Source organism: Phycisphaeraceae bacterium (assembly GCA_019636795.1).
Taxonomy (GTDB): Bacteria; Planctomycetota; Phycisphaerae; order Phycisphaerales; family UBA1924; genus JAHBWW01.
In genome coordinates this window covers 519,044-576,714 of sequence record JAHBWW010000002.1, presented here as the reverse complement: position 1 = coordinate 576,714, position 57,671 = coordinate 519,044, and the positions used below count along the sequence as shown (strand labels likewise).

Genomic DNA, 57,671 nt, shown 5'->3' with positions numbered 1-57,671 from the left:
AACAATAGTGAATGGACTTGCCCGGGCACCAACCCGTCATGCCTTAGCGGAGCACTCAGTGCCTCTGCCAACTATAGTTACTCTTATGATCCTGGATTAATTGATCCATTTGAGCCACGCCATTTTGTATCTATGAGCATGGAAGCCACACGAGCTCGTGTGCGCATAGTAAATTTGGATCACCTCGGTGAAGATGATGTCGTTGAGCTCTATGTCGCCATGATTGAAAGCGACAACCACGATCCGAACCTCCCTGTTCCGGCCCCTCCTGCTCCGTTACCGTTTCCCGACGGATTTTACGTCGTCATCGATGCCTCGACTTCAGGCGAGTGTGACGGCCCGATGCTCAATGATGTGTCGGGCCCTCTCGACCTCTTTGCTGAAATTCCGTGCGCGATCGTCGAATTTGAAGATGATGGTTATTTATATGGTGACGCCGAAGTCGGTTACAAACCGGCGACCCCGCTCAGAGCAGTCATTGAACCCGCTTTCCATGAGTTTCCCGAGAATCTTGCCGACGAAGAGGATGGTGAGTCTTCAGACGGTTCCGGTGGAAGTGGAGGCGCGGGGATCGATGAGGCTGAAGTTGATTGCGGTGATGGTGGTGCAGACCCCGATTCTCCGGCGGACGCTGGCGAGCCTTCGCCTGATGACCCGCAGGGGGGCGGTACCACAACCGCTGCGGTGTATCTCGTCACCGGACACAAGGTCGAGCAGGTTGTTGACGTCGTTGTGCCGGTGACCGGGCCTGACTATCGCATTGTGCGCGGCTATTCAAGCGATCCGGATCTGCATGCCTCGTCGGGTCCGGTGCCGGGATTGGTCGGGGCCAACTGGCAGATCTCGAGTTTTCGCAGGCTGTGGCGCGACGTCCATGATTATCTTCACCTGACAGGCCCCCCGATGCACAAGTTCAGGTCCTTCGAGCCTCTGTATGACCCCATGCAGACGATTGTTGGATGGGGTCCGGGAGGACGACGCGTTCAGTGGGGCATTCTTGAACTCGAAGACATCGAGGTCGGAGACGATGTCGTAGATGTCTACAGGCTCTCGGAGCCGGGAGGAGGCTTCCTCGATTTCAACAAGGTAGGAGGGAGTATTGCGCAGTGGAGTGACTCGTACGGAAATCGCCGCATCTACAAGTATCGCCAGTTTGGGGACTTGGCCTCGACGATTCGCCTGAGCACGATTTATTTGAACGGCACACCGGGTGTTATTCTGGGGCCGGATGCTCCGGAGGCTGTGGTTGAATTCGACTGGATCGTGTCCGAGACGAACCCCGCGATTCGCGGCCGGCTTGGCGCTATCGAAGTCTATCGGTTCAACGCCCAGGGGCATCGGGTTCTCACGCAAACCTGCCAGTACCGATATGCAGGCCAGCAGGGGGTTGCGTCTCACGGTGACGTGGGTGCGTCGGACATCGGACTGCTCATCGAGGTGGTGCATCGCACGCTGCTTGACGGCGACCCCTCTGAAGAGGACTCGTGGAGAACGAGGATCACTCAGTACCGTTATCACGAGACCGAAACCGCCGGAACTGAGTTGGACGATCGTCTCAACGCCCGCGGCCAGTCGATGCAGCTCGAGATGATTATTCAGCCGGAGCAGATCGAGTTCTTCGCAAACGCCTGGGGGATTGAAGAGTCTGATATCAAGACCATGCAGGAAGCGGCTGACCTTCTCCGCACCGTCGCGGATGATGCAGCGGACCTGGAAGGAACGGGAATCGAGCTGATCGATTTGTGCGCCAAGATCGTCGATTACGACGACGCCTCGCAGCGCGTAGCTCGCCAGTGGGTGCAGAGTTCGTGCGGATGCGGCGGCGGTGCGGCGCAGGGTGTGCAGCTGGAGTACGACTACTTCTCTTATGACTGGGCCGGCGGGTCGAGCCGCCCGGGCATGACGGCCCGCATCACTGAAAGCGTCGACGATGGCACCGGGGATTATCTGGCGTATCGCACGTGGTACTATGACTTCGAGCGGCTTCGCAGCGGCACAAGCGTGCAAGGCAAGCCGTATCCCGCTTACATGGTGTCGCGAGCGATCGCCGATTCGTCAGGTGAAACGGCGCGCATCTGGGCGAAGGCGTGGGACCATGTCGACTGGGATCCGGGAGAGGAAGCAGACAACGGGGAGTATGGCAATCTTGAGGTTCAATTTACTCCATCGTCTGTGACTTCATATGTGCCCTGTGATGAAGATGACGAAGCGCCCGATTTCACGGCGGATCCAACCGCCGGCTTGGCCTACAAGTTCGGCTACAACGTGGAGAATCGTCGCGCTCAGGTGTGGGTCAGCAAGGCAGGCGGCGGCTATGACCTGATTGAAGAGCACGAGTACGTGGACTCCGAGGACTATGAATGGGATGACGAAGACGAACCGCAGTATTTCCGCACCGATTTGATCAAGGCGATCAAGAGGTACCGCGTGGCGGGCGGAACGGCTGATCACGACATTGAAGTGACTTCGTTTTCATACGGGTTCTTCGAAACGGAACAGAATGCCCTGGCCTATGTCAAGGCCGAGGTGGAGCGGGAGATCGAGGCCGAAAACGGTCCTTCAGGTACAGAGAACACCGTTGCGCGGTATGAAATCTTTGACGCCAGGGGCAACAACGTCTGGTCAGCGCACCCGGGTGCGGCACCGGAAGAACTGACGCTGACGCACCGCCGTTACATGAGAGGATCCGGGAGATTGTCGGCTGTCGTTCGCAACGCCATGGCTGAAGATCCCGGTGAACTTGGATCAGAGGGCGGAGAGCACGACCTGCCGGCGTCACACGCCGAGCTGTCAACAGAGGGCTGGGGAATGGCCTCGAATGCCAGCGAGGAACTGGTCACTCTGTATGATCGAGACCTGCTCGGGCGGGTGACACGGACGATTGCTCCTGGTGGAGTCGCGCGGTACACCAGGCGAGAGATGCGAGGCAACTCGTTGCGGAGCGGTACGCTCTATCTGGCCGCGATTGATCTTCCTCACCGCCTCCTCGATGACTCGTTTGACGGTCTGGCGAGCGTGACCTGGGTTAATGCAGGCGGCCAGACGATCCGCAGCAGCGACTACACGCTTGATCCCACGGAAGATTACAGCCCGTTGGCAGGGCTGTACGAGTTTGAGTTAACTCCAGTCGGGCAAACTGCCCTCACCGATGCTCCGCAAGGCGAGGTCTCGCGGCGCGTTGTGCATCACTCGCTTGCCGGATTGGTCACACAGATTCAGGAGTGGGAAGATGTCAGCGGCGGAGCGTGGAACACGACTTCGTTGTCATACGACAGTCTCGGTCGCCTGGCGCGCAGGATTGATCCCAACGGCACGATCACCGAGCATGAGTACGACGTGATGGATCGCGTTGTTCAGGTGCGCGTTGGGCGTGATGAAAGTGGGTCCGAGTACGATCCGGTGACCGTGCTGGAAAACTTCTACGACAGCGCCCAGACAACGACTTCGGGTGTTGGCAACGGCACCCTGACGCTTGTCCGGCAGCACGAAGATGGATCAACCTCGCGCGATACGAAGCAATACTTCGACCATCGTGATCGCTTGATCGCGGTGGAGTCGCCAAGCGGCGCAAACACTCCGGATCAGGTCTTCAAGTATGACAACCTGGATCGGCTCGCCGCCCAGGCGACGTACGCGTCTGGACATTCACACACGCTGGATGCAATCGACCCCGCGACGACGAACACGGACCGGGGTTCGTACATGGTGCGGATGTACAGCCAGCGGGGGCTGGTCTACAAGGAGCGGACAGCGATCGATCCGGCGGCCAGTTCGCCAGACTTCCTTGAATCAAACACCTGGTTCGACGATCAGGGTCGGGTGATCGCCCAGTGGGGTGCCAACGGGCCCGCGGTCAAGCGGGTGTATGACGCGCACGGCAGGGCCACGGCGGTGTACGTCACGGACCGGGCCGATGACGAGTTGCCGAGCGCATCAGGAAATTACGCGGACGCTGTGGATGCCGCAGGCGACCACATCATCGAGCAGACCGAGTATCAGTACTCGCCCGCCGGGCGGGTCACCGGAGTGTCCCGCTTCCTGCGCCGGCACGATGACACCAGTGGCACGGGGGCTCTCGACGAGAATAGTGCTGTTGCGATGTACACCGGGTTTGTGTATGACGATGCGCTGCGGAGAATCGGCAGTGTTCAGTACGGCACGAACACCGCGAATGATCTGTTCGAGATCGGTGGGGAAGCACCGGAGCCGTTGACCTCGCTGCCGGATCGCGCGACGAACCCGGAGTGGCTGATCGAATCGGTCACGTATGACACGCGGGGCATGATGCTTGACGCCGTGGATCCGGCTGGCAAGGTGACACGGTTGCTTCGGGATGATCTTGGGCGCACGGCTGCGAGCATCGAGAACTTCGATCCAGAATCGGATCCGGAACTTGAGATCACCTGGGATTCGGGCAACGGGCGCTGGACGGTGTCCGACGGGCTCGATTACACCAGAATGGATGCCAACCGGGTGACCTCGTACATCTACGACGGGGTCGGCAACGTTGTGAAGCAGGTTGCGCATCTCGCCGTGCAGGACGGCTACGACACGATCGAGGATGTGCAGGTCACTCGATATGTCTATGGCACAACCAATGCGGCCAGCCCCGGAACGACTGATTCGCTGATTGCCAGCGGTTCGCTGCTCAAGGAAGTGCATTATCCCGATGAATCGACCGGCGAGCCGGGGACCACGGATGCCTTCAAGGTGTTCTACGGTTACAACCGGCTGGGCGAGTTGAGCGGCGTCAAGGATCAGAACGGGACGATTCACGTCTATGAGCGCGACGCCATCGGGCGGGTGACAGTGAACATCGCCGATACGCTCGGGAGCGGCATCAGCGGGTGGGCGCGGCGCATCGGGGTTTCCTACGACCCGCTCGGCAGGCTCGGAGAGGTCACGACCTATTCGGACACATCGGGCGCCACGGCGATCAATGGCGTCAAGTTCACCTACAACGGACTCTGGCAGGTGGAGAAGGTGTTCCAGGACCATAACAGCGCGGTGACGGAATCGGCCGGCACGCCCACCGGCGATACGCAGGCTGTGACGTACGACTACGACCAAGCCGACTGGGAGAACGGCAACTACAGTCGTCTCGCATCGCTTGGATATCCGGCGAGCAACGGCGCGCCCACGGTCTTCTACGGCTACGGCTCGGGCACCATCGACGACCGCCTCAGCCGCATCGCGAAACTGCGCATAGACATCGACGATGACACCACCGTCGAGGACATCGTGCTGTACGACTATGTGGGCCTCGGCATCTTTGCCGTGGTGGACTATGCCGTGCCGGATTTCGGTCTTGACCGCACGGTGCACCTCAACGGCGAGCGTGAGAGCGGGGTCTACCCGGGCTTTGACCGTCACGGCCGCGTGCTGCGGCAGATGTGGGTGGACGGCGGGTTTGACGAGCACGCGAGCAACTCGGCCGTGCCGAACATCCCGCCGATCCTGGCCGAGGTCTACGCCTACGACGCCTCGTCGAATCGGATTGCGAAGCACGATGCGCGCCCGGGGGCGCACCTGCCGAATCGGGACTGGAACTATTCGTACGACGAGCTCGATCGACTGGTGCAGGCCGATCGTGGGGCGGCGGTGACGGTCGGCGACCCGACGGCGGGGCTGACGAGCGCGGTTGGCTCGCGGTCGTGGGAACTCGACATGCTCGGCAACTGGCTTGAGACGGGCTTTGACCTGACGGGCGATGGCGACTTCGGCGACACCGACGAAGTGCAGGACCGGACGCACAATCTGGCCAACGAGTTGCTGACAGCGAGCAAGGCTTTCGAGCCGTTCAGTTCGGCGCTGACCTACGACCCGTCGGGCAACCTGAAGCAGGAGACGCGGACGATTCCGGGCACGCCTTTGCCGACTCAATATGACGTGGACTTTGTGCACGACGCCTGGAACCGGCTTGTGTCGGTGACGCGGCAGCCGGGGTCGGTGTTGCGTGGGTCGTACGAGTACAACGGGCTGAACTGGCGCACGCTGCGGCGGTACGACTCGGGGAGCACGCAGGCGACGGCGGTCGATGACGAGCGGATATATTATTACTCGGCTGCGTGGCAGGTGGTCGAGGAGCACATCGATGAAGATTTCGGGACCTCGGCGGGCCTGGACCGTGTGATCCAGCAGGTGTGGGGATTGCGGTACATTGATGATGCCGTGCTGCGGCGGCTGGACCGCAACGCCGACGGCGACTTTGCCGATGCGGATGACGGGATCTTTTTCCTGGCGACGGACGTACAGTTCAGCGTGGTTGCTGTGCTTGACGAGGCCGGGGTGTTGTATGAACGCGTGGCGTATTCGCCGTACGGGCGCGGCGAGCACCGCTGGGGCGGGGATGTCAATGGCGACGGTGCGGTCGATTACTTCGACGCGCAGGCCGTGATCAACGCGGCGGGTCAGTCGATCGGCGACGGCGGCTACCACCCGGACATGGATCTTGATCGCGACGGCTCGATCCTGCCGTATGGCGTGTCGGAGGACATCACGCGCGTCGCGGCGTTCGGCACGCGCGCGGCCCTGCCACGCGGGTGGATCAGCGGGCCTCGCGACGAAGACGGGCCGGACAACGAGGTCGGCTATGCGGGGTATCGGTTCAACTGCGAGGAGCAGATCTACTGCGTGCGCTTCAGGCACTACAGCCCGAGGCTGGGACGGTGGATCGAGAGGGATCCGGCGGGGTATGTCGATGGGGCAAACCTTTCCCAATATGCTCTTTCTCGCCCGTCACTGCATCAAGATCCATATGGGCTAGATGTATGGATTGAGAACACAAAACAGGTACGTGGTCTTCATCAGCGTATATGTGTCGATACATGGAGCCAAGATTGTTCAAAGAAGACAGGAAAATACTGTATCAGTTTCGGAGCGATTGATGCGAGCGGTTCCATACCTGACTCGGATTGCAGCGATGGCTCGTCGACCGACCCTGATAGTTCTGATGACGATTCGTCCAGCAGCGGTGAGGATGGAAAGGCGACAAACCCATTGCCACCTGGAACTAAATTTCCAATCGATGGCCCCAGAGATGACGGTGATGGAGAAGTTTATGAAGACGTGATTGATGACGCCACCAAGGAAAAAAAGAATCGCAGACTCAAAACTACATGCGCCCAAGATCGTGAAGCCGAAGAGTATCTGCGGTCTTTGGATGGCCAAAGAGCAAATTACTCTATTTGCCACACCACCTGCAGAAAATTTTCGGAAAATGCCTACCAAATTCTGAAGGACAAATTTTTCCCCGAACCGCCGCGACGCACATCACCTCAGCCAAATGTTTTGTGGGGGCCGAAATATTGAATAAGAAGAGGCGATTTGTGTTTTTCGGCATAGCGGCTGCATTTGCGGTCATTCTTATCTATTTGTGGTCCATCCGAGTTTTTGACGCTACCCCAGTCGATCCAAGCGGACTACAGCATGAAAGCATCTCTGTTTTCGTCCGCACTCCAGGCGGAGAACCATCATTTAAACAAACGTATTTTCCGGGCGATTCGAAACAGGCGATACTTTCTGAGTACTTGTCCAAGAAATTGGCCATGGACTCCAAGGTGTCATTTATTTCGTATGTGCCAAGAGTAGTTATTGAAGCAGAAACTGTACGCATAAATATTCTTGATTCACAATTAGTAGTGTCCACTCGAAAGTCCTCAGCAGCGGATTGGAATCAACGAGTTGGAAAGATTGGGTTTGAAGATCAAGTGATTGAAAACTGGATCCGGAAAATTGTTTCGGATTCAACGCAGAATACGGATGGTGGCTAGTTGCGAGTGAACGCCTTGTCATTCTGTGCCTTGTTGAGACGCAGTTGCCGTTTTCAAGCACCGCGGGGAGGCGATGTCAATGGCGACGGTGCGGTCGATTATTTCGACGCGCAGGCGGTGATCAACGGGGAGGGCAAGTCGATCGGCGACTCGGGCTACCACGCGGACATGGATCTTGATCGCGACGGCTCGATCCTGCCGTATGGTGTGTCGGAGGACATCACGCGCGTCGCGGCGTTCGGCACGCGTGCGGCGCTGCCGAAGGGCTGGATCAGCGGGCCTCGCGACGAAGACGGGCCGGACAACGAGGTCGGCTACGCGGGCTACAGGTTCAACTGCGAAGAGCAGATCTACTGCGTGCGATTCAGGCACTACAGCCCAAGGCTGGGGCGGTGGATCGAGAGAGATCCGGCGGGGTATGTGGATGGGGGGAACTTGTATCAGTATGGGTCGTCAGATCCGATCATGTTTGTTGACCCGTCGGGTCTGGCAAGTGGTCGGCCTGATATGGCTTGTACAATGATTCAATGGTCGGGCAGCGGGGCGTGTCGCACTCCAAAGATGATGCCCATTCTCCAGGATCTCGGCGCTTCGGAGCTGTGCAGCGATGCTCGATGTAGTCGAGTTGCTGATTATATCGCGACTCTCGCGGATGATGTGGCCTCGCAGGAAGAGGCTGCGGCCAACCAGGTGGCGTCATGTAAAACTGGGTTGAGTTCGCTGGCGTACACCGACCGTGACTGTATCGAGCGGCGTCGCATGTCGATTCAGTTCGTGCTGGCGCAACTCGAAGCGCAATGGCATGACAATGAATGTTCCGGTCGTTTCTCGAACGATGCTTTCGGCCCGGTTCTTGATAGCAGGCCGATTCGTTCTACCGAAGACATTGTGAGTATGTGGGGAGTTCGGAGAGAGAATCCTGGACTCAGTTCGACGCTTGATGAGGTGCTGTTGTTCACCTTGTTTTGCCGAGTACCTGCAGTTTTTCGCGTGGAATCCGCATCAAATTGCTCGACGCGAAGTGGTGGTCTAATATCTCCGGATGTTTATTTTCGACAACTGTCGCCTAGCCAAGCTCGGACTGCTCTCATCAAGAAGTGTGGACCGCCTCGCAGTATTCGAGAGGGCGCTGAAACTTTTTATAATCCAGTGACAAAAAGATCATACAATGTTCACACAGATCCGCTGCATGGCCCGCCGCATGTGGACATTCGCAGGCGAGGTCCCTCTTTAGACAGAAAGTGCATCTTGTACGATTGAAAGGCGCATTCCGTGGACGACAAATGGATAGAAGTCAATGGCGCACGGATTGATCTCGACTATTTGACTATGTGCGTACAAGATGCAAAACGGCACTCATGGTCGCACTCTAAATGGGTCAGTACTGCTACTCACGGACACTGCATTATATGCAACATTACGATTGCTGCTGGAGATGACTACTATCGCGCTTTGATTGGCTTGCTGTGCCCATACTGCTATGAGCGATTCATTGTTGACCAGCAGTGAACCTTGCGGAACAAAAATGCCGAACATCCGTCGGCGGGCTGACCAGTGCCGTCGGCTCGCGGTCGTGGGAACTCGACATGCCCGGCAACTGGCTCGAGACGGGCTTTGACCTGACGGGCGATGGCGACTTCGGCGACACCGACGAAGTGCAGGACCGGACGCACAATCTGGCCAACGAGTTGCTGACGGCGAGCAAGGCCTTCGAGCCGTTCAGTTCGGCGCTGACCTACGACCCGTCGGGCAACCTGAAGCAGGAGACGCGGACGATTCCGGGCACGCCTTTGCCGACTCAATATGACGTGGACTTTGTGCACGACGCCTGGAACCGGCTTGTGTCGGTGACGCGGCAGCCGGGGTCGGTGTTGCGTGGGTGTACGAGTACAACGGGCTGAACTGGCGGACGCTGCGGCGGTACGACGCCGAGACGACGCAGGCGACGGCGGTCGATGACGAGCGGATATATTATTACTCGGCTGCGTGGCAGGTGGTCGAGGAGCACATCGATGAAGATTTCGGGACCTCGGCGGGCCTGGACCGTGTGATCCAGCAGGTGTGGGGCGTGCGGTATATCGACGATCTGGTCGCCCGTCGCGTGCAGCACGGCCTGCCCGGCACGACCTACACGCCCCCGGACGGTGCGTGGTCGCACGGCGACCTGGCCCTTACACTCTCTGACAGCATGTTCAGCGTCCGACGCGTCATCGGCGACGACTGGGGCAGCACGAGCCATTCGGTCTGGCTGCGCGAGCGGGCCAGCCTCGAGGTCGACTACGCGGCCTACGGCGAGCCGGACGCAATCGTCGGCCTCGCATAGACCCGGCACGGCCAGCCCCGATGTGGTAGACTTCCTCGTATGCCCTGCCGCAGACTCCTCAGGCCATGGACCGCTTCTGCACTCGGGGCAGCATTGCTCCTTGGGTGCTCCGTGGCTCCTTCGATCGGGCAAGCTGCGCAAACCCAGCCGAACCAGACACTTCCGGCGGGCCAGGTTGAGCTTGCGCGGCTGGTGGATCTGGCTGCGGGGCGTCTTGGTGTGAATGTTGAATATGACGCGTCGGTGGTGCGCGGGTCGGCGACGATGCGGTTTGAGTCGGCGGTGAGTGATCTGGAGTTGTGGTACGTGACCAACCGCGTGCTGGTGTCGCGTGGATTGACAACGGTGCGGCTGTCGGGTGATCGGTCGTACAGTGTGGTGCGGCTTGCGGATGCGGCGGGCTTTGCGCCGCTTGAGACATTTGATGATGTACGTGCGGCGATGGCGTCGGCACACGCTGCGGCCGCGTTTTTGCCTGTGGGCGAGGGGCTTGAAGGCGGCGGCGACGCGAAGGAACGCCACGCGAAAGACAACGAAGGAGCCGGAGTGCTGCTCGATCGGCCCGGTGCTGCGGCTGGCGTCCAAAGCCCGCCGCATTCGGCATCGAGCCCCGAGCCTGGGTTTCGGTCGATCGGCTTTGGGCTGAGGCACCGGCCAGCGCGCGAGGTGGTCGAGACGTTGACGCGTCTGGTTTCTAAGCCTGGCGGCAGTGTGCAGGCGGCGGGCGAGAGCATGGTGGTGGTGAGCGATCTTTCGCCTCGGCTGGCACAGGTGCTTGAGATGGCGGTGCGGCTGGATCTTCCGGCGGCGTCGGCGCGGGTTGAGGAAGTTGCATTATCAAATCTCTCGGGCGTGCAGATGACGGCTCTGATCATGCAGGTCGCGGCCAAGCGTGAACTTGCCACGGGGCGCAAGACGGGCGGCGAGGTGATTGCCGCGGCCGATCCGCGCGCGGTGCTGCTGATCGGGACGGAGGAGCATCTTCCTTCGCTGCGTGAACTTGTTTCTGAACTTGATTCGCGTGAGCGGCTCGAGACGGTGGGCTATACGCCGCTGCACTTTGCGCCGCGTGATATTGCATCGCTGATCGAGCAGACGGTGCGGCAGCCGACGGACGATCGCTGGCGCATGATCATTGATGAGATCACGGGCAGTCTTGTGATCACGACGACACCAGCTTCTCATGAGCAGATCGCGACGTTAATTACCCGGCTGGATGCAGCGCCGTCGGCGGCGCGCCGGCCGGTGCGGACCTTTGTGATTCGCAACCGCTCGGTGCTGGAGATGCGTTCGATTCTCGAACATCTGCTGGCCAGCGGCATTTTGGAAGCGGCCGCGACCGAGTCGGAGCGCACGTCAGCGGGCGTGCGGGAAGTGCGCGATGATGGCGTGACGCTTGCGCCTCCGCCGCTGGGCAGCGAGGAAGGCGTATCGCCGACAAGAGCAGCGCCAGGTTCGAGCGGGCGGGCGATGCAGCAAGGTGCGGGCAGCGCGGTGATGTTGTCAGCCGACGAACATACCAACACGCTCATCGCGGCCGGTGAGCCGCGATTGCTGGCCCAGATTGAGTCATTGCTGCGGACCTTGGATGTCCGCCAATCGCAGGTGATGCTCGATGTGCTGCTGGTGACGTTGACCGAGAGCCAGTCGCGCGACCTTGGCGTGGAACTCGAGCAACTGGCGATGTCGGGCCAGACGAGCATCCGGCTGTCGTCGCTGTTTGGCCTTGGCACGCGCACGGGTGGGCAGCTCGATGGCCCGGTGTCGGCCACGGGCCTGACTGGCGTGGTGCTCAATCCGGGTGACTTTTCGATTGTGCTGCGCGCGATCGAGAGCATCTCGGACGGGCGATCGCTGAGCATGCCGACGCTGCTGGTGGGCAACAACCAGGTGGCGCGGCTCGATTCGGTAGTGCAGCAGCCGTTTGCGAGCGTGAACGCCTCGAACACAGTGTCGACGACGTCGTTTGGCGGCACGCAGGATGCGGGGACGACGGTGACGATTGTGCCGCAGATCGCCGAGGGCGATCATCTGCTTTTGGAGTATTCGGTGTCGCTCAGCGCGTTTCTGGGTCCGGCATCTTCGCCGACGCTGCCTCCGGCGCGGCAGCAGAACCGCGTGAGCAGCGTGGCGACGATTCCCGATGGCTACACGGTGGTGGTGGGCGGGATCGAGATCGAGGACGAGTCGCAGAGTGTGACGCAGGTGCCGCTGCTGGGCCGGATCCCGGTGGTGGGCGAGGCGTTTAAGAGCCGGAGCCGCGCGAGCAGCCACTCGAAGTTCTATGTGTTCATTCGGGCGAGTGTGATGCGAGAGCATGATCTTGAGAGTCTCAAGCATCTGTCGGATCGACAGGCTGAAGCGGTCGACCTTGAGACGGGCTGGCCGGTGGTCGAGCCGAGGGTGATCCGGTGAGCGCGCCAGCGACTGATGTGGATGCGGGACCGGGTTCTGCGCCGGCCATGACGGCCACGGCGGCATGGACAGCGGGCACGGCGCGGCCGAGCGAGACGTTTATGCGCCTGATCGACCACGAGTTTGCGCGTCGGCACCTGGTGCTCAGCGCCGGGTGCCGTGAAGGCGTCGAGCTGCTTCTGGCCTCGGCCCAGACGCGGCCCGCGGCGATCTTCAATATCGGGGTGCGTCTGGGCTGCGCGGTCGATGTCCGCACCTGTCCGGCCGAAGATCTGGCGATCGCCATTGACCGGGCGTATGCGGCTGAGCGCAGCGAAGAGCGCGAGGCTGAGGAAGCGATCGTCATTGAGGGCGGCGAGGATGTCGCGGGGGATCTGGATCTGGCCGTGCGCGATGCCGAGCGCGATCTCTTGAGTACGCACGGCAAGGCTCCGGCGGTGCGGCTGGTCGACCTGGTGCTGTTTGAAGCGCTGGTGCGCGGCGCGAGCGATGTGCATCTTCAGCCGCTGCGCGACCGCACGCTGGTGCGCTACCGGCTCAATGGCTCGCTGCACACGATGCGTGAGCTTCCGTCGTCGGTGGCGGCGAGTGTGGTCAGCCGGATCAAGGTGATGGCGGGTCTGGATGTGGCCGAGCGGCGTGCGCCCCAGGATGGCCGGGCCTCGGTCTCGATCGGTCGCGCCGGCGGGCGGCACGCGTCGGCTGCTGGTCGGCAGGCGGACCTGCGCATCAGCACGCTGCCGAGCGTGTATGGCGAGCGGGTGGTCCTGCGCCTGCTTGATCCCGCGCGCTCGCCGCACCTGTCGAGCTTTGCAAGTCTGGGCATGACTGATGATCTTGAGCGTGCGTACCTGGCGCAGATCGCGCGCACCAGCGGCATCGTGCTCTCGACGGGGCCCACGGGCAGCGGCAAGACGACGACGCTGTACGCGAGCCTGGCGTGGATCAGCGCCACCAACGCGGGCGGCTCGATGCGCGGCTGCGAACTCAACATGGTCACGGTCGAAGACCCGGTCGAGTATGACCTCTCGGGAGCCGGGCTTGCGATCAGCCAGACGCAGGTCGATCCGAAGAAGAATGTCACGTTTGCCACGGGGCTGCGGCACATTTTGCGGCAGGATCCTGATGTGATCATGGTCGGCGAGATCCGCGACGAGGAGACGGCCCGCATTGCGGTGCAGGCGAGTCTGACGGGGCATCTGGTGCTCTCGACCTTGCACACGAGCGATTCAGCCAGTGCGATCGCGCGTCTGCTTGATCTGGGCGTCGAGCCGTTTCTGGTGTCATCATCGCTCTGTGCGGTCTTGGCGCAGCGGCTGGTGCGGACGGTGCACGGTGCCTGCGACGGGCGCGGGTGCGAGGCGTGCCTGATGACGGGCTTTGAGGGCCGGACGGGGCTCTTTGAGCTGCTGGTGCTGGATACCGCGCTGCGCTCGATGATCAGCAACCGCGCCCCGGCCAACGAGATCCTGGCGCTGGCCCGCTCGCGCGGGATGCGCACGTTGCATGAGCACGGGCTGTCGCTGGTGGCTTCAGGCGTGTCGACGCAGGCCGAGCTCTCGCGCGTCATCGACGCGAGCGAGGAGCTTGAGACATGAGGGAGCACGGGACGCTGCGCTCGCCGCGCTGGGTGAGGCACGCTGCGGTGTGCGCGGGCGCGGTGCTGACCGCTCTGGTCTGGTCGCTCTGGCCGTTGCCATCGGGCGAGGTCGTGATCAGGACCGATGAGGTGGCTGGCCTAGCGCACGGTCTTCAACTCGAGCCACTGGACCTGTCGGCCTTTGGCGTCCCGATCTGGTATGTCGCTCCGCCGCCGGTCGAGGTCGCAGCGCCCAAACCGCTGCCGCCGCCCCCGCCACTAAAACTGCAACTCATCGCGATCGTCGATGAGGCCGGATCGCCGCGCGCTGTGCTCTATGACCCGGATCGCGATGTGCTGGTCTCGGTCGGTGTGGGGCAGGAGATTGCGCGCGGGCGGATCATCGAGTCGATCGACCGCTTGGGCATCGTGGTGCGCGATGGGGAGCGCACGGTGGCCTTGTTGCTTGCCGGAGGCGGGTCATGAGCAGCGAGCGCATCGTGACCTGGTCGCCGCAGCGCTGCTTCTGGTCGGTCGTGGAGTGGCCGGTGCGGTGCAAGGATGGCCCGGCGGCTGCGGGCCTGCTTCACGAGGCCGCAGCCGACATCCCGAGCGATGCCGACACGCTGTCTATGGTGGCAGCGCGCGACGGGCGTGGCCAGACCATCGTCTGCGCGGTCTCTGCGTCAGACATCCAACACGTCTGGTCCGACCCATCGGGACGAGACGTCATCTCGCTGCAACCTGCAACGCTGCCCGAGTGGCTCGACAGCGACCTCGATCCATCGCGTCTGAACTTTCTGGTCGGTCGGTTTGCACCGCGCAGCCTGACTCGGCAGCGCACCGTCCGACACACCGTGTACGCCGCAACGCTGCTGCTGTGCGCAGCGATGATGGCGCTCGGGCTTGAGCGGCGTGCGCAGTCGCATCACGCCAGCGCCAACCGTGGCCAGACAGCCATCGAGCAGATGCTCCAGGCCGCCAACGTCGATGCGGAGGCTCTCGAGCGTGAACTCGCCCAGCGTCAGGATCGCCTGCAGCTCGCCTCGGCCCTTTCGCTGCCCGCCGATGCAACGATCGCGCTGGCGCTGGTGCTCTCAGCCTGGCCCGATGCGACCGATGCCTTTGTCGAATCGATCAATGTCGCCGAGGCCGATATCCAGATCGCGGTCTCGACCTCGGCCGATCCAGCGACTCTGCTTGAAGCGATCTCGGCCCCCGCAGGCTGGCGTCTCGAAGAGCCTCGCCTCAGCAGCGCCCGCGGCTTGTCGCGCATCGCCCTGCGCCTGAGGCCCGACGCCACCCGCTCGCGCCGCGCGGAGGCTGGCCCATGACCCGCAGCATTGTCCTGATCTGGATCGTCGCGATCATGGCATCGGTCACCATGTTGCTTGGCACCATCCCGCGCTGGCGAGCGGCACACGAGCAGGCAAGCGCGACGCAGGCGCGGGTGCAGGACATCGCCAGACATATCGAAGCGCTGCGCTCACTGCCCGAGGCCGACGCGCCAGCGTCAGATCGTCTTCTGACCACTCGCATCGCGTCGGTCGCGGCTCGGGCGGGTCTGGCCAGCAGCGCTATCATGAATGTCTCGCCCGAATCCGAGCGCGTGCTCAAAGCGCTAGGCACGTCTCAAGCCGTGCAGCGCCGCGCAACGTTGACGCTCCAGGCACCATCGCTCCGCGATCTGGGCCGATTCCTGAATCTGTGGCGAGCCGAAGAGCCGCAATGGGTGATCGCGGCGATCGATCTGAGACCGCAGCGATCGGACGCCGCGCACGGCGGCGACATGGCGGTGCTGGCAGTACTCACCATGATCGCGCACGAAGCGCGCGAAAGGCAGGATGCTCGATGAGCCGCACCATGAGTGGATGCTGCGTGGTCCTGCTGATGCTGCTCGGCGGCTGCTCGGCGCAGCAACAACCCGTCAGCAGCCCCTATGCAACACCATCCGAAGTCTCTCGCAACACGGTGCTCGCGCAGCAGCTGACCGAGCAGGCCATCGAGCAGATGGAGCGGCATCCCGACAAGGCTGAGCGACTTCTGCGTGAGGCGCTCACGGCGGATCTCTACTACGGCCCGGCCCACAACAACCTCGGCATCGTGTATCTGTCGCGCGGCATGCTTTACGAGGCGGCTTCGGAGTTTGAGTGGGCGCGCAAGCTCATGCCCGGCCACCCCGACCCCCGCATGAACCTCGCCCTGACCCTCGAACGTGCCGGCCGCACCGATGAAGCCCTCGCCGCCTACGACACCGCGCTGGCGGTCTTCCCCGGCCACATCCAGAGCGCTCAAGCCCTGGCCCGGCTGCAACTGCGCACCGGCCGCACCGACGACCGCACCCCAGCCCTGCTCGACGACATCGCCCTGCGCGGCGAATCCGACACTTGGCGGCAATGGGCGCTGGCGCAAAGGCTCAAGATGAAGCCTGATTGATCATGTGAGTCGCGACTTCGCTACTTGATCACACAGACGGCCATTGCACCGCGGCGTGCTGGCGCACCATCCTGAGCGGCTTGGTCCGCGATCTCGGGCATGTGTTCGGACACAGATAGCCTCCTTTGCCCACATGCGGCGGGACTTGTGCACAATCTGCAGATTCCAGCGGAAAGGCAGCGAATTCCGCTTGCATGTTACCCGATGTCATGGCTTCATGTGCGTAACGCGGGGCGAATGAACGACCCCGCCACACACGCGAAGGGGACCTGCCATGACGAGCACGAACACGACCACGAAGAAGACCGCAGCCGACGCCTACGCCGCGCACGACACCGACATCGCCCGGCTGATCGACGTCCTCGGAATGGAACTCGCCGCCCACGCCAACAAGAAGGGCGACGGCACCAAGAGCTGGGGCATGGTGGCCGACCTCGGCAAGATCCGCGACGACCTGATCAACCTGGTCGAGTTCATGAGCGGAATGGACCGCAACGCGATCGAGGAGTTTCTCAACGACGCGAACGCATGCGACGAGCAGCGCTGAGCACCAACCACGAACGGAGACGCGACCATGAACAAGACACGCGACAACGCCATCGACCGCATCGCCCGCGAGGTGCTCGACCTTGAGACGCTCGAGTCCCGCAACGCAGACCGTCTCGACTTCCACGACCTTTCGGTCTGCGCGATCAAAGACGCGCTCGAGCGGGCGTACGAAGCGGGCCGCAAGGCAGCCCCGCCAACACGAATCACGTGCCCGGCATGCAAACGGGACATCGAGATCCGACCCATCTGAAGCCCGCGTGTTGCGGGCTTCGCTGTTTTTGGAACGCAAAGGAGCATGACCATGACGACCACGACGACCACGACGAAGAAGACCACGCAGAAGAAGGCGAGCACGAAGAAGGCCGCCGCCAAGAAGACGAGCAAGGCGACGCCAAGCCAGAAGGCGACCACCAAGCCCGACCACGCCAACGCGCGCACGGCTGCGGGCGAACGCGCCCGCAAAGAGGCGATCGCCATCGCTCATGCCAACATCGACCGCATCGAAGCGGGCGAGCCGGGCGCCGCACGCCACAGTCCCGCCCACGCGGCCCGTGTGGCCAACGGCGAGATCCGCTTGGGCAAGGACGCGCCCACGCCCAACGACGCGACACGGGCGAGCGTGGGCCAAACACGGGCCAAGGCGCCCAAAGCGCTCAAGCCGAAGTCCGACAGCGCCCGCAAGCCCAGCGGCCTCGACCTCGCCGCCAAGGTCCTGACGGAGGCCCGCGAGCCGCTCAGCGCCAAGGCCATCGCCGAACGCGCCATCGCAGCCGGCTGGGTCACCAGCGGCGCGACACCCCACGCCACGCTGTACGCCGCGATCATCCGCGAGATCGCGAGCAAGGGCGACGCGGCCCGGTTCCGCAAGACCGATCGCGGGCTGTTCGAAGCTGGACCCAGCACGAAGAAGGGAGCGTGAGCGTGACCAAGACCACGACCACGACCAACACCAAACACGAGCGTGTCGAGTCCTTCAGCGTTGATCACAAGGGCATGCTCGTCCGAGCCGTCACGCCCCGGCGTGGCCAGCCTTACCAGCACCGATGCAGGCTCGCGTCGCTCGAGGCGGTCGCGCATCGCTTCGACGAGTTCGGCGAAGGCGACACCGTCGAAATCATCGCCGGAGCGATCGACCAGCCCGTCACGCAGGTCGCGACGGCACTCGCCTTCCTGCTCGAGCGCGGCATCGTCGAACGCATTGGCAAGCTCACCTACCCCGCGAGCATCGATGTCCACCTCGACGCGATGACCGAGTACCACGCCCTGCGCGACAAGGGGCCAGAGCAGGTGGACCCCGCCTGACCAAACGGGATCGCCCGATCCCGCTTCCCCGGCCACTGGCCGGGGTTTTTCGAGTCGCCACGAACGAGGCAGACGCCGTCGGATAGCCAACACGGTCGCGACGGACTTGCACCATCTCGTCGAGCGGCATCTAAGCAACCTCCCGGGCGCGATTAAGGCCGACTTGATGGCCACGGCCGGCTAGCATCTTTACCGAATGGAGCATGTGTCCCCAATCGAAGAGCATCTCACGGACAAGCCCCGCATGCGAAGAGGCTTGGTCTTGGAGGGCGGCGGCGCAAAGGGCGCGTACTCCATGGGCGCGATTCAAGCCTGCCATGACCATAAGTTGGACTTCGACATCATAGCGGGAACGTCTGTCGGTGCGTTGAACGGTGCGATGTTTGCGAACGGGGCCATCGACGAGGGTGTCGATCTCTGGCGGTCGTTGACATTCGACCGGGTGGCAAGATTCCGTAGCCCGTCGTGGTTTTGGATTCCTGCTGTTCTTGCAGCGAATTTCACCGGGAAGTACACGCCGTTCGCAGCATGGAGCAGGCTACACAATTTCGAGATTCTCGTGTGGGCCTTCCTGATGTTGGCGTTCATGGCGGGTGCCGTTCGGGAGATCGTCAGCGTTTTTGGCGGCGGCGCTCCAGACAATTTGCTCCTCGGTATCACACTCTTCCTGAGTCTCCTCGCTATTCGTTTTGGCCCGCATCTTGTGCTCGGCTTGGGTGCTTCTGCGCTGGATCCCGGAAGCCTCCGAGATGAAGCCACGAGAATCTTGGCGAGCAAACGCTTCGCCAAACCATTGTTCGCGACCACAGGAAATGTTGAGATGATGTTGGACCCGGACGACGCACACCTTATGCCGATGGACGATTACCCAGACAGCGGGTACGTCCCTCTGGCCAAAGCCTGCTGGATTCCCACGTACGTTCGGGTCGATCAACTGGAGCCGCACGAACGAATTCGAGCACTGATGGCGAGTGCTGCCCTTCCATTCGGCATCTTCCCCGCCACAGCAATCCGAAAGGGTAACAAGTCTTACGTTGACGGGGGCTTGGCAGACAACCTCCCCTGGCGTGCCATCTTCGAGATGTGCGACGAGATCATCGTGATTCGTCTGCGGCCGGGTGAAGCTGGCGAAATGAGTGTGGAGGGGCTTGTGAGTCACTGGAAGCAAGCCGATCGGCTTCGCCGACTCGCAGCCATGTCCCCGAAGGATCGGGAGCGCCTGTACTACAGAATGGTCTGCCGGAAGGATGAAGCCGACGCCCGAGGTCACTTGTACCGCTCCCCGCCCGTCGCGTTTCCGGAGCAGGAACCAGTCGCCGTTCCGTCCCGTGTGATCTTCTTGAGTCCGGCTGTACCTCTCGAATCGCTGATCCCGGATAGTCGACATGTCATGGCGAAGAGGTCGTGGTTGCTCAGCCAGGCGCTCCGCCTTTTCAAGCAGGGTGGATGGGCAGGGGACAATCTTCGCGGGACCATGAATTTTGAACGTAGCGCGACGCGGCGATGGCTGCGTCACGGCTACAAGGACATGGCCGCCGCTATTGAGCAATATCAACTCACTCAGCCTATTAGCCAATGAGCGCTAACGCCCTGCAGGTTGAATTCGCAGCACTATGCGTCGAGTTCACCTCCGTCACGCCTTCATCGCACGCCCTGCGCTCACTCGGCATCACTGGCTTCATCGACATCGCGCTTGCGTGCTGTGGTGGCCTCGGTCCAGGCGTCGACGCCCTCGAAGAACACGCTGATCTCGTCGTGCCTGGGCGCGGGCCGAATCGGGACGTTGATCCTGGCGCGGGCGCTGGGCGTGAGCCCGAACTCCTGTTCGAGCCGCGTCAGCGTCAGCGACAACTTGTGCATGATCGCGACCTCGGGGAACTGCGCAAAGCACTTGACGCGGCCGTTGCCGTCCTTGAGCGGATACGTCGTGCCATGCCTGTTGACGAACATCGTCGCGCGCACCCAGTGCGTCCACAGCGTGCAGTAGCGCGCCAGCGCCAGGCCATCGATGCGCGTGAGCACGCCCATCTCGTCGAGTTGCGGCAGCAACTGGTGCCAGACCTGGAGCGCTTCATCTTCAAGCCACGTCGGTGGCTCAGGAATGCCCGCTTCCGGCTGCGGCTCATCGCGATTGAGCCGCGCACGCTTGCTGCCGCGCAGTTCCAGGATCGGTGTCGGTGTTGGTCGCGGGCCTCGAGTTCCCATCGCATGCTCCTCCGTCACACGCTGCTGCTGGCAGGCGTGCGTATCGCCTTCTGGCCCGTGAACTGCTCCCAGCGCTGCACGATGACATCGCAGTACAGCGGATCGATCTCCATCAGAAAGCTGCGCCGTTCGTGCTGCTGACAGGCGATGAGGGTCGAGCCCGAGCCGCCGAAGAGATCGAGCACATTTTCGCCGCGCTGCGATGAATACTGGATCGCGCGGGCGGCCAGCTCGGCGGGCTTCTCGGTCAGGTGGACCATGCTCTGCGGGTTGACCTTCTTGATGCTCCACGTGTCGGGCACGTTGCTGGGGCCGAAGAAGCGGTGGGCTGCGCCTTCCTTCCAGCCGTAGAAACACCACTCGTGGTTGCCCATGAAGTCCTTGCGCGTCAAAACGGGATGCTCCTTGATCCAGATGACCGCCTGCGAGAAGTAGAGCTTGCACGCCTTGAGCACGGGCGGATAGTTGCCGCAGTTGGCGTAGCCGCCCCAGATGTAGAACCCGCCGCCCGGCACGAGCACGCGCGCGATGTTGCCAAACCACGCCGCGAGGAGCCGGTCAAACTCGTCGTCGGAGACGAAGTCGTTGATGAGCGGGCGGTCCTTCGCGCGGAGCTTCTTGTGCGTCGCCTGCGCCTTCTCGGGCGAGCGGTGCAGGTCGGCCGATTGCTGGTCGCACGCGCTCGCGTCTTTGCGCTGCGCGGCGCCGAACGACGACAGGCCCGCCGCGATCGCGTTGTTGCTCCGCGGCTCGACCTTGACGTTGTAGGGCGGATCGGTGTTGACCAGGTGGATCACCGCGCCATCGAGCAGGCGATCGAGGTCAGTCTCGCTGCCGCTGTCGCCGCACAGCAGCCGATGCTCGCCGAGGGTCCACAGGTCGCCCGGTTGCGTGATGGCTGCATCGGGCATGGCCGGCACCGGCGCGTCGATCTCTCCGTCGCCGAGCAGCAGGCCGTGCGCGCGGCCGAGCTCTGCGAGCATCGCCGTCACATCGTCCGAAGTGAACACGAGATCTTCGAGAATCGCGCCAAGTCGATTGGCATCGGTCGTCGCCATCGCCGCCAGCGGATCGAGCGTGACAAGCAGTTGCTCCGCCTCGGTTGTGCTGACATCGAGCACAAGCACCGGCACCAGTTCATCAGGCGTCGTCTCGGCGCGCAGGTGGCCGTCGATGAGTTCGAGCGTGCCATCGTCATCCTCGCGGCAGAGCAGGGCGTCGGCGTACCCGATCTCCTCGAGTACGCCACGCAGGACATCGCGCTGGGCCTTTGGGTGCGTGCGCCAGTTGCGCGGGTGCGCCTTCAGGTCGCCCGCGCGAACGCGCCGCAATTCACGAACTCGATCCTTGATGGTCATGTCGAAATCCTTTCGCTCAAGTGTGAAATCAAGCAACGTCCAATGCCGCACGATCGGTCATTGGCATTGGCGGGGTGGGTCCACGCACGCGCGTGAAGCCCCCAGCCAGCGACGAAGCCAAGGGCAGAAGCCCGGCAAACCGAGCGCCCCCCCCCCGGGGGGGGGCATTGCAAAACCCGGGAAAACTCGTGCACAGCCATCGCGTCGGTCACCTGCACATCGGCAGAACTTTCGACCCCCCCCCGGTCGCGGGGAGTCGAACACGCGGGTGACCGCTGCGCACTGTCGCGCACTGTCGCGACAGTTGCCAGCGGGGGGTGATGCTCCCGACTTCGGGCTAGGCTCCCGACCCGGTGCCCCAGGGCTCCCGAAATGGGCGCCAAACATCTCGCAGCGCGAAGTTCGCCCGGGTTGGCCCGTGTCGCGTCGAGGCACTCCGATCGAGTCCTGATTCGACGTGTGCGCCAGAACGCCACACGGCCACACGTCGTGGCCACGGCGCAAACACGCCGCAAAGCCGGACCGGACAGCGCGAACAAACTGTGTCGAATGAGGCGACTGTTCCCGCCGGGGTCTTGAAGTCGTTGAGGCCCCAGGAGAACCTAAGACCGGGGGGCTCCTGACACTACCTTGACGCACTGGCGATCCTGAGCCCAGAGAGGTGGTTTTGTCGGTTCTGTCAGATGTCAGACGGGGGCCCTCCCGGTATTCAGATGTGAGAACACCCGCCTCATTGGTTGGCCCCCCATCGAGGAACGTTGGACCCCTCGCGGGGACGCTGAATATCTCAACATTCAATTGAAGGAACTGATCAAGTGGGCTCATGTCATGCTCCTCCGCGGGCTGCCCGCACCGCCGCCGCGATCACTGCTTGGACCTCAGGCGGCAAGTGCGCCCACGCCGCCACAATGTGGTTGAGGTCGGACTCGGCAGAGACTTCAGACCGTTCTTCGCTGGTCGCGAATACGGTCGATCCTGGCGCGTCATGGGTAAACCCATCGCGAGCGCTGGCATCCAAATTCGCGCCCCGTGCGTCGCGTGCTGCGCCAAGCGCTGCGCGCTCCTTAGAATCGCGGGAAATATCGGGGGAATCCGCGATCGCGCGGGGGTTCGATTCCCCCCGGCTCCATTTTTGAACTGTCGCGCTCTGGTCTCCGCGCAGAAGTTCACCGAATCGACAGCGTCGGCCTCGACTTGCCGCTGCGCAGGCTCGCGAGCGCCACCTGCTTCTCAAGATTGTCCAGAATCTTGCGAAGCGCGTCGGGGATCTGAGGCCCGCCGACGGTATTCGGGTCGAAGTTGGCCGACGGGTTGCCCGCGTCCGAATTGGCCCGCAGCGACATGTTGATCGGCAAGCACCCGAGGAACGGGATGTTCATGCGCTGCGCCATGAGTTCGGCCCCGCCTCGCCCGAAGATGTCGTACTCCTTGCCGTCGTCGCCGATGAAATACGACATGTTTTCGACCACGCCGAGAATCTCGACATCGAGCTGCTGGAACATGCGGATCGCGCGAATGGCGTCGTCCTGCGCAACCTTCTGAGGCGTGCACACAATCACCGCGCCCGTCAGACTCAGTGTCTGCGCCATCGTCAGCGGCACATCACCCGTGCCCGGCGGCAGATCAATCACGAGCGAATCAAGTTCGCCCCAATTGGTGCGGTCGATGAGTTGCTTGAACGCACCATGAGCCATCGGCCCGCGCCAGATCAGCGGCTTTTCCGGGTCGACCATCTTGCCGATGCTGATCGCCTTGACGCCATGCACAAGCATCGGCTGAAGTTGGCCCTCGTGCACGCGCTGTTCGAGCGCATCGAGTCCGAGCAGCGTCGGAAGCGACGGGCCATAGATGTCGCCATCGAGCAGCCCGACCGCTTGCTTGCGCAGTGCCAGGCCGACTGCGATGTTGACCGCGATGGTCGACTTGCCGACGCCACCCTTGCCCGCGCCGACCGCGATGATCGACTTGGCATCCACCGGTGATTGCTTCGGCTCGACAACTGGGTTGGTGGGGGCGTCACGCGTTGGCGTCGAGACTCGTTCGCCCGCATGATCGATGAACTGCACTGTAATCGACGCGCATGGCTCGCCTTCTCCAGCTGCGAGGGTCTTGATCGCGCGCTCGACCGCTTCGGTCAGGCTTGTACGCACCTGTGGCGTGTGCTGGGCTGGAAGGCTGAGTTTGACCGAAAAGGTACCATCGCACGACGCGACCCACTGGACGATGTCGGCATCGACGATGTCCCCGCCGCCCAGAGGGTTAGGAATGGCGGCCAGTGCTTCGAGGATCTGGTCTTTGCGCAGGGCCATGCCCGGCTCCTTGGTACAAAAAGAGTGATTCGGTCGATGGTTGACGGTAGGCTAAGGAGATGGGACAGGGGCGTCAGGCCAGCAATCCGAGGCCTCGGCGGTCGTTGTTCTGATCGGCCGAAGACCGTGGCCGCGTAGGTTTGCTTCTCGGGCCTTGGAATGGAGGTTGGCAATGTCATTGATCGTGATGCTCGCAGCGGGATTGTGCAGCGGACTGGCGTACGGGCCGGAAGGCGAAGCTTTGCTCGCCGGGCCGCGGGTCGCGCCGATGAATGTGACGAGCGAGAACTCGCGTTTTACCGAGCCGATGTCGCCGCTCGACCGGGCGCGATCGATGATCGGAACAAACCCGCGAATGCTGCACGCTTTGGTGCAGCGTTTCGCGGACGGGCCGGAGGAAGTGCGTCTAAGCGATGAGCAACAGAGCGCGATCAACGGGCACATGCGTGAGTTCATGGCGGCCATGCGCGACTTTGAGCAGGAAAATCGGGCTGAAATGGCACGAATTCGCCGTGCAGCCGGTGCGGGTGCAAATCAGCCGACGCGCGGCACTGATGGCGCGATGATGGATCAGGAAACGCAGCCGATGCAGCGAGAACGCCTGCGCGAAAGGGCGCAGCAATCGGCCCAGCAGCGTGAAGATGCGATGCTCGAGTCCAGGGTGCGCGAGGGCACGCCGGTCGAAGATCCGGCTGCATTGCGCATGCGCATGATGGAGTTGAATGCAAAAGGGCCTCAGGCAGCGGATCTTGAACGCACGATTCGCGCCGTGCTCAACGATGCACAGCGGGCGTATCTCGATGACCAGATCGCGAAGATGACTGACGAACGCACGTCCGAAATGGCGATGCAACGCTACCGCGAAGAAGCGATGGCTCAGTTTGCCCAGGCCAACGAACGCATGGCCCGTATTGCTGAAGGCGAAATGAACCTCGATAATCTGCCCGAACGGATTCGCGAACGTCTGGCAGGAATGTCGCCCGAAGACCGTCAGCGAGCGATCGAGAACCTGCGACAGCGGCGAACGGACCGCGGCGAAGAGCCGATGATGATGCGTCCGAATGTTACTAGGGTAGAAAACCCCAGGCCCAGACCAAAGGCACCACCAAGCATGGACCAAATTTCTGTCCCGAACCCCGAGACTCGTGCAGAGTAACCTGTGGATAAGGTCGGGACTGCTCGCGAACAACCATGTCGCGAGCCTCTTGGGGCTTCGAACGCGCGGGCTTTGCGCGTCGTTTCCCGCCTGTTCGGGCTAGGAACAAAGTGCAAACATCAAATTTCTTTCGTGAAATTGTGGCAGAATGGGCAAATTATCGACGAAGTAAATGTTCAGAGCCAGATAATTTGCCGAAGAAATCGTAGAATCACCTTGATCTCTCTCTCCTCCAGCGGGGCGCTTTTGCACGAGGCGCCCTGCTTTTATTTTGTCGCTCCTCCATTCCACCCGACACACTGACCGACAACACTTGGTTGGGCCCTATGGCGTGGGGCTGGTCAGATCAGGAGTGGCATGATGGCGGGCGATCAGGTCGTGGTCACTGGGGCAGCGGGGTTCATCGGTTCGCATGTGGCCCAAGCCCTGCTCGCACGCGGCACCCGCGTCATTGGAATTGACAACTTCGACCCGTTCTACGACCGCAGCACGAAAGAGCGCAACGTGAGCGAAGTCCGGGCCTCAGCCCACGGCGGTTCGTTCGAGTTTGTCGAGATGGACTTTTGCGATGAGGCGAGACTCGCTCAGGTGGTTGGTGGTTCGACTTCGGTGATCCATCTCGGCGCCAAGGCCGGGGTTCGACCGAGCATCGCCGACCCGGTTGGATATGCCCGAGCAAACGTCGTTGGCACGTCCGCTGTCCTGAGGTCATCGCACAATGCCGGGTGCCAGCGTGTGGTGGTGGCGTCATCGAGTTCGGTGTATGGCAATCAGAGCAAGACTCCATTCGCGGAGACCGATCCTGCGCTCGAGCCGATCAGCCCGTACGCAGCGACGAAGCGGGCGTGCGAGTTGCTCGGTTCAGCCCATCATCATCTGACTGGGCAGAGCGTGGCTATGTTGCGGTTCTTCACGGTGTATGGCCCGAGGCAGAGGCCCGACCTTGCGATTTCGCTCTTCATGCGGCGCATCGCGCGCGGCGAGTCGATTCAACTCTTTGGCGACGGCCGTTCGAGTCGGGATTACACATACATCAGCGACATTGTGGCAGGTGTGCTTGCAGCCCACGATCGCATCGACCAGCACGGGTATCGAGTCTGGAACCTGGGCAGCGATCGTCCGACCGCACTCGATGATCTGGTGTCGTGCATTGCGGATGCCGTGGGGAAGCAACCTCGAATCGAGCGTGCGCCGATGCAGCCTGGCGATGTGGAGCGGACGTGGGCGGATCTTGATCGATCCAAAGCCGAGCTCAATTACAACCCCACCACGCAGCTGCGTGATGGGGTTGATCGTCAGTGGACGTGGTTGCGAGGATTGCTTGGGGCTTAGTTCCCGTCGAAGACGGTCACGCCGGAGATGACACGCTTGTTGTTCGAAGGCTGTTGAGTGCTGGTGCCGGCCTGGCGGTTGCTGTCCTGCGAACCTCGATTGCTTGAGCCGTCGCCGATGATGTCCTTGACAGCGGGAGCAAGACGTTCGAGCACCATGGATTGGAGCTGGTCAAACTCGCGGCGGGTGCCGATGCCTTCCCAGAGCATCAAGCCACTGGCACCAGCATCCTTGGATGATGCAAGCGCGGTGCGAATGTTGACGTCGTTGAGCCAGAGGCGTTCAGGAAGATTGACGGGGATGTAGTAGCGGAGGCTGATGATTGGGACGACGGGCTTGTCGCCACCGAGCCGCTGTGCTTCGGCCACCATGCTGCGCACGAACTCGGCGGTTGCATGCGAACGATTCTGGCGGTTGCGTGGGAGGAAGTTGACAAAGGAGTTGCCTTCGACAGTCCAGTGCTGCGGATAGACACTGGGGATGATCACGTCCATCTCGTCGTAGAGAGACTGGATCTTGTTGTTGATCCGTGATGCTTCGTGCGTTCCGTCGCCGTAACCGATTGTGCCTCGCGGGACTTCATTGGAGAAGTACCGCATCTTCGGGAAGTTGAAGAACGACCATTGTGCGTCAGGGCGAAGTCGCTTGCACTCGCGGAGGGTTTCCATGTAGAAGCGGAGCGATACTTCGTCATAGGTGTCGTAGACGAACTGTTGGCGACGGTTGGCCGGGAGTGCGTTGTATTCAGCCGCCCGAGTGATCTTGACCGCTTCGTGCCACTTGTCGAGGAAGTCGAGGTCATGCCCAAAGCGGTTCTGACGCCCAGGCTGGTTGCGGGTGCGCTCCCAGTAGGGCCTCCAGGTTTCGTAGTCGATGACCACGATACCCTTGAAGTCCGTCGAGACATACTGGTCAACGTCTCGGCGAAGCTTGGTCATATGGCGGCCCCAAAGGCTCGGATCGAGCTCGAAGAGATGGATGCCCTGTCGCGGAAATGCACCAACGCGGGCTTGAGTCAGGAAGATGACATCGCGGCTGATCGGAGCGCCGTCGAAGTCCATGCTTGCCTGCCAGTCCCGGCCTCCGGCACCGTTCTCGACTTCCTGGAACATGTTGACTGCCCAAAAGACGGAGAACTCCTGATTCGAGTCCTGACCACCGGCCTGGGCGGATGCATCCATTGCAAGCGGGCTGAGACTGAGCCCGACACACGCGAACATTGCTGTAGCGACTTGATTGAAACTCATGGTGTTGCCTCGCTGTGAAAGGGGGTCCAACTGAACGTACCGCAATAATGGACGAAACGGAGTGTTGAAAGGCAACGAGTTCGGTCGAGAGACTGGCTGATGCGTGATGCTTGTGCGGAACAGGTCGGCGTTGCGGGCAGGGGTGCCATTCGAAAGGACCGATATGGTCGTGCACTGTGCGTATCCGCCGCGGCACTGTGGTCATGTGCTGCCCTTTGCAGCGTTCTGTCGCCCATGGGCTGGGTGTTTGATCTGATTGCACAGGTATCGACAGCGTGTGCGGTTCTCGGTCTTGTGGTTCTGGCGGCAACAATCGCGCTGCGTCGCTGGAAGTGTGCCATTGTGCTGGCGGTGTCGATTGGGTTGCTGGTGCTGCCCTGGGCTTTGCGCCATTTCGACAGACCCGCCCCGACCGGGGATCGCCAGCTCACGATCCTGGTGGCCAACATCTACTCGCGAAATGACCGCATTGATGAGGTGGTCGCATTTCTGGCCAGCAGTGATGTAGATGTACACGTTCTGATCGAGCCCCCCGCGCCACTTATGCGGACTATGCGCGCCGATGGTGAACTGGGACGCGAGCAGACCGGATACGTCCGACAGAGGCCTGATCGCGGCGAGTTTGGCTGGATGGTTGTGCGATCATCCTCGCTCGATGTAAAACTGTCTGAGGCGGACTTCGATGTCCCCGCCGGCATTCTGGCTGTCGTCGTGCAACGCGGTGACGTCAGATTCGGACTGGTGGCTGTGCATGTGCAGTCCCCTCGGTCGGCTGCGCGGTGGCACACCGCGAAGTCCCAGATCGCGGATATCGAGCGTGCGGTCAGGTTGTTCGAGGCCCAGGGGTTGCGGGTTGTGATCGCTGGAGACCTGAACTCAACTCCAACCGGCGCCGTCAGTCGACGATTGGAACGCGCCTGCAATGTCCGCCGGAGTGCTCCGATTTGGGGGAGTTCAGGAACCTACCCCGTGCGCTGGCCAGAGTTGCTCCGGGCGGCGATCGATGATGTCCTGCTTCCCGATGGCATGGCGGTTCAGGCGTGGTCGCGCGTCGAGGTGCCCGGGTCGGATCATTCTGGAGTGCTGGTTCGGATTGCGATTGATACAAGCTACAGCCCAAGCCCACGTTCTGGGGATGCTGCGGGGAATCCGGCGAACCGTCAGGATCCGCAGCCGTAGGTGCGTTGCCGGGCTCGGAGGTTCCGAGAAGTCAGGATGTAAATGATCTTCATCGGGTTGTGACCCGATCTATGCTCAGAGGCGGCATCGGGTCCGCGTTGAGTCGTCCGAAGTGGAGTCTGCGAGCCTGTGGACCGGATTGAGATGTATCTCCAGATCGTGCCGCTCCCCGTGATTGTGGGGATTGGTCTGATTGGCGCGCTGGTCGTGTTCATGATTCCTTCGCGTCTGAGGCATACGGTATTTCTGACCGGCATGCCGCTGTGGCTGGCATTGAGTCGATTTCCGGATCTCGGTCCGGTACAGGCGTTCAGCAAAGTCACGGGCATGTTCATGTTCGCGGTGCTGGCGTTTGCGGCCGCGATGGACCCGGGTCCAAAGCGCAAGTTGCCCCCGATCCTGTGGCTCTACCCGATTCTGGGCATTCTCAGCGTTTTCTATGTGCTGCAGGCGTCGGACTGGCAGATCGCAGTGATCCTGCGCTTTCAATGGTTTTTCCTCACTTTGGCCGCGGTGCTGCTGGTGAGAGCGATCACGACCGAGGCGCAACTCAAACACGCTCTGGCGTGCATTGCGATCGGGACGGGTGCAGCCACGCTGCTGTCATTCCTTGCGGTTGTCAAGGATCCTGGCGCGGCGTTTGGTGGCGGTCTGGGGCGCGTGCAGCCTTGGGGCGCGAACCAGAACCATGTGGGTCCGGATTTCATTCTCGTGACGCCTTTGGCACTCTACTTCGGGCTTCGGTTGCGCAGCCAGATTATGCGACTGGTGGCACTGGGCATGTCCGGTATCGGGGGCGTCATGGCGCTTCTGACAGCGAGCCGGTCGGTTGTGTTTCCGCTGGTGGTGCTTATGGGAGCGGTGGGGTGGGAACTGCGACGCAAGCCGATCGTGGTGATCGGTGCAATCATTGTCGCCATTCCGCTTGTGATGTATACAGGCTCATACTTCGAGACCGCGAACATCGATCGGCTCGGCTCGCTGGAGTCGGAGCGTGCCGAGCGGTTCAAGTTGTACGCCGAAGTCATTATGCAGCGACCAGTCGTCGGGATCATGTTTGAAAAGGACGCACTGGCAGCCAGCGACGAGGAAGTCGGCGGGCATGCCCACAATGCCTTTCTCGATCAGTTGAGGCTCTATGGATTCTCGCTCTGCCTCCCGTTGTTCGGGCTTGCGGCATGGAGTTCGTGGAGCGCGTTCAAAGTCTGGCAGCGACGCAAGAGTTTCGTCAACGATCACCTGCTCATCACCATGCTGTTTGTGTTCATGGCGATGATCTACTTCCATGGCATGGTGACGATCGTGATTTACTACCCGAACTACACATGGGCGTTTTTCCATGTTTTCGTCGCAGTGCTGTTTATTGCGCTCAACTCGAATCCTGGAGCAGAGCTCGTACCAGACCCGCGGGCATGGGGCAAGAGCTGGAACGCAATGATGGCTCGCGAGGCCGAACTCGAAGCCTTTGCCGAGTACGGGCACGAACAGGTCGCCCACGAAGAGACAATCGAGCAGCGATGAGAACCAAACTTGTCGCGACGATCGAGACGATCGCGGCGTGCGGATATATCGCGCGGGCCTGCAACTTTCATGGAGCGAAAAGTCAGTCACCCGTGATCGAGAGCGTCGAGAGCAGATCTGCAAGTCGAGCCTGATCGTCGGCGACCTGTGCTCGAATGAACTCGACTGTTTCATCGGTCGGTGGAGCGGGGCGTTCGGGTGCTTTGGGAAGCACAGTTTCCTTGAAGCGATCCTTGAAACGCATCGGCAGCACCGGGCGAATGACTTTGCGGTAGAGGCGGCTATGTGCGACATGGCGCCACGGCCCGCCCATGACTGCTTTGCCTTCGCTCTTGTTGAAGACCTTGTCAGCTTCGATCAAGTCGGGGCGAGACTCCACACCCAGAAATGAGCAGATGCGGGCGCACAACTCCGAGCGATTGGTCACGTACTGCTCAAACCGCACGAACCTCACGCGCTCGGGGCCGAAGACATCGAGCCAGGGCTCGGCCTGCATGGCGTATCTCGAATAGTTGATCAGCGCGGGAAAGTCGCGAACCGCCTGATCAATGCTCTGTGGCATGATGCCACGCGAGTATTCGTGATAGTGGTGGCTTATGGCGCGGGCGAGCGGGTCACGGATGAGATAAAGCACGCGCAATTCCGGGCCACAGATGGTCAACGCGCGTTGCGCCATGCCCTCAAAATCCGGGCGTTTGGTGTATGCCGTCGAAGCCTCAGCACAGATCTGTTCGGAGCGTGCGGCTGCGAAGTGTGCAGCGTATCGCGCACGGCCGGCGGGCGAGAGAACCTCATCGTGGCACAGGTTCTCGGGTTCTTTATCGATCGGAAAGTAAATGCGTGGGTTGGTGAGCAGATCACGAAAGAGCGTCGTCGAGCCGCACTTCATGCCCCCGATGATGAGAAAATTCGGGAATCTCATCGGGTCGCACGCTCCGCGTTGTGCTGGCCTTTGGGCCCACCCGTTGAAGTGGGCGGTGGCGGCGTGACCTTGACGCCGGCCTTGAGCAGAGCCTTGCGATATCCGTCGACCGGGTCAGTGGTCGTGCGCCAATCTGCGAGCACCGTGGCGCTCGAAGCCTTGAAGCGATCGATGTCTCCGGAGTTCGTGACTTTGAGCAGTGCATCGGTCAGGGCGTCCACATCTCCGGACCTGAAGACGAATCCGTTCTGCCCATCTCGGACAAGTTCGATAGCCGCACCGACTACATCGCTTGACACCATCGCCAGACCCGAAGCCGCAGCCTCATTGATGACCAGAGCCCAGGGCTCGAAGGTGCTGGGCAGGCACAATACGTCGCAGGCCTTGTAAACCGCCGTCACACGGCGCTGCTCGTCAACGAATCCGGTCCAGATGAAGCGATCGCGCAACCTCTCGGGGATTCGAGCCTTGAGGTCCGCTTCGAGATCGCCCGAACCGAGGATCACAACATCCCATTCCGGGCGGTCATCGGCGATGCGCACGAATGCGTCGATCAGCAGATCCACTCGCTTGACGTGCGCCAGCCTCCCCGAGAAGGCGATGCGGCGTCTGCCATCGCGCAGTCCGAAGCGCTGCTTTGCATCGGCGATCTCGCTCTGCCCGACCGAAGCAATCTCGTCGTAATCGGGTTCCTGGGGCACATAGAAGGTTGCGTCCGGGCGCGAGCCGTAGACCTGAAAGTAGCGATCGCCGAGCGTTGCGCAGCAGATCACTCCGGTTGATCGTCGAATCATGCGTGTCAGAAAGAATGTCTTGAATGAGCGGGCCAGACCACGCGCGTTGTCGCCGTGCGCGTTGGAGTCTCCGAAGATGAAATGCGCAATGCGATTGCGATGAAGATACGAAAGAATTCGAACGCGCGCCGCGTCAGCGAATCCGATAACGACAACGACATCGGGCTTTGCCTCTTTGAGCCACTTGATGATGCGCCCGCCGCGCTTCCATTCGGTGATGAAACGTTTGGGATGGCTGCGACCCTTGGCGTATTCGCCGGGGCCAAAGATCTGAGTGTTGATCGCGGGGTCGAAATCGAGCTTCCACGGAAAGACGTTGTATTCGTGCGTAAAAATGGTGTGAAGTTCGATCTCGGCGATCTCGTGGGCGAGACGCTTGTGCTGATGCAGCCGATACGGACTTGGTGCGTTGGCGATGATGACTAGTCTGGGCTTGGTCACGAGTTGGTTCCTGAAGTAGAAGGGCTGGAAGTTGACCCCGTGGATCGCGCTTCGGCGTACATGACTTCAAATCGCTGGGCGATGGAGTCGGGATCGAGATGTTCGAGGACCCACGCCCGGCCGCGCTCGCCCATCGCCTGCTGCTTCTGAGGATCGGCAAGAATCGACGCAATGGCATCGGCAAATGCGCTCGGTGTTCGATCGGCGATGATCGCGCCGCCCGAAGCTTCGAGTTCTGGCCAGATATCCACCCCGCGCGTCGTAACGACCGGTGTGCGGCACGCCAGCGATTCGGGGAAGACGAACCCGAAGTTCTCCTGACTCGTCGGAATCGCGAGCACCGCAGCCCGCTGATAGAGCGAGACCTTCGTTGCCCCGGTGACCAGCCCGATCATTCGTACGTCATTCTTGAGCCCGAGTGCGCTGATGCGCGCACGCATCTCAGCTTCATACGGCGCGTCACCCGTGCCTGCGATGATCGTGCGGCAGGCGATGCCACGACGCTTGAGTTCTGCTGCTGCATCGATAAGAACATCAACGCCCTTCTTGAGGTGGATTCGTGAGAGAAACAGCACAGTCGGGAGCGAAGGTTCGAGGTCGCCCGTACCCGCCGGGCCGTACGCAGCATCCGCCAGATCCGCGCCTGGGAGCGAGCGATACGGATCAAGATCGAAGATCAGTGGCACAACAGTTCCGCGTCCGCGCGGATACCACTTGCGTGATTGTTCGAGTTCAGCCGTTGCGGTGCAGTGAACGAGCGATGCCTCTTCGAGCGTGCGCCGGCCGCCGAGCGCAAGATAGACCTTTTTCTTGAGCGTTTTCTGAGACATGCACCAGTCGTCGAGCATGCCATGCACGCTCAGGATGTATGGCGTGCGATGGCGCTGCGCCGACCGGGCAAGTTGATTGTTCGCGGTGGTCCAGCAGGCGTGCAGATGAAGGACATCGGCTCCGGTCAGGTGCAGGTCAAGGTCCGCAAGCTGCGCGGGGGAGAACAACCCCAGTGGCCGCGAGGGCGGCGCGACTCGCACCACGCGAGGCATTCCGGGCGAACCTTGCTTCCAAGCCTCGGGGATGTCGGTATCGTCGCAGGTCAGCACAGTGACGTCATGCTGGCGCGAGGCAAGCAGGGCCGACATGTCGAGGACTGCGCGCACAACCCCTCCATCCGCGAGATTGAATCGTGTGAGGAAGTGCGTGATGCGCATGGTGGTGACTCGCAAGCGCCCGGGTTCAACTCGGCGCGTCGCCGCGCTCGGCGCGACGGATCTCTTCCATCTTCAGACAGATCTGGTATTCGTAGACCGCCTGGAGCACGCAATACGTCAGCCCCGGACGACCATCGAGGAATCCCATCTTCAGAAAGTACAGCAGGATGAACTTGAGGGCAGGACGAAAGGGCAGTCGGAACGACATGTTCTTGGCCTCGAGCCGGCGCGTGTTCGCATCCTTCGAGAAGACCATCTTGACCCATTCCACCGGGCGCTCGCGCAGTGCGCGAATCTGTTCGACCGCTTCATAGGTCGAATATCGATTGTGCCGTTGCAGCCACTCCGTAATGCCCTTGCTGAAGTTGAAGTGAATGAACTGGCTTTGCAGGTATCCATGGGGGCCATCGATGATCGGCGTCGGGTTCACAAGGCGCTCGAAGCGGATGTGCTTTGGCTTGAAAAATCGCATGATGTAGCCCGGGGGCATCGAGTGTTTGAGCCATCGCCCGCGAAACATGTTCTTTCGGCCACAGAAAAACGCGACGCGCTTCTCGCTCGCATCGCGCGCAATGGCACAGATCTCCTCGCGCAGTTCAGGCGTCATGTGCTCGTCCGCGTCAAGGTAGAACACCCAGTCGTACTTGAAGTCGATGTGTTCCATCGCCCAGTTCTGATGAGGCCCCCGTCCGTCGTAGGCCCGCTGAAAGAACCGAACCCCCCGTTGTCGGCAGATTTCTTCGGTGTGGTCCTTGCTGATCGAATCGAGCACGACGATGTCGTCCGACCAGCTGACGCTGTCGAGGCAACTCGGCAGATTCTGCTCTTCGTTGAGGGTCTGGATGAAGATGGAAACAGTCATGTGGAGAAGTATGCGGGGGCTGTTCAGGACGCCGGGGGAGGGAAATATAGGGGGGAAAGCGGATTACGAATGTCGATGCAGGTACGTTGGTGACGGGGCGGGTGTTTGGCTGTGCGGGATAGTGTCGGCATGGCGGGGCGATATACTCCGGTCGACCAGATGGCGTCAGACACCATCATCGGCCCATGACTTATGGGGCTTGATCCGCGCTGTGGATGAATTCTGCCAGGCCCCACGCATCCACACAAAGCACCCGTCGGGCCATCGCTTTTTTCATAGCCTTCCGACGAGTACTTTGAATATGAGCACTGACAAAGACCGAGCATCAAACCCAGGCACCGACGAGCATCCGTGGCGATATACCGCCGCGCTTGCCGCTCAGGTCGAAGCCCGGTGGCAACAGTGGTGGGACGAGTGCCAGATCTATCGCGTGCCCAACCCGGGCGAGCCCGGGTTCGATGGCAGTCGTCCCAAGTTTTACTGCCTCGACATGTTCCCGTACCCATCGGGCGCGGGGCTCCATGTCGGACACCCCGAAGGCTACACCGCCACCGACATCATCTGCAGATACAAGCGGATGAACGGGTTCAATGTGCTGCACCCGATGGGGTGGGACGCCTTCGGCTTGCCCGCAGAGCAGTACGCCATCGAGACGGGCGTGCACCCCGAGATCACGACGCGTAACGCCATCGATACGTTTCGCAGACAGTTGCAGCGATTCGGGTTCTGCTACGACTGGTCACGCGAGTTCGGAACGATCGACCCCGAGTACTACCGCTGGACGCAGTGGATCTTCCTGCAGATCTATGGCTCGTGGTTCGATCCACAGCAATCGCGCGCCAGACCAATCGCGGAACTTGTAGCCGAGTTCGAGTCGGGTGACCGTGTCGTGAGCCTGAACCCGGCAGCGGCTGAATACACAGGCGCGGGCGACCTCCCCGGTGGCACGCGCGTCGGCGCGTGGGCGACGCTCGATGCAGAGTCGAAGCGCATGATCATCGATTCATATCGGCTCGCCTATGTCGGCATGCAGACCGTCAACTGGTGTCCAAAACTCGGCACCGCATTGGCCAACGAGGAAGTCATCGACGGCAGGAGCGAGCGCGGCGGTCATCCCGTGTTTCGCAAGCCCATGCGGCAGTGGATGTTTCGCATCACTGCCTATGCCGATCGACTTCTGGCGGGCCTCGCCGAGGTTCATTGGCCCGAATCGACCAAGACGCAGCAGACTGAATGGATCGGGAGGTCCGAAGGGGCAGAGATCGAGTTTGCGATTCTCGAAGGAGCAGCGACCACCGAAACATCTGGCGAATCGCTCCGTGTTTTCACCACACGACCCGACACCATCTTCGGCGCCACCTACATGGTTGTCGCGCCCGAGCATCCAGTCGTTGATCGCGTCATCGACCAACCTCCCGCCTGCTGCGATGTCGAAGCGCTGCGCGCGTATGTTCAGGCAGCCCGCAATCGCTCTGACATCGAACGACAGGAATCGAAGGAGAAAACCGGCGTTTTTACCGGAGCGTATGTCCTCAACCCCGCGACCGGGAAACCGATTCCCGTCTGGACGAGTGACTATGTGCTCATGGGCTATGGCACCGGCGCGATCATGGCTGTGCCGGCGCAGGACCAGCGCGACTGGGACTTTGCCAAGGCATTCGGCTTACCGATTGTGCGCACCGTTGCGACTCCGGCAGGCTGGGAGGGAGAGGCCTATACAGGCGATGGGCAAGCGATCAATTCCGACTTCCTTGATGGGCTTGATGTCGCCAGCGCCAAGTCTCGCATGATCGACTGGCTCGAAGAGCACAAGATCGGAATGCGCCGCGTCAACTATCGCCTGCGCGATTGGCTCTTCAGCCGCCAGCGCTACTGGGGCGAGCCTTTCCCGATTGTGTGGGACGAGCAGGGTCGGCACCACCCGGTCAGTGACGACGCGCTCCCTGTGCGCCTGCCGCCGATGCAGGACTACCAACCCATCGAGAGTGACGATCCGCAGCCGTTGCTTGCCAAGGCTGTCGATTGGGTGAGCACGACTGCGGGCCAGGCCGGCGTGACCGATCTCATGGCCGACGCGCGCGTAATGCGCGAAACCAACACGATGCCAGGCTGGGCGGGGAGTTGCTGGTACTACCTGCGCTACTGCGATCCGCACAACAATGATCGTTTCGTGGGCGAAGAAGCCGAGCGATATTGGATGAGCGATTGCGCGGTCGATTTGTACATCGGTGGCAACGAGCACGCGGTGCTGCACCTGCTCTACGCGCGATTCTGGCACAAGGTGCTCCATGACCTCGGGCATGTTTCGAGTGATGAGCCTTTCCGCAAACTCTTCCATCAGGGCATGATCACGAGTTATGCCTATCAGCGGGCAGACAAGTCGCTGGTGCCCACCGATCAGGTCGAGGAGGTCGATGGCAGGGCAATCGAGCGCGCGACAGGGCGCCAAGTCGCGCAGATCACTGCCAAGATGTCCAAAAGCCTCAAGAACGTGGTCAACCCTGACGACGTGATAGCCGAGTACGGAGCCGACACGTTCAGGCTCTACGAAATGTACATGGGTCCGCTCGATGCGTCCAAGCCCTGGAACACGCGCGACATCGTGGGTTTATATCGCTTTCTTCAGCGTGTCTGGCGTCTGTGTGTCGATGAGGAAACGGGCACGCTCCGCAAGGTTACCGATGCCGAGCCCGATGTCGAGAAGCGACTGCACCGGATGATCCACAAGGTCGGAAGCGATATCGAGCGTTTGAGTTTCAATACCGCCATTGCAGCCATGATTGAGTTTGTCAACGCGAGTGCGATGCTGACGAGCGACCAGATGGACCGGTTCGTGCGCGCGCTTGCGCCCTTTGCGCCACACATGGCAGAGGAACTGTGGGATCGGCTCGGGCGGCGAGAGGCGCTGGGGTCGGTCGCCATGCAGACGTGGCCGGCGGTCGATCCGGCGATGCTGGTCGATGATGAGATCGAGGTGCCGGTGCAGGTGCTGGGCAAGTTGCGAAGCCGCATCCGTATCCCGGCCGATGCCGACGCCAAGGCGATGGAAGACGCAGCCCTCGCCGACGAGCGTGTCCGCGAACACATCGCAGGCAAGACAGTGCGCAAAGTTATCGTCGTCCCCGGGCGGCTGGTGAATATTGTGATCGGGTAATCATCGCGGCATCAGCAGCACCACGCAATGAACCTCGATCGCGCGCCCTTCGCCGACAGCGTCTACTTTTTCGTGCGTCTTGCCCTTGATGTTGACCTGCCCGGGTTCGATACCCAGCAGCGAGGCCACGTTCGCGATGATCTCGTGTTTTCGGTGGCCGATCTTGGGCCTTTCAAGGATGACCGTCGCGTCCACATTGGCGATCGCATACCCCTGCTCGCCAAGCAGTTCGAGAGCCCGGGCGAGGAAGTCGCGCGAGTCGCGCCCGGCGTTGGCAGGGTCATGGTCCGGAAACAATTGCCCGATATCGGGGAGGGCCAAGGCACCGAGCAGGGCATCGGTGATGGCATGCAGCAGGGCGTCGGCGTCGGAGTGTCCGACCGGACCTCGGTCGAACTCGAACAGCACTCCCCCGATCAGGAGAGGCAATCCTCGGCCCTGCGGCGGCACAGGCTCAAGGCGGTGAAGGTCGTACCCGTGCCCGATGCGCATAGTTTGCGCCCTCTGGCCAGTGGGCGCGTGCGCGTGGATGTGCCGATGTTCAGGCATGACCAGAGTCTACCGATAAGATGGACGGCGAACGCGGTCCGATCGCAGGGCGTATGCTCGATTGAATCCCGGAGTAGATCATGAATGTGATGCAAAGGCAATTGTTAGTGGCGGTGTGCGGGGTGATGGCATTCGCGGGCGGCTGCCTGGGGCCTTATGAACCGGGCGGCCCCATGATGTCCGACGACCAGTTCACATACGTCAGCACCGAATGGGAACCGGTGACCGTGATCCTGACTGACACCAGAACCGGGGAAGAACTGTGGACCGCCGAAGTTCCGGTGGGCAAAAAGTTGACCATTCGATTCTACAAGAACAAGTCCAGTGGCGACAAGGATTTCCCGGATGTGATGCGGTGGGAGATCGAGAGCGCGGATGTGCCGCTGCGTTCGACGCTCAAGAGCCAAATTTCGGTTCCTTCGAGCAATGTTCGCAGGCTCAACGTGTCGTATCGGTCGTCACCTCAGTTCCACGATTGATCCCGCGCGGGGTCTACGTCAGAACAGACTCCCAGACCATGACGGCTGCGATCAGCGTGCGCGCGGTCCAGAGGGTGGTGCGCACCCAGTTTGTGAGCACAAGATGGCGTGCGGTGCGAGCGTTGAATGCGCAGGCCAGACGATTGTGCAGTGGCACCTGCACAAGAAATGTCGAAAGCCAGATCATCGCCAGCAGCGATAACCCGACCCATGGCCATGCCGAACCGGAGCGTGTGTTCGTCACCAGCGCGACAGCAGTGAGCAATTCGATCAGCATGAGTGGCATGACAACGCGAGTTGTTCGGGCCTGGTGCGAGCGTTCGTAGGCTGAAAAGCTGGCGGGATCGACCAGTGCGAAGAGAGGGTAGTGAACCACCTGAACGAACCAGATCAGGCCTGTCATCGCGGCGGTAGACACGAGGTGAGTTAGAAGTAGGGGTTGCATTATCAACTGTGGCTTCGATCCGGGCGGGGCACCTGACGCAAGAACGGTAAGAATTTGAGGTTGAGATCATCCAACGCGTGCCTGTGGGCGAAGCCATCGACAGGGAGGTTTCGCACATGTTGATCGCATTGGCTGGAGTTATGGGATTGATGGGCACGTTGCAGAGTGCGCAGTCGCCTGAGACAGGCGGTTCGTTGGCACGCGTCGAAGCGGCTGCCGAGCCTTGGGCTGGCAACATCCGTGTCGGCGGCAAGGCCGAGGCCGATCTTGATGTGCTCGAAGGTCCGGATGGACCCTTGTATCGTGCGGGCAAGGTCGCGACTGATACGAAGCTTCCGTTGGGGTATCCGGCTCCCACGCCTCCGGGAGCCATCGAAATCAAGCAATACGAATCGGTGCGCCGGGCGGAGTTTTCGAGTTCGGGGGGCATGGGGTGGGGCGGCGGCAAGGGATTCTGGCCGCTGTTCAGGCATATCCAACGCAAAGATATCGCAATGACCGCGCCTGTCGAGACCGAATACGCCGACACCAACAACGACCGAAAGCTCGATCGCTGGACCATGGCCTTCCTGTACCATTCGACTTCCGATGGCCCAACGGGTACCGATGGCGCGGTCGAGATTGTGGATACGGCTCCGATCACCGTCGTCAGCCTCGGCTTGCGTGGCGGGTCGGCGATCAAGTCACCCGAAAAGGCGGCAAAGCTCCTCGAAGAGTGGCTCGCAGAACACGCGACGGAGTGGAAACGGCAAGGGGATCTGCGCGTTCTCGGCTATAACGGGCCCAACGTTCGGGCAGCGAATCGGTGGTGGGAGGTGCAGATTCCGATTGAGCGTGTGTCGGCACCTGCAGCGCCTGCGAGCGAAAGTGTGGATTCTGAGCACAAGGAGTAAGAATTCAAGTCTTCGGCTTGTGCTTGTCCCACCAGGCAATGGTGTGACGCAGTCCTGTCTCGAGGTCGGTCTGGGCGTGCCAATCGAGCAGCGCTCGGGCGCGTGAGACATCGAGGCAGCGCCGCGGTTGGCCATCGGGCTTGGTGGTATCCCAGCATGTCTGGCCTGTGAATCCTGTGAGTCGAACGACCAGTGCGACAAGATCGCGGATCGTGATTTCGCTGCACGAGCCGAGATTGATCGGGGCAGGGTCAGAGACTGCTTCAGCCGCCCGTACAACGCCGGATGCCGCGTCATCGACGAATAGGAACTCGCGTGTGGCGGTGCCGGTGCCCCAGATATCGACGGTCTCTGCGCCGCGATCGCGTGCGTCGATGCACTTGCGCACAAGAGCGGGAATGACGTGGCTGGATTCGGGGTCGAAGTTGTCGCCCGGACCATAGAGATTGACAGGCAGGACATAGGCGCACGCGAGCCCGTACTGGGCGTGGTAGGCACGAAGCATTTCTCCCGCAGCCTTCTTGGCGATGCCGTATGGCGCGTTCGTTTCTTCCGGATAGCCGTTCCAGAGGTTGTCTTCGCGGAACGGAACGGGCGTGAGCTTGGGGTATGAGCAGATGGTGCCGACTTGAACGAACTTTCCGCCCCGGTTGTGCAGCCCGCTTTTACGTGCGCCTTCGATGAGGTTGAGCGCCATTGCCATGTTGGCGAAGAAGTACCGCCCCGGATTGCGGCGATTGGCACCGATGCCTCCGACCTCGGCTGCCAGATGCAGGACGAGCGTGGGCCCGCGCCCATCAAACGACGAGGCGTACAGGTGATCGACAGCGCCAGCGTCAGTCAGATCGCACGAACTGCGCCGTGGCACAACGATGCGACCAGCATCGACGCCTCGCTCGTGCAGCAATGCGACCACTCGCCGACCGAGGAACCCGGCTCCCCCTGTGACGATGACTCTCGCTCTGGACCAGTCGCACGCCATGTTGATCGGATCATACCGCAAGCGGCTTGCCGAATGGGTTTGGTGCTCGTAGGGTGAAGGGATGGAACGTCCTTCGGAATCACGTTCAAGGGGTGCAATAGCGTCGCTGCGTCGCAAGGGCCTTCCAATGGTGGCCAGGGTGTTGACTGCGCTCGCGGCAGTGCTGCTCGCAGCGTGGGGGTGCGGGCAATACTGGACGGATGAACATCACTCGACGCAGTACCTCTGGTGGATGCCCACGCACTGGGTCATTGGCGTGTGCTGGGTGCTGGTGGTTGTGTCGTGGGCCTTGGAGCGTCTGAGCCTGAGGCTGGGCGGGTTTCAGTTGCGTTCGCTCATGACGCTGGCCCTGCTGGTGCTTTCTGGCTGGATGTTGGTTGGCGCGTGGCACATCCATCGGGCGGTGATGCCACAGAGAGCGGGCGATCTTCGGGTGCTGTACTGGAACATGACGGTGGGACGTGAACTCAACGGCGCGGTTGAGCTGGTGCTGGCTCAGGAGCCCGACGTTGCGATCATTGCCAACCCGAGGCTCGACGGACTTCGCGGGCGACTGCTCGCGGGGCTGGGCACGCTCGGGAGCGAGCCTGATCCTGAGGCGTCGGAACGTCCGGATTCTCTGGTGGTTGGCCCGACCCGGTTCCTGTTCCGTCATGAAATCGCGGTGGCGACGCGTGGCCAGATCGTGCGCTGGGGGAGTGTGACATTTCAGATGCGAGGCGTGGATGACGAGTCGCATCGAGGCGTGGTGATGTTCGTCGAAATCACCGGGCTGAGCGACAATCCGGTGGTGGTGTGGATTGTGGACCTGCCTTCGCACGCTTCCCTGTGGCGACAGGAGGTGGCGGCAGAGGCTGCTAGGGCAGTAATGGAGTGGCGGGGTCCGGAGTTTCGACTGACAAGCCTGGGCCAGTGGGAACCAGCAATCGGGGCAGACGGTTTCCCCGAACCGGGTGTGATTGTGGGCGATTTCAACATTCCCAGGGCGAGCGCATCGCTTCGGACGCTGGTCGGGAAACGTGCGGAAAGCCACGCATCACGTGGGTGGGGTCCGGCAACGACTTGGAACCGAACGTGGCCCGGATGGTCGATTGACCTGCTCTTTGCGGGGGCTGGTTGGACGGTGACGCGGCATCGCGTCGTCGATCCGCGCATGGGCATGCACCGCATGATTGTGGTTGATCTGAAGGCGGAGTAATGCAATGCCCGATATCAGGGCGAACGGCCCTCGGTCTGGCTTCGTAGACTGTCGGCCCGCCTTGGAAGAATCGGACGTGCATGTCAGGGACTGTGACCCCACCAAAACCCGCGCGGCAGAAGTCTGAAGCCCTCGGGGGAAAAGTCGGACGCGGCATGTCGTGGATGGCTTCGGCGACGCTCATCGTCAAAATTCTGAGTTTCGCCTCGACCATCGTCCTTGGACATCTGCTGTCGGAAGATGACTACGGCGTGTACGGGATGGCAATGGGCTTGTCGGCATTCGCGCAGGTTTTGCGCGATGGTGGTATGCGCCGCATCCTGATTCAGAAGCAGGCACACCGCTATGCGGGGTTGTCGGGGCCGATGTACTGGTTCTCGGGTTCGTTCAACATGGTGGCAGGGGTGCTGCTCGGTGCGGCTGCGTTTCCACTGGCGTGGTTGTATGACGAGCCGGAGTTGGCAGGGGTGCTGCTCGCGACAGCGGTGTCGATCCCTTTGACGACCGCGATGGGGGTGTACCGCGCCAAGATGGCGGTGGATCTTCAGTTTCGTCAGCTTGCAGCGATGAATACCTACGGCGCGGTCGTGCGCTATGCGTCGATGATCCTGTTCGCGATGCTCGGGTTTGGAGCGCTGAGTTTTACGTTGCCACTCGTGGCCATGTCGATCTTCGAAGGAGCGTATGGCTACTGGGCGACGCGAGACAGCCCGTGGCGCAGGTCGCCGCGCTTGAGGCTGTGGCCTGCGCTCTGGAGCAAGGCCAAGTGGATTGTGCTGGGGACACTCGCCATGGCGACACTGCGACAGGGCGATTACTTCGTGTTCGGGCTCCTCAAGGCGCGTCAATGGCTTTCGACTGGTGCCGTGGGGCAGTATGTGTTCGCCTTTCAGATTGCGGTGCAGATCAATGTGCTTGTGGCTGTGAATCTTCAGGCGGTGCTGTTTCCGGCGCTGACCAAACTCGTACACGAGCCGATGCGTTACGTTCAGGCGGTGTTGCGCGCCACACGCGTGATGATGCTTGTCGGGAGCGTCTTTGGCCTGGGGCTTGCGTGTGTGATGTCGCCGCTGGAATCGCTGCTGTGGGACGGGAAGTGGGCTGAATCGGTCGGCGCGGTGATGTGGATGGCGGCGTTCTTCCCGATGCGACTGCTCACCAGCGTGCTCAACTCGGCGCAAATGTCGCGCGGGCGCTTCAAGGAATGGTTCTGGCTTACGCTTCTGCAAGGCGTTGGCATGATGGGTGCGGCGGCCATAGCGGGTCTGCTGTTTAATCACGCCGAGCAATTGTCGCTGATCATCGGCGTGTACTTTCTCGTGGGCGTGACGCCGACATGCTTGTGGGGCATGGCGCGCTGCGGCGTGCCGTGGAAGCAGTCGCTGCTTGCCGTGACGCCCGCGTGGCTGGTGGTGTGTGCGGCCGGAGGGCTGACGCTGATCCTGGCCCATCTTGTGGGGCCGATCAGCATTGGGCATGTACGCTGGGTTGATCTGTCGCTCGAAGTCATGCTGCGAGGCGTGACGTTCAGTGTTTTGGCGGTGATCGGGCTCCGTGTGTTTGCCAAGCGATCGCTCGCGGAGACGGTGGAAGTTGCTCCTGCGCGCACTCGGCGTATGGTGCGAAAGATTCTGAGGCTGCCCGCGCCGGGTCGTAGGGCCACGGCTGCGGCCAGTCAGAGCGAGGCTGTTGCGGCGACAGAAGCAATGCGTGATGAAGAGTCGTGAGAGGTATTTGAGCGAACGGGGTGAATCGAAGCATGACGCTTGCAAGTGAAAACACGTTTGCAGAACCAAGATATTTTTTCGTGGTTGGTTCGCCGCGATCGGGCACGACGCTGTTGCAGACGATGCTGATGCGAGCGCCGGGCGTGACAATGCCGCCGGAACTGCACTATGTGCATATCACCTACAAGCGTCGTCATCGCATGGCCGACATCCGCACGGACAAGGGATGGGAGCAGGCGTGCAACGCCATCAAGGCCCGGTGCAAGCACTCGGATATTGACATGGATTCTGCTTTGTTCGACCGGCTCTGCGAGACTGGAGAGCGGACATATGCGAGGCTCTTTCGCATCTGGTTGACGGCGATCGGTGCGGTCGACGGGGCGTCGGTGGTTGGAGAAAAGACGCCCAACCACTGCGAATGGGTACTCGAGATCGTTGCGATGATTCCTGAGGCGCGCATCATTCACATCATGCGCGATCCGCGCGATTCGGCCGTAAGCCAGCGCGAAGCCTTCGGGCGGCATGCCCTCCAGGCCGCAGTGCGCTGGAAGCGAGATCTGGAGATGCATCGCGATTGCCAGCGTTTGATTCCTGCGGACCGGTATACCGCTGTGCGGTACGAGGATCTTGTCACGGATCCTCAAGCCGTCATCAAGCCATTGTCAGCCTTTCTCGATGTTCCATATGTTGAGGACATGCTCGATCCGGGCGGACGCGAGAAGAAAGGCTTTTCGTCGTACGAGGCACACAAGCTGCGCACGCTCGACAAGGTCACATCATCGCGCATCGGTCGCTACAAGCAGAAGATGAGCGCGATGAACATTGCAGTCATCGAACACATCTGCGGCCCGCTGATGGAAGAAATGGGATACACGCTCGAACGCAAGAATCCGCTTCTGGGTCTCATCGGGTGCGCGATTCAGGCACCCGCTGTTGCGTGGCGGCGTCTTCGCGGCGATCGCCGTCGACAAGGCATGCTCGATCAGGAAGCCGAGCATGGCAAGCCCGTGTTTCACCAGCAGCCCGAGGCGAGTTGACGGCTTCAGGCACGCTGGTCGCGGTCTGTCGTTCGTGTGAACCCCGGGTCGTCGTTGGTTGCAAGGGCAACAAATCGGTTGGGCGTGTGGTCTCGTTCTTCGAGGTGAAGCCGAGCGATGTTCGGGAGGCGACCGAGGATGACGAACAGCATTGCGCAGTCTGGCTCAAAATTCATGTCGAGCAGAATTCCCGCAGCGATGCCGTCGATGTTGATCGGGACGCGCTTGCGCTCGTAGAGGATTCGGCCGAGTTCGCGTGCGAGGGATAGGTGCGCCCCGCGCCAATCGAGTTCATCCGCCAGGGCCGTCAGGGCGCGAACACGCGGGTCGGCGCGCTCAGCAAAGCGCTCGATTGCACTGGGTTCATTGCCCGAACCATCGCTTGACTTGTGAAAGCGATGTCCAAATCCCCAGATGCGCTCACGGGTCGCGATGCGCTGGCTGACGAACGCTTCCAGATCGGCCTGAGTCTGGACGAGGCACTTGAGCTCGAGCATGGCCTGCTCGAGGGCACCAAAGTGATATGGACCCATCGCGCCCGCGATAAAGCTGATCGCACTGGCAGCAAAGGGCGCTCGCACGCTGGCAGCCACGCGGGCGCCGTGGGTCGAGGGCGACGTCACGCCGTGTTCGCACAGCGAAACCAGGTACGCTTCGGTCATGCGTGCCTCGGCCTGCGTCGGGTAGCGCCCCTGGAGTTGGAAGAAGATCATGTCAATGTAACTGACGCGATTGACCAGTGCACCAACGCGCACACCTCGGGCAAAAATCTCTCCATCAATCACCCGGCTCGAGCCATCCGGCTCGGGCAGCGGGAGGACACATTCAGCGATCGGAGCAATGGTGGCGTTCAGACGAGTTGTAACAGGCATGGTTTGAATCCCTATGTTGAAGTGATCTGGTGTGTGATGATGAGGGCAAAAACGACAACGCTCCGGCGGGTGCCCGGAGCGCTGGCTTGAACGGTTCATCAAAAAAGTTGGGTCAACTTCGTCGATGCAACACGCGCGCCAACTCCCGGGAGGTGGAGAAGCGTTTCGATTTGGCGTGTTTGACTGCGAAGTTTGACATGTTCAGCATGTTCATCGGAATGATGCGGCGTACTTGATGAGAAGTTTCTGCATCGCGGTGGCACCAAGTCAAGCGTTCCAGTGCGAAAGATCAACGCCGAGCATCCGGCTCAATTCCTCATTGGGCTTGGCAAAGTGGTCAAGCAGCATGCGTTTGGTCTCAGGCTTCATGTCCTTGTACTGGCCGGCTTTTTTCTTCTTCTGCGAGCGGTTCCACCTGCGGATCGAGTTGCCGAGCGGGCTGTCGCGAACGGTGCGAATCGCCCAGCCCAGCCCGAGCGACTTGAGCCGATCCTGCGCTCGAGGCAGGATTACGGCGTTATCGGTTTTGCCCAGCCAACTCGGCTTGAAGTCTGCATCGACACCAATGTGCGCGTAGATCTCGCGAATGAACCGCTTCTCGTGGTGCACAAGGTCGTCATACAACTGCACAAGGATCTGCTCGCGCGGGAACAAGTCGTAGTATCGGCGGAGCTGATCGGCATAGTGCCCCCGCTCCATGATGTCGGGTTCCTTCTCGAGTGCTTCCTCGAAGGTGTCGTATGCCAACCGTCCGTTGCGTTTGAGGTTGTAGGCTGAGAATGCGCGATCGACGGGATTGCGCAGGCATGCGATGAGCCGCGCTTGCGGACACATGTCCTTGATGCGCTGAGGCACTTCTTCACGATTGAGGTACGCCGGTGTGGCCTCGCCCCAGGCCTTGTGGTGCTCGCTGGGGGTGAATTTCGCCCGATACCACGCTTGGCCTTCTTCAAAGTGCCGATTGAAGAAGTGCAGTTCCTTCGGGTCGGCCATGAACACCTGCGGGTGTTCTGCCAGACATTTGTGAACCCATGTTGTCCCACAGCGCTGGCCGCCAATGTGGATAAAGGTCGGGAGTTGTCCGGGGGCAGTTGGCGCTGTCGCCGGCTGCCGGTCGGTCGCGGTCTCGGTCATGAAATCACCTCCGATGCCCAACTGTATCGGCATCCAGTGCTGGAAGGTTCGGTTTAACCCGGGCAAGCTCGCGTCTGCGTCCGCTCTCAACCCTACTGGTCATGTCCAGTGAAGTCAGGCAGGTCGTGGCCAGCGTCGCGCAGGGTCTTCTCGCGCCGTGCCAGTTCAAGGTCATTCTCGACCATCAGGCGCATCAGAGTTTCGAGGTCTGTCGTGGCATGCCATCCGAGCCGATCCGCCGCCTTGCTCGCATCGCCATGCAGCAGGTCCACCTCTGCCGGGCGCAGGTAACGCGGGTCGAACTCGATATGTTGATCAAACTTGAGCCCGGCGTAGTCAAAGCACATCTCGGCGAACTCGCGCACGCTCAATGTGTGTCCGGTGGCGATGACATAGTCATCGGGCGCGTCCTGCTGGAGCATGCGCCACATCATCTGCACATAGTCGCCCGCAAAGCCCCAGTCGCGCCGTGCATCAAGGTTGCCCAAAAAAAGTTTGTCCTGCAATCCCATGCGGATGCGCCCGACGGCGCGTGTGATTTTGCGTGTGACGAACGTTTCGCCGCGCCTGGGGCTCTCGTGGTTGAACAGAATGCCGCATGACGCGTGCAGTCCGAATCCCTCGCGATAGTTCACCGTCGCGTGATGGGCCATCACCTTGGCGCACGCGTAAGGCGAACGCGGGCGGAATGGTGTCGTCTCGCACTGTGGCGATTCCACAACGCGGCCGAACTGTTCACTCGAACTCGCCTGGTAATACCGTACCCGGTGCGGGGCGCGTTCCTGATATCTGCGCACCGCTTCAAGCAGCCTCACCGCCCCGCTCGCGACAATATCTGACGTGTAGATCGGCAGATCAAAACTCACGCGCACATGCGACTGCGCCCCGAGGTTGTAGACTTCGTGCGGCTCAACTTCCTGCACAATACGATCGAGACTCGTCGCGTCCGCCAGATCGCCGTAATGCAGTTTCAGTCGGGCGCCGCGCTCGTGCGGATCCTGATAGATGTGATCGATGCGCTCGGTGTTGAAGGAACTCGAACGACGGATCACTCCGTGCACCTCATAGTTCTTGCTCAGCAGGAACTCGGCCAGATACGACCCATCCTGCCCGGTGATCCCGGTGATGAGTGCTCGAGGGTGTTGGGCGTCGGGCATAGGAGGATCTCGCGTCGGCGTGGCTACGCACTCTGGTCATCGGACTGGTAAAGGCTCGAACTCGACAGAACGCTCGAAATCGCCTGAACGCAGCGACGCGGCCGGTGTATCGGTCAGTATGGTGTAGGCGCTGAGGACGCCCAGGGCGACCGCCAGCAGCACGGGGCCAAGGATGCGCGCAACGTTGAGCACCTGCGAGTCGCTGCCGTGTCGGGAGTGGGCACAAAGCAGCGCGAGCATGATCAGGATGAACGGTTCGTGGTACCGCTGCCAAAGTTCCGGGCTGAAGGTCTGTGCCGCGACGAAACCGACCATCGCGCCAAGAAAAATCCATCCTGCTCGCCGCGGCACCTGCGACAGCAACCCGGCCAGCAGAACCATGCCCACCGGCGCAAGGACCAAAAGCACCGGCGAGGTGTGCCCCGCGATCGTCGGGACCATCTTGACCAGATTCCATAGTCCGCTCTTGCGGCCTGCATCGACGTCATAAGTCGTAGTCGGAATTATCACCAGACATATCGCTGCAACCACCAGGACACCAAGCAGCACGCGGCTCGCGGCCAATCGCTTGAAGCCGGTCCAGGCATAGGCAGCGTAGAACGGAGCGAAACTTCCGATGATGGCAAGAAAGAACGCGGGTGTCGCCGGGTTCCAGCCGTGATACACGCTCTGATAGCGCGGCACGATCAGTCCGTCCCACAGGCGCAGGAAATACACGAGCGCAAGCGTGGCCGGGAGAGTCGCAAGTACAACGCAGACGAGCCGAACGAAGCGTGCGGGAATGCATGTGAAAAGTTCACGCACGAGCGTGATGGGGCTCGGAAGTGGCGCAGCCGGACTGTCCGAATCTGATTCCACCTCGCTCGATCCGAGCCATGCCGCAGCCCAGAGCACACCGGCTGCCCACAGGTGAATCTGTCTCGTGAGCACAAGAGCCAGGAGCATTACGCTTCCGGCGATGCAGAGCGTTGCCAGTCGCCGAGCGCGCAGTGCCAGCACGATGATGCCGAGCACGCCCAGCCATGCTGCGTTGTCGGGCAGGAGCCAGATGCCGGGGAACAGGACATACATCGATCCCACAATCGGGAGTGCCAGCGTCAGGCGCTGGGGGTTGGTCCCCGGGAGGGCCAGCACGAGCAGCGCCAGCAGCCCGGCGGTGAAAGCACTTGCCAGAAGCATCAACCCACGACGCGAAGGGTCGAAAGTGACTCTCGCCCCCGCCAGAATCAGGTGGTACAACGGGGTGGTGGCAGAGTGATAGTTGGAGAAGTCCGGACGGGGCCATTCCTCAGTGAATGCATGCACCACCGGTTCGTGGTAGTTGAGGTGATCGGCTGCTGCTCGACCCTCGGCAATGTTGTTGGAGAAAACAACCGGCAGCGCAGCGGCGTAGAACAACGCCACAACGACCAGAGCGATCAGACCTGCACGGGAAGTTCTTTGGGCCATTCTGCGTTCACTCGTCCCGATCCTGTACTCCAAGTCGCCGGTCGGCCGATGGGAAGCGAGACTCTAGACTACATTCGTTCATTCACCGGCTTGTTTGCGGAGCAGCACTCGATGGGATTGCCCGGTCCACTTGGTTCACTCATGTCGGCGATGCACCGCCCGGTGTATGAGTCCCGGCTCCGTCATCTCGTCGCTGCCATTCTTCCGCACCTCAAACAGGGGGATAAAGTGCTGGATGTCGGCTGTGGCATCGGAACTCTCGGGCATGCCCTCATGAAGGCACCCGGTTCGCCATCAGGCGTCAAGGTCGAAGGGCTCGAACGGGTCGTCCGAGGCGGGGAGCCTATCCCCGTGCATGGATACGACGGCGTCACCATGCCTTTCGCAGATGGAACCTACGACGTGGTCATTGTTGCAGATGTTCTCCACCACGAGCCGGAGCCTGATCGCCTGATCGCCGAGTGTGTTCGCGTGTCGCGGCGGCTCGTCATCATCAAAGACCACCAGATCAGGGGATTTTGTGCGCAGTCGCGCATCTCCTTCATGGACTGGGCTGCCAATGCGCCGTATGGCGTGCCGTGCCTGTTCCGCTACAACACGCCCGAGCAGTGGACGCAAACACTTGACAAGCACGGACTTGTGGCTCATGAACGATGGGATGGAATGCGCTTGTACCCACCTGTGGTGAATTTCATTTTTGGGCGTGGACTGCAATTTATGACCGTGTCTCAGGTGCCTCAATCAGGTGCATCGGCACGGGAACATGAAGTCTCGGTTGGGGTGCAGGCGTGAGCGGGGAAGCAACGCGTTCGCGGCCTCTGTGGGTGGAGTTGATCCGCCTTGCGCGCCCGCAGCAGTGGCTCAAGAGCGCGTTTGTTGTCGTCGGGCCTTTTTATGCGTATCAGGACCGCCCGGTCGAAGGGTCGGCTTTGGAGCACTTAGTCTGGGTGACGCTGGTGACTGCGCTGGCGTTTTCGCTTGCTTCGAGCGGGTGTTATGTATTCAACGACCTGGCTGATGCCGAGCGCGACCGGGAGCATCCGCGCAAGCGCGGGCGTCCGATTGCCAGCGGAGCGGTCAAGCCGGGGCTTGCCAAGGCGTACGGGATTGGTTTGTTTGTTGTAGCGGGCGCACTGATTCCGCTGCTCCCGATGCCCGCAGCGGCGTGGGTTGGGATCCTGCTCGCAGCCCATGTGCTCAACGTTCTGGTGTATTCCGCCGGTCTGAAGCGGTTTGCAATCGTGGATGTCATGAGTCTTTCGCTCGGGTTTGTGTTCAGGGTGCTCGCGGGGTGCGCGGCTGTGGGGATCGGGCCCAGCACATGGCTGCTCAATGTCACGTTTTTCCTCAGTATGTTTCTGGCGTTCGGAAAACGTCTTGGTGAACGGCGGACAATGGGATCGGCCGAGGCTGCCGGGCGGGCTCGAACAGTGCAACTGGCGTATTCCGATGAAATGCTTCGGATGGTGGTGGTGGTGACCGCAGTCGCAACCCTCATCACCTATGCGGGGTATGTACAGGAGCGCGATCAGGCGTACCACCTCGGGTTCAATCTGCTCTGGATCACGGTCCTGCCGGCGACGTATGGGCTGATCCGGTGCATCACGCTTCTAGAAGCGGGGGAATACGACGATCCGACGGAAATCGCGGTGCACGACTGGGCATTTGCCTTTGCGGGCGGGCTTTTTGCAGCCCTGACGCTGACGTTGATGCTTTTGAAGGCTTTTGGTGGAGTTTTTGAATCGGGCTGAACACGAAACACGGAGTTCCGGTTAGGATAAACGCAGGCTGCCAGTAGCGCGAGCACTGCAGGACGCGACGGGGCAATGAGTGGGCGCAGTGAACCATCAAGGAGACGATGCGATGGAAATGAGTAAAAGGATCGGGAGTGTGACGCCTCGGGTGCTGGTGGGCCTGGTCGGCGCGGTGGTCGGGCTGGGCGCGTTGACCTGGGCTTCGGCACAGGACGAGTCTGCCCGTGTGTTGCAGGACGCGCAAACCGGATCGGGATCGGAGCAATCCGACGAAACCATCTCGCAGGTCGATATTGGCGCGATGGCAGCCATGGCTGCACGCGGGGGAGGTGGGGGCGCACGCGCAGGCGATCTCCCGGCATGGAAGGATGTTTCGGATGGCTTCGAGCGCGTCGTGTCCACGACCGACCCGGGAAGTTTCTATCAGGTCTGGCGGAACAACAGGGACAACCGCATTCTTGTGGAGATGCCGCGAGGGTTCGAGAGTCAGAAGCACTTCTTCGCCATGACGGTAGCCGGTGGCGAGATCTTTGCGGGGTTGCAGGCTGGCGACCTGTACTGCTACTGGAAGCGCATCGGCAATCGTCTGGCGCTCATTTCGCCGCAGATTTCGGTGCGATCAACGGGCGATGCGGAAAGCCGCGACTCGGTCAACATGATCTTTACCGACCGTGTGATTCTTGACGTGCCGGTGGTGTCGACAGGTCCGAGCGGGCAGCCGGTGATCGATCTGAACAATCTTCTGCTGGGCAATGCGTCGTCGTTTTTCGGGCGCAGCGCCGCGGGGGCGCGCGTGGCATTGGCCGAGATCGCGTCAGCCAAGGCGTTTCCGAAGAACATCGAGATTGCCTACAAGGTGCCGGTGGGTGATGGCACGATCAAGACGCTGCATTACTCGATCAGCCTGATGGAGGGCTCGCGCGGATATCAGCCTCGCCGCGCCGACGAGCGCGTCGGGTATTTCACGACGAGTTACCGCGATCTTGGCAAGTTCGACCGCGACGATGTGAACGTGCGTTACATCAATCGCTGGCATCTTGAAAAGGCGGATCCGAAGCTCAAGATGAGTCCGCCGAAGCAGCCGATCGTGTGGTATGTCGAGCACACGGTGCCGATTCGGTATCGTCGCTACGTCCGCGAGGGTATCGAGTACTGGAACAAGGCGTTCGAGCAGATCGGGATTGTCAACGCTCTTGAAGTCCGCTTTCAGGACAAGGCTTCGGGCTCGCACATGGAGAAGGATCCCGAGGACGTTCGCTACAACTTCATTCGCTGGTTGAGCAATGACGTTTCGACCGCGATCGGGCCGAGCCGCGTCAATCCGATGACCGGCGAGATTCTGGATGCGGACGTGGTGCTGACCGACGGGTGGATCCGCGTGTTCACGTATCAGTGGAACGACCTGATGCCGAAACTGGCGACCGAGGGCATGAGTCCTCAGACGCTCGAATGGCTCGAGAGCAATCCGACGTGGGATCCGCGTGTGCGTCTGGCGGATCCGATGGATCGGGAGCGCATGCTCATCGCGCACAATAACGGCCAAACGACAGGGCACTTTGTCAACAATCCGCTCGATGCGGTCGATGGGATGATGCTCGGGTCCAATCCGTTCGACGGGCTTGTCGGGCGGGTGAGTCAGGTCAGCGGGTGTTGCGAAGCTGCACATGGCAAGGCACTGAGCCTCGCCTCGCTGCGCATGCATCTGATGTTCGGCCTGCCTGACGACGAAACTCCGGCACCTGAAGAGCAGACCGAGATTCCTGCAGAGATGCTCGAGATGCTCAAGCAGCATCCGGAGTTGCTGGCCATGATGCCTGCCGACAAGCGCGACGCGGTGGCTATCGCGATTGCCAAGGGTGTGCAGCCTGAGTCTGACGACGAGCCGAAGGATGACGAGCCCAAGGCCGAAGAGGAGCCCAAGCCGAGGAAGGCTCCGGAGAAGAAGGAACTGATTGACGGCGTGCCCGAGGAGTTTGTCGGCCCGTCGCTTGCCGAGTTGGTGGCGCACGAAGTGGGTCACTGCCTGGGTCTGAGGCACAACTTCAAGGGTTCGTCGGCGTATCAGCTGTCGCAGATCAACAGTACTGACATGAAGGGCAACGAGCCCTTCTCGACAACCGTGATGGATTACAACCCGGTAAACATCCGCATGCCGGGGTTTGGTGACGCTCAGGGCGACTATGCTGTCATCGACATCGGGCCATATGACAAGTGGGCGATCGAGTTCGGGTATGGATTCGGAGACACCACCAAGATTCTGGGGCGTGCATCCGATCCGCTGCTCCAGTATGGAACCGACGAAGACACATGGGGCCCGGATCCGCTGGCGCGCCGTTATGACCTGTCTGCCAATCCGCTCGATTATGCCAACAACCAGATGGCGCTCGTGCGGCATCACCGCGAAAAGTTGCTGACCGAGTTTGTCAAGGACGGGCAGAGCTGGTCGCGGACGCGCTATGGCTATCAGATCACACTCGGGCAGCAGGTTCAGGCCATCTCGATGATGGCCAACTGGGTGGGCGGTGCGCATGTGTATCGCGACAAGAAGGGCGACCCGAACGGACGTGCGCCGATCGATGTTGTTCCTGCGGCGAGGCAGCGTGAGGCGCTGGACTTTGTCATAAAAAACAGTTTCCACGACGAGGTCTATGGCTTGTCGCCGGATCTGCTCAAGCACATGACGATCGACAAGTGGTACGACGAGGCTGGGATGAGTTCGATCTTTACAGATCCGACTTTCGACGTGCACGATCGCGTTTCGTCGGTGCAGGCATCGGTCCTGACGATGCTGATGAATCCGCAGACGCTGCGGCGTGTCTATGACAACGAGTTCTTCGTGCCTTCGGACCAGGACGCGATGACGCTGGCCGAGTTGCTCTCGACGATCACCGAGGCAGCGTGGGGCGAGATCGCCAAGGCACCGACGACGAAGACGACGGAGCGCAGCCCGATGATTTCGAGCCTTCGGCGCGGGTTGCAGCGCGAGCATGTGCAGAGACTCATCGACCTTTCGACGCCGTCGAGCATGTCGGTTAATCCGGCTTCGCGAGCAGTCTCGACTCTGGCGATGAGTTCGCTGCGGGACCTCAAGTCGCGTGTTGACAAGGCGGTGAGTGCGAACCCGGCCAACATCGACGCGTACTCGAGGGCTCACCTCGAAGAGATTCGGGTGCGGATCGAAAAGGCGCTCGATGCACAGTTCGTGTATGGCTCGCGGTAATGCGAAGTGATCCTGGTTGTACATGAAAATTGATTTCGACGGGCGGCCCTGCGAGGGGTCGCCCGTTTTCATGTGCGCGGCAATGGTGCGGGTCAGGCTTTTGAAAGTGTGGGAATCGTGAGCGCGACAAAGCGGCGTGCTTCGCTGTCGGCCACCAGCACATCCTCGAGCGAGCGGATCGCGCTGATGCCGATGGCGTCGAGGGCTTCTGACGCGAGTTGGGCAATGCGCAGGAACGGAAGGCGATGGTCCAGGAACGCTTCGACAGCGGCTTCGCTGGCAGCATTGACGATCGCTCCGGCTGTCCCGCCGAGCTCGATGATGCGAGGCGCGAGCGCCAGGGCTGGATACCGTGCAAGGTCTGGCGCTTCGAAGGTCAGTGAGCCGAGGGTTTCGAGTGAGAGTCGCGGCGCCGAGCCGACGAGCCTGCGAGGAGCGGTCAGGGCTTGTTGAATTGGCGTGCGCATGTCGGGCGATCCGAGCTGCGCGATGGTCGAGCCATCGATAAGTTCCGTCATCGCGTGGATGATTGATTGTGGATGCACAACAACGCCCAGGCGTGAGGGTTCGAGGCCGAAGAGCCAGTGCGCTTCGACAATCTCGAAGGCCTTGTTCATCATGGTGGCGCAGTCGATCGTGATCTTGCGACCCATGTTCCAGGTTGGGTGCGCCAAGGCGTCTTCTGGAGTCGCGTTGGCCATGCGTTCGAGAGGCCAGGTGCGGAATGGCCCACCCGAAGCCGTCAGGACCGCCCGAGCAACCGTTGCGGGCACCGAGAATGGCGGACTTTGCCCGGGCGACACACACTCGAGACACTGCCAGAGAGCTGCGTGCTCGCTATCGACAGGAAGTATGCGGACCGAGCGCTCGAGCGCACGTGGCACCACGAGCGCCCCGGCCACAACAAGCGATTCCTTGTTGGCCAGAGCCACATCGCGCCCGAGTTCGATGGCGGTGAGTGTCGATCGCACGCCGGCTGCGCCCGTGATGGCCTGCACGACCATGTCGCAGTCAATGCTGCGCACGAGTTCATCGGCGGCGTTTTCCCCGACGAACGACGCATCGCCTGGTTCGCCTCGGAAGAGGGCTGTGTGCCTGACACTCCAGATTCGCGCCTGCTCAGCGAGCATGTCGCGCTTCGACGCGCTGGCGAGGCCGACGATTTCAAAACGCGGGCTGTCGGGTCCCGCCACAGCATTGAGATGTGCGACGGTGTCAAGTGTCTGCACGCCGACTGAACCCGTCGAGCCGAGCACGATGAGGCGGGTTGGCGCGCTCGAACTTGTGTGCATAACGCGTGTCATTACTCTTCGCCGAGTCGGGCCTTCTCGCTGGGGGCGAGCTTGCGTCGTGCGGCCGAATAGAGCGAGCGGCGGGGCTTGGGTTCGGAAGCAGCGGGTTCGGGTGCGGGAGATGCGGTGCCAGTCGCTTTCGGCGTCCCCGAGTCGCGGGACCGCGGCGGACGCTTCTTGCGGGTCGATATGTTGGGCGGAGCGTGATTGTCGCTCGCGCTCGCGTGGGGAGCCGTCTCTGGAGCTGACGCAGGAGCATCTGCAGCAGGCGCGTCGGCACCGGCACGCGAGCCGCCACGACGACGTCGGCGTTTTTTCTTGCGAGGCTGATCGAATTCATGCTCGCTCTCGTGCTCGCCGGCTTCGGGCGTTGAAGGATCACTCACTGGCGCGGTTTCGGCGGGTTGCTCGGCGGGCGACACCAGCGATGATGCTCCAGACTTACGGCGTCGACGTCGACGCTTCTTGCGCGTCAGGCCGGTTGATCCATCCGAGCTCGCCGCATGCGATTCATCCGGATCGCCTGTCTGTTCAGGGCCAGTGTCCGCATCCTGGGATTCGGGCTTGCTCTCCGCAGAGTGTTGTGTTTCTGGTGTACGACTGTTGTCTCCCTCACCATCGCCGCGCCTGCGCCGACGCCTGCGACGTTTCTTCTTGCGAGCCTCCGGCGAGCCCGTTTCAATCGGCTCGTGATCGTCATCGTCGTCGAGATCGGCCACCGGCAGGCTCAGGTCATGCTGGCGCTCCTCGATTGAAGCCTGAACTTCGGCGAAGGCTTCAGCGGTCTGTTCGGCAATCTCCTCGGCTTCGGCGCGAAGGTCCACAGCCCAGCCGCTCTCGTCGTCGCGCGAACCTTCGACCGCCCAGTCCGTGAGTTCGGGTTTCTTGCTCTTCTTTGGGAGTTTTTCGAGATCGACGTCGGCCCCGCCTGCGTCGTAGGCGTAGAACGTCACGCGATCCGAGCCGATGGCGTCGCTGATGCGTACTTCGACATGCTTGCCGCTGAGGTGCTCGATGCGTGTCAGTGCTGCCCGCCGGGTGCTGAGCAGGGCGGCGGCGACGCGCGGGTTGACGACCATCTCGACCTTGGCGACCTTATCGTGATCGAGCAAGGCTGCCAGATCCTGCAAGGCATCGGCTGCGACGCTGTCGGGCTTTTGCACGACGCCTCTGCCTCGGCACGAAGGACACCCGGAGAAATGCACCGACTCATGGCTGCCTCGCATCCGCTGCCGTGTCATTTCGAGAATGCCGAAGGCCGAGATCGGGAGGATCGTTGTTCGCGCGCGATCCTTCTTGAGTCGTTCCTTGAATCGGTTCTCGATATCCTTGCGGTGCTGCGGGCTGCGCATGTCGATCAGATCGTTGATGACGAGTCCGCCCAGGTCACGCAGCCGCAGTTGACGGCAGATCACATCG

The 57,671-nt window shown here is 61.4% G+C and carries 46 protein-coding genes (1 of these 46 cut by a window edge); 29 read left to right on the top strand and 17 right to left on the bottom strand.

Annotated elements, in window-relative coordinates; translation table 11 throughout:
• Positions 1-138 precede the first annotated feature (138 nt).
• The 16 genes from KF757_05620 to KF757_05545 all read left to right on the top strand — a co-directional run bounded on the left by KF757_05620 (position 139) and on the right by KF757_05545 (position 19,955).
• On the top strand, positions 139-7,311 hold the full coding sequence (locus tag KF757_05620) for a hypothetical protein (protein MBX3322451.1): 7,173 nt from the start codon (positions 139-141) through the stop codon (positions 7,309-7,311).
• The gene (locus KF757_05615) at positions 7,308-7,772 is read left to right on the top strand and encodes a hypothetical protein (protein MBX3322450.1); all 465 of its coding nucleotides are present in this window, start codon (positions 7,308-7,310) and stop codon (positions 7,770-7,772) included. The genes KF757_05620 and KF757_05615 overlap by 4 nt, the downstream gene beginning before the upstream one ends.
• A 30-nt stretch (positions 7,773-7,802) precedes the next feature.
• Positions 7,803-9,032 (top strand): hypothetical protein, encoded by a 1,230-nt coding sequence (locus KF757_05610; GenBank protein MBX3322449.1) that lies wholly within the window; start codon positions 7,803-7,805, stop codon positions 9,030-9,032.
• Positions 9,033-9,277: 245 nt separating this feature from the next.
• On the top strand, positions 9,278-9,673 hold the full coding sequence (locus tag KF757_05605; protein MBX3322448.1) for a hypothetical protein: 396 nt from the start codon (positions 9,278-9,280) through the stop codon (positions 9,671-9,673).
• The gene (locus KF757_05600; protein ID MBX3322447.1) at positions 9,652-10,095 is read left to right on the top strand and encodes a hypothetical protein; all 444 of its coding nucleotides are present in this window, start codon (positions 9,652-9,654) and stop codon (positions 10,093-10,095) included. Before KF757_05605 ends, KF757_05600 begins: the two co-directional genes overlap by 22 nt.
• A gap of 111 nt (positions 10,096-10,206) precedes the next feature.
• Positions 10,207-12,510: a hypothetical protein gene (locus KF757_05595; GenBank protein MBX3322446.1), complete on the top strand. Its 2,304-nt coding sequence runs from the start codon at positions 10,207-10,209 to the stop codon at positions 12,508-12,510.
• A gap of 47 nt (positions 12,511-12,557) precedes the next feature.
• The gene (gene tadA, locus KF757_05590) at positions 12,558-14,108 is read left to right on the top strand and encodes a Flp pilus assembly complex ATPase component TadA (protein MBX3322445.1); all 1,551 of its coding nucleotides are present in this window, start codon (positions 12,558-12,560) and stop codon (positions 14,106-14,108) included.
• Positions 14,105-14,575 carry a hypothetical protein gene (locus KF757_05585; GenBank protein MBX3322444.1) on the top strand — a complete coding sequence of 157 codons (471 nt, stop codon included), beginning with the start codon at positions 14,105-14,107 and terminating at the stop codon, positions 14,573-14,575. Before tadA ends, KF757_05585 begins: the two co-directional genes overlap by 4 nt.
• The gene (locus KF757_05580) at positions 14,572-15,423 is read left to right on the top strand and encodes a hypothetical protein (GenBank protein MBX3322443.1); all 852 of its coding nucleotides are present in this window, start codon (positions 14,572-14,574) and stop codon (positions 15,421-15,423) included. The genes KF757_05585 and KF757_05580 overlap by 4 nt, the downstream gene beginning before the upstream one ends.
• Positions 15,420-15,944 (top strand): hypothetical protein, encoded by a 525-nt coding sequence (locus KF757_05575; GenBank protein ID MBX3322442.1) that lies wholly within the window; start codon positions 15,420-15,422, stop codon positions 15,942-15,944. Before KF757_05580 ends, KF757_05575 begins: the two co-directional genes overlap by 4 nt.
• Positions 15,941-16,525: a tetratricopeptide repeat protein gene (locus tag KF757_05570; GenBank protein ID MBX3322441.1), complete on the top strand. Its 585-nt coding sequence runs from the start codon at positions 15,941-15,943 to the stop codon at positions 16,523-16,525. The genes KF757_05575 and KF757_05570 overlap by 4 nt, the downstream gene beginning before the upstream one ends.
• Before the next feature lie 274 nt (positions 16,526-16,799).
• Complete coding sequence (locus tag KF757_05565) at positions 16,800-17,072, top strand: hypothetical protein (GenBank protein ID MBX3322440.1); 273 nt, start codon at positions 16,800-16,802, stop codon at positions 17,070-17,072.
• Between the two features lie 27 nt (positions 17,073-17,099).
• Positions 17,100-17,324, top strand: coding sequence for a hypothetical protein (locus KF757_05560; GenBank protein ID MBX3322439.1), 225 nt, complete (start codon positions 17,100-17,102; stop codon positions 17,322-17,324).
• 51 nt (positions 17,325-17,375) lie between these two features.
• Entirely contained in the window at positions 17,376-17,993 is a 618-nt protein-coding gene (locus tag KF757_05555; GenBank protein MBX3322438.1) for a winged helix-turn-helix domain-containing protein, read from the top strand.
• A 2-nt stretch (positions 17,994-17,995) separates the two neighbouring features.
• A complete protein-coding gene (locus KF757_05550) occupies positions 17,996-18,376 on the top strand; it encodes a hypothetical protein (GenBank protein MBX3322437.1) in 381 nt (126 codons plus the stop codon).
• A 244-nt stretch (positions 18,377-18,620) separates the two neighbouring features.
• Positions 18,621-19,955, top strand: coding sequence for a patatin-like phospholipase family protein (locus tag KF757_05545; protein MBX3322436.1), 1,335 nt, complete (start codon positions 18,621-18,623; stop codon positions 19,953-19,955).
• 80 nt (positions 19,956-20,035) lie between these two features.
• On the opposite strand, the gene KF757_05540 is transcribed toward KF757_05545, so the two are convergent.
• The 3 genes from KF757_05540 to KF757_05530 form a co-directional block, all read right to left on the bottom strand.
• A complete protein-coding gene (locus KF757_05540) occupies positions 20,036-20,581 on the bottom strand; it encodes a phage terminase small subunit P27 family (GenBank protein ID MBX3322435.1) in 546 nt (181 codons plus the stop codon).
• Positions 20,582-20,595: 14 nt separating this feature from the next.
• Positions 20,596-21,939 (bottom strand): DNA modification methylase, encoded by a 1,344-nt coding sequence (locus tag KF757_05535; protein ID MBX3322434.1) that lies wholly within the window; start codon positions 21,937-21,939, stop codon positions 20,596-20,598.
• Positions 21,940-23,105: 1,166 nt separating this feature from the next.
• The gene (locus tag KF757_05530; protein ID MBX3322433.1) at positions 23,106-24,248 is read right to left on the bottom strand and encodes an Mrp/NBP35 family ATP-binding protein; all 1,143 of its coding nucleotides are present in this window, start codon (positions 24,246-24,248) and stop codon (positions 23,106-23,108) included.
• Between the two features lie 172 nt (positions 24,249-24,420).
• On the opposite strand from KF757_05530, the gene KF757_05525 reads away from it, so the two are divergent.
• Both KF757_05525 and KF757_05520 read left to right on the top strand, forming a co-directional pair.
• Positions 24,421-25,404: a hypothetical protein gene (locus KF757_05525; GenBank protein ID MBX3322432.1), complete on the top strand. Its 984-nt coding sequence runs from the start codon at positions 24,421-24,423 to the stop codon at positions 25,402-25,404.
• 357 nt (positions 25,405-25,761) lie between these two features.
• Positions 25,762-26,736 carry a GDP-mannose 4,6-dehydratase gene (locus KF757_05520; GenBank protein ID MBX3322431.1) on the top strand — a complete coding sequence of 325 codons (975 nt, stop codon included), beginning with the start codon at positions 25,762-25,764 and terminating at the stop codon, positions 26,734-26,736.
• Here the strand turns inward: KF757_05520 and KF757_05515 are convergent.
• Positions 26,733-27,983, bottom strand: a complete 1,251-nt coding sequence (locus KF757_05515; protein ID MBX3322430.1) for a hypothetical protein — start codon at positions 27,981-27,983, stop codon at positions 26,733-26,735. The genes KF757_05520 and KF757_05515 overlap by 4 nt on opposite strands.
• 234 nt (positions 27,984-28,217) lie before the next feature.
• Here KF757_05515 and KF757_05510 point away from each other — a divergent pair, with 234 nt between their 5' ends.
• Positions 28,218-29,162 carry an endonuclease/exonuclease/phosphatase family protein gene (locus KF757_05510; GenBank protein MBX3322429.1) on the top strand — a complete coding sequence of 315 codons (945 nt, stop codon included), beginning with the start codon at positions 28,218-28,220 and terminating at the stop codon, positions 29,160-29,162.
• 129 nt (positions 29,163-29,291) lie between these two features.
• Positions 29,292-30,683 (top strand): hypothetical protein, encoded by a 1,392-nt coding sequence (locus KF757_05505; protein ID MBX3322428.1) that lies wholly within the window; start codon positions 29,292-29,294, stop codon positions 30,681-30,683.
• A gap of 82 nt (positions 30,684-30,765) precedes the next feature.
• Here the strand turns inward: KF757_05505 and KF757_05500 are convergent, their stop codons facing one another.
• Genes KF757_05500 through KF757_05485 form a run of 4 tightly spaced genes read right to left on the bottom strand, consistent with a single transcriptional unit; the run spans position 30,766 to position 34,910 of the window.
• Positions 30,766-31,605, bottom strand: coding sequence for a sulfotransferase (locus tag KF757_05500; protein MBX3322427.1), 840 nt, complete (start codon positions 31,603-31,605; stop codon positions 30,766-30,768).
• The gene (locus tag KF757_05495) at positions 31,602-32,840 is read right to left on the bottom strand and encodes a glycosyltransferase family 4 protein (GenBank protein MBX3322426.1); all 1,239 of its coding nucleotides are present in this window, start codon (positions 32,838-32,840) and stop codon (positions 31,602-31,604) included. Before KF757_05495 ends, KF757_05500 begins: the two co-directional genes overlap by 4 nt.
• On the bottom strand, positions 32,837-34,048 hold the full coding sequence (locus tag KF757_05490; protein MBX3322425.1) for a glycosyltransferase: 1,212 nt from the start codon (positions 34,046-34,048) through the stop codon (positions 32,837-32,839). Before KF757_05490 ends, KF757_05495 begins: the two co-directional genes overlap by 4 nt.
• 25 nt (positions 34,049-34,073) lie before the next feature.
• Entirely contained in the window at positions 34,074-34,910 is an 837-nt protein-coding gene (locus KF757_05485) for a glycosyltransferase family 2 protein (protein ID MBX3322424.1), read from the bottom strand.
• 301 nt (positions 34,911-35,211) lie between these two features.
• On the opposite strand from KF757_05485, the gene leuS reads away from it, so the two are divergent.
• On the top strand, positions 35,212-38,064 hold the full coding sequence (leuS, locus tag KF757_05480) for a leucine--tRNA ligase (protein ID MBX3322423.1): 2,853 nt from the start codon (positions 35,212-35,214) through the stop codon (positions 38,062-38,064).
• On the opposite strand, the gene ispF is transcribed toward leuS, so the two are convergent.
• A complete protein-coding gene (ispF, locus tag KF757_05475) occupies positions 38,065-38,556 on the bottom strand; it encodes a 2-C-methyl-D-erythritol 2,4-cyclodiphosphate synthase (protein MBX3322422.1) in 492 nt (163 codons plus the stop codon).
• Positions 38,557-38,693: 137 nt separating this feature from the next.
• Between ispF and KF757_05470 the strand changes: the two genes are divergently transcribed.
• Entirely contained in the window at positions 38,694-39,092 is a 399-nt protein-coding gene (locus KF757_05470; protein MBX3322421.1) for a hypothetical protein, read from the top strand.
• A 13-nt stretch (positions 39,093-39,105) separates the two neighbouring features.
• Here the strand turns inward: KF757_05470 and KF757_05465 are convergent, their stop codons facing one another.
• Complete coding sequence (locus tag KF757_05465; GenBank protein MBX3322420.1) at positions 39,106-39,495, bottom strand: hypothetical protein; 390 nt, start codon at positions 39,493-39,495, stop codon at positions 39,106-39,108.
• Positions 39,496-39,653: 158 nt separating this feature from the next.
• On the opposite strand from KF757_05465, the gene KF757_05460 reads away from it, so the two are divergent.
• Entirely contained in the window at positions 39,654-40,430 is a 777-nt protein-coding gene (locus KF757_05460) for a heme-binding protein (GenBank protein MBX3322419.1), read from the top strand.
• A gap of 4 nt (positions 40,431-40,434) precedes the next feature.
• On the opposite strand, the gene KF757_05455 is transcribed toward KF757_05460, so the two are convergent.
• A complete protein-coding gene (locus KF757_05455) occupies positions 40,435-41,412 on the bottom strand; it encodes a GDP-L-fucose synthase (protein ID MBX3322418.1) in 978 nt (325 codons plus the stop codon).
• A gap of 61 nt (positions 41,413-41,473) precedes the next feature.
• Here KF757_05455 and KF757_05450 point away from each other — a divergent pair, with 61 nt between their 5' ends.
• From KF757_05450 to KF757_05440, 3 genes are all read left to right on the top strand, one after another.
• Positions 41,474-42,610: an endonuclease/exonuclease/phosphatase family protein gene (locus KF757_05450; GenBank protein MBX3322417.1), complete on the top strand. Its 1,137-nt coding sequence runs from the start codon at positions 41,474-41,476 to the stop codon at positions 42,608-42,610.
• 80 nt (positions 42,611-42,690) lie between these two features.
• Positions 42,691-44,337 carry an oligosaccharide flippase family protein gene (locus tag KF757_05445; GenBank protein MBX3322416.1) on the top strand — a complete coding sequence of 549 codons (1,647 nt, stop codon included), beginning with the start codon at positions 42,691-42,693 and terminating at the stop codon, positions 44,335-44,337.
• A gap of 32 nt (positions 44,338-44,369) precedes the next feature.
• Positions 44,370-45,374, top strand: a complete 1,005-nt coding sequence (locus KF757_05440; protein MBX3322415.1) for a sulfotransferase — start codon at positions 44,370-44,372, stop codon at positions 45,372-45,374.
• Positions 45,375-45,379: 5 nt separating this feature from the next.
• Here KF757_05440 and KF757_05435 read toward each other — a convergent pair whose 3' ends face one another.
• From KF757_05435 to KF757_05420, 4 genes are all read right to left on the bottom strand, one after another.
• Complete coding sequence (locus KF757_05435) at positions 45,380-46,246, bottom strand: hypothetical protein (GenBank protein MBX3322414.1); 867 nt, start codon at positions 46,244-46,246, stop codon at positions 45,380-45,382.
• Positions 46,247-46,513: 267 nt separating this feature from the next.
• On the bottom strand, positions 46,514-47,380 hold the full coding sequence (locus KF757_05430; GenBank protein ID MBX3322413.1) for a sulfotransferase: 867 nt from the start codon (positions 47,378-47,380) through the stop codon (positions 46,514-46,516).
• 92 nt (positions 47,381-47,472) lie between these two features.
• On the bottom strand, positions 47,473-48,537 hold the full coding sequence (gene gmd, locus KF757_05425; GenBank protein MBX3322412.1) for a GDP-mannose 4,6-dehydratase: 1,065 nt from the start codon (positions 48,535-48,537) through the stop codon (positions 47,473-47,475).
• 36 nt (positions 48,538-48,573) lie between these two features.
• The gene (locus tag KF757_05420) at positions 48,574-49,986 is read right to left on the bottom strand and encodes a hypothetical protein (protein ID MBX3322411.1); all 1,413 of its coding nucleotides are present in this window, start codon (positions 49,984-49,986) and stop codon (positions 48,574-48,576) included.
• Between the two features lie 48 nt (positions 49,987-50,034).
• On the opposite strand from KF757_05420, the gene KF757_05415 reads away from it, so the two are divergent.
• The 3 genes from KF757_05415 (at position 50,035) to KF757_05405 (ending at position 54,960) form a co-directional block, all read left to right on the top strand.
• Positions 50,035-50,778, top strand: a complete 744-nt coding sequence (locus KF757_05415) for a methyltransferase domain-containing protein (GenBank protein MBX3322410.1) — start codon at positions 50,035-50,037, stop codon at positions 50,776-50,778.
• Positions 50,775-51,737, top strand: a complete 963-nt coding sequence (locus KF757_05410; protein ID MBX3322409.1) for a UbiA prenyltransferase family protein — start codon at positions 50,775-50,777, stop codon at positions 51,735-51,737. The genes KF757_05415 and KF757_05410 overlap by 4 nt, the downstream gene beginning before the upstream one ends.
• A gap of 118 nt (positions 51,738-51,855) precedes the next feature.
• A complete protein-coding gene (locus tag KF757_05405) occupies positions 51,856-54,960 on the top strand; it encodes a zinc-dependent metalloprotease (protein ID MBX3322408.1) in 3,105 nt (1,034 codons plus the stop codon).
• 92 nt (positions 54,961-55,052) lie between these two features.
• Here KF757_05405 and dxr read toward each other — a convergent pair whose 3' ends face one another.
• Positions 55,053-56,264, bottom strand: a complete 1,212-nt coding sequence (dxr, locus tag KF757_05400) for a 1-deoxy-D-xylulose-5-phosphate reductoisomerase (GenBank protein ID MBX3322407.1) — start codon at positions 56,262-56,264, stop codon at positions 55,053-55,055.
• Positions 56,264-57,671 carry the 3' portion of an Rne/Rng family ribonuclease gene (locus KF757_05395; protein ID MBX3322406.1) on the bottom strand. Its footprint extends 1,016 nt past the window's final position, so only the last 1,408 of its 2,424 coding nucleotides appear in the window; its start codon lies off the right edge, out of view — the gene reads right to left on this strand; it ends in the stop codon at positions 56,264-56,266. The genes dxr and KF757_05395 overlap by 1 nt, the downstream gene beginning before the upstream one ends.

Bases quoted from the DNA above. Each gene is read 5' to 3' on its own strand.
- KF757_05620 (MBX3322451.1), top strand. From the start codon at position 139: ATGGAAGCCACACGAGCTCGTGTGCGCATAGTAAATTTGGATCACCTC.
- tadA (MBX3322445.1), top strand. From the start codon at position 12,558: ATGACGGCCACGGCGGCATGGACAGCGGGCACGGCGCGGCCGAGCGAG.
- KF757_05585 (MBX3322444.1), top strand. From the start codon at position 14,105: ATGAGGGAGCACGGGACGCTGCGCTCGCCGCGCTGGGTGAGGCACGCT.
- KF757_05580 (MBX3322443.1), top strand. From the start codon at position 14,572: ATGAGCAGCGAGCGCATCGTGACCTGGTCGCCGCAGCGCTGCTTCTGG.
- KF757_05575 (MBX3322442.1), top strand. From the start codon at position 15,420: ATGACCCGCAGCATTGTCCTGATCTGGATCGTCGCGATCATGGCATCG.
- KF757_05570 (MBX3322441.1), top strand. From the start codon at position 15,941: ATGAGCCGCACCATGAGTGGATGCTGCGTGGTCCTGCTGATGCTGCTC.
- KF757_05565 (MBX3322440.1), top strand. From the start codon at position 16,800: ATGACGAGCACGAACACGACCACGAAGAAGACCGCAGCCGACGCCTAC.
- KF757_05560 (MBX3322439.1), top strand. From the start codon at position 17,100: ATGAACAAGACACGCGACAACGCCATCGACCGCATCGCCCGCGAGGTG.
- KF757_05555 (MBX3322438.1), top strand. From the start codon at position 17,376: ATGACGACCACGACGACCACGACGAAGAAGACCACGCAGAAGAAGGCG.
- KF757_05545 (MBX3322436.1), top strand. From the start codon at position 18,621: ATGCGAAGAGGCTTGGTCTTGGAGGGCGGCGGCGCAAAGGGCGCGTAC.
- KF757_05540 (MBX3322435.1), bottom strand. From the start codon at position 20,581: ATGGGAACTCGAGGCCCGCGACCAACACCGACACCGATCCTGGAACTG.
- KF757_05535 (MBX3322434.1), bottom strand. From the start codon at position 21,939: ATGACCATCAAGGATCGAGTTCGTGAATTGCGGCGCGTTCGCGCGGGC.
- KF757_05530 (MBX3322433.1), bottom strand. From the start codon at position 24,248: ATGGCCCTGCGCAAAGACCAGATCCTCGAAGCACTGGCCGCCATTCCT.
- KF757_05525 (MBX3322432.1), top strand. From the start codon at position 24,421: ATGTCATTGATCGTGATGCTCGCAGCGGGATTGTGCAGCGGACTGGCG.
- KF757_05520 (MBX3322431.1), top strand. From the start codon at position 25,762: ATGATGGCGGGCGATCAGGTCGTGGTCACTGGGGCAGCGGGGTTCATC.
- KF757_05515 (MBX3322430.1), bottom strand. From the start codon at position 27,983: ATGAGTTTCAATCAAGTCGCTACAGCAATGTTCGCGTGTGTCGGGCTC.
- KF757_05510 (MBX3322429.1), top strand. From the start codon at position 28,218: ATGGGCTGGGTGTTTGATCTGATTGCACAGGTATCGACAGCGTGTGCG.
- KF757_05500 (MBX3322427.1), bottom strand. From the start codon at position 31,605: ATGAGATTCCCGAATTTTCTCATCATCGGGGGCATGAAGTGCGGCTCG.
- KF757_05490 (MBX3322425.1), bottom strand. From the start codon at position 34,048: ATGCGCATCACGCACTTCCTCACACGATTCAATCTCGCGGATGGAGGG.
- KF757_05485 (MBX3322424.1), bottom strand. From the start codon at position 34,910: ATGACTGTTTCCATCTTCATCCAGACCCTCAACGAAGAGCAGAATCTG.
- leuS (MBX3322423.1), top strand. From the start codon at position 35,212: ATGAGCACTGACAAAGACCGAGCATCAAACCCAGGCACCGACGAGCAT.
- ispF (MBX3322422.1), bottom strand. From the start codon at position 38,556: ATGCGCATCGGGCACGGGTACGACCTTCACCGCCTTGAGCCTGTGCCG.
- KF757_05470 (MBX3322421.1), top strand. From the start codon at position 38,694: ATGAATGTGATGCAAAGGCAATTGTTAGTGGCGGTGTGCGGGGTGATG.
- KF757_05465 (MBX3322420.1), bottom strand. From the start codon at position 39,495: ATGACAGGCCTGATCTGGTTCGTTCAGGTGGTTCACTACCCTCTCTTC.
- KF757_05460 (MBX3322419.1), top strand. From the start codon at position 39,654: ATGTTGATCGCATTGGCTGGAGTTATGGGATTGATGGGCACGTTGCAG.
- KF757_05455 (MBX3322418.1), bottom strand. From the start codon at position 41,412: ATGGCGTGCGACTGGTCCAGAGCGAGAGTCATCGTCACAGGGGGAGCC.
- KF757_05450 (MBX3322417.1), top strand. From the start codon at position 41,474: ATGGAACGTCCTTCGGAATCACGTTCAAGGGGTGCAATAGCGTCGCTG.
- KF757_05445 (MBX3322416.1), top strand. From the start codon at position 42,691: ATGTCAGGGACTGTGACCCCACCAAAACCCGCGCGGCAGAAGTCTGAA.
- KF757_05440 (MBX3322415.1), top strand. From the start codon at position 44,370: ATGACGCTTGCAAGTGAAAACACGTTTGCAGAACCAAGATATTTTTTC.
- KF757_05435 (MBX3322414.1), bottom strand. From the start codon at position 46,246: ATGCCTGTTACAACTCGTCTGAACGCCACCATTGCTCCGATCGCTGAA.
- KF757_05430 (MBX3322413.1), bottom strand. From the start codon at position 47,380: ATGACCGAGACCGCGACCGACCGGCAGCCGGCGACAGCGCCAACTGCC.
- gmd (MBX3322412.1), bottom strand. From the start codon at position 48,537: ATGCCCGACGCCCAACACCCTCGAGCACTCATCACCGGGATCACCGGG.
- KF757_05420 (MBX3322411.1), bottom strand. From the start codon at position 49,986: ATGGCCCAAAGAACTTCCCGTGCAGGTCTGATCGCTCTGGTCGTTGTG.
- KF757_05415 (MBX3322410.1), top strand. From the start codon at position 50,035: ATGGGAAGCGAGACTCTAGACTACATTCGTTCATTCACCGGCTTGTTT.
- KF757_05405 (MBX3322408.1), top strand. From the start codon at position 51,856: ATGAGTAAAAGGATCGGGAGTGTGACGCCTCGGGTGCTGGTGGGCCTG.
- dxr (MBX3322407.1), bottom strand. From the start codon at position 56,264: ATGACACGCGTTATGCACACAAGTTCGAGCGCGCCAACCCGCCTCATC.